The organism is Streptomyces sp. NPDC054796 (assembly GCF_053611545.1).
In genome coordinates, this window is sequence record NZ_JBSHAO010000002.1 from 96,985 (window position 1) to 154,655 (window position 57,671).

A 57,671-nucleotide genomic window follows, 5' to 3' on the forward strand; every position below is an offset into this window, starting at 1 on the left:
CGTCGGACACCTCTGAGCCCGTACGGCGGTCTTCAACACCTTCACGTGGTCCACAGGGCCGGAGCCATTCCGGGCCCCTGGTCCAGGGGTTTGTGACGTCGGACACCTCTGAGCCCGTACGGCGGTCTTCAACACCTTCACGTGGTCCACAGGGCCGGAGCCATTCCGGGCCCCTGGTCCAGGGGTTTGTGTGGAAGGGCCATGCCCCGCCCGGCCGACGAGGCCCGGGGCTGGCGTGCGCCATCGGTCCGCGATGGCCGCCGCACGTGAGAGGTACCGCTTATGGAGCAGGAGCAGGGGCAGACGCAGGGGCAGGAGCACGACGGGGCGCAGGCCGAGCCGATCGCCGTCGTGGGGATGGGCTGCCGGTTTCCCGGGGGGATCGACGGTCCGGAGGAGTTCTGGTCGCATCTGGCCCAGGGACGCTCCGCCGTCACCGATCTGCCCGAGGGGCGGTGGGATGCCTACCCCGTCCCGGGCCGGGCTGCGCTGGGCGCTGTGGAGCGGACGGTGCGGCGTGCCTCGTATCTGAGCGACGCCGGTGGTTTTGACGCGGCCTTCTTCGGGATCACACCGCGGGAGGCCGAGCAGATGGACCCGCAGCAGCGCATCGTTCTGGAGGTGGCGTGGGAGAGCCTGGAGCACGCCGGTATTCCGCCACACTCCCTGGCGGGCAGCGACACCGCCGTGATCATCGGTGTCGGGGGCGGTGAGTACAGCCAGTTGCTGCTGTCCGACGCCGAGCGGATCGGCCCGTGGAGCAGCATCGGCGGCGCCTACTGCGCCGTCGCCAACCGGGTGTCCTACGTGCTGGACCTGACGGGCCCCAGTTTCGCGACGGACAGTGCCTGCTCCTCCTCGCTGGTGGCACTGCACGCCGCGTGCCAGTCGCTGCGTTCGGGAGAGGCGGGGCTGGCGCTGGCCGGTGGCGTCAACCTGATTCCCGCGCCGGGGCACACACTCTCGCTGGCCGCCTCCGGCGCCATGCAGCCCGAGGGGTGGAGCAAGCCCTTCTCCGCGACCGCCGATGGGTACGGGCGCGGCGAGGGTGCCGGGGTGCTGGTGCTCAAGCGGCAGTCGGACGCTATGCGCGACGGGGACCGGATCCTGGCCCTGGTACGGGCCTCGGCGGCGGCACAGGACGGGCGCACCAACGGCATCATGGCGCCCAACAGCGAGGCGCAGGCCGCACTGTTGCGCGGTGTGTACGACAGGGCGGGCGTGGACCCGTCGAGCGTGCAGTACGTGGAGGCACACGGCACGGGGACGCCGACCGGTGATCCGGCCGAGGTCGAAGCGGTGGCGGAGGTGCTGGGCGCCGGGCGACGGGACGGTGAGGTGCTGCTCGGCTCGGTCAAGGGCAGCATCGGCCATCTGGAGGCGGGTGCGGGCGTCGCGGGCGTCATCAAGACGGTGCTGGCGATGAGGGAGGCGACCCTGCCCGCCACCGTGGGTCCCGGCGGCGGGGCGGGGGTCGATCCGGAGATCGCGGCCGTGCCCGGGGTGCGGGTGGTGTGCGAACCCACTCCGTGGAAGAACGGCGACCGGCCGCGCAGGGCCGGTGTGTCCAGCTTCGGCTACGGCGGGACCATCGCCCATGTGTGTCTGGAGGAACCGCCCGCGCCACGGCCTCTGCGGCCGAGGACGAACCGCCCGCAGGTGCTCCCGCTGTCGGCGGACTCCCCCGCCGCGCTGGCCGAGGCCGCCGACCGGCTCGCCGCGGCCGTACGGGCGGCGGACGAGCCCCCGGCGCTGGAGGCCGCGGCACACACCCTCGCCGTACGCCGCTCCCCTCTGACGCACCGCGCGGCCGTCGTGGGTGAGGACTGGGACACGGTGACGGGCCGGCTGGAGGCGGTGGCCGCCGGTGAGCCGTGCGACGGTGTCGCGCTGGGACGCGCCACCGAGGCACGGGAGCAGGACCCGGTGTGGGTGTTCTCCGGGCACGGGGCGCAGTGGGCCGGTATGGGCCGCGAACTGCTGCACGGCAGCGCGGAGTTCGCGCAGATGTGCCGTCAGCTCGACCCTGTCTTCCGCCAGGAGGCGGGGTTCTCCCTGCTGGAGGAGCTGGAGGAGGGCCCGTTCACACAGGTGGACCGGATCCAGTCGGTGCTGTTCGCCGTCCAGATGGGGCTGGCCCGGATGTGGCGGGCGCACGGGGTACGGCCCGCTGCCGTGATCGGTCACTCCGTCGGCGAGATCGCCGCCGCAGCGGTCGCGGGTGTGTGGGACGTGGAGGACGCGGTGCGCTTTGCCTGCCGCAGGGCGTCGCTGCTGCGGACGGTGGCCGGTGCGGGGGCGATGGTCATGGTGTCCCTGCCCTTCGACACGCTCCGCGAACAGCTCGCGGGCCGTGCCGACGTGGCCGCGGGGATCGAGTCGTCGCCGGGCTGGTCGGTGGCGTCAGGGGACACGGCGGCGGTCGGGGAACTGGCCCGCGCCTGGCGGGAGGACGGGGTGACGGTGCGGCGCATCGCCTCCGACGTCGCCTTCCACAGCCCCCACATGGAGCCGCTGCTCGACGACCTCGCCACCGCCGCGGCACCGCTGCCGGTGCGTGAGGCGACGCTGCCGCTGTACAGCACCGCGCTGGCGGACCCCCGCGCGCGGACACCGCGCGACCACCACTACTGGCAGACCAATCTGCGTCGGCCGGTGCGCTTCGCCCGGGCCGTACGAGCGGCTCTCGACGACGGCCACCGCGCCTTCCTAGAGGTCTCGGCACATCCGGTGACCACCCACTCCCTGCTGGACACCGTCAACGCGTCCGGCACCGAGGGGGTGACGGTGGCTCACACCCTGCGCCGGAACCGTCCGCAGCTCCAGGAGTTCCTGACCCAACTGGGCCGTCTGCACTGCGCGGGCACGGCCGTCGACTGGGCGTCGTTCCTGCCGCCGCAGGACGTGGTCGACCTGCCCCGCCAGCCGTGGCGGCACGAGCACTACTGGCTGCCCGCGGCGCCGCCGCGGGACACACGCGGCCACGATCCGGTCTCGCACACCCTGCTGGGTACGCGCACCGAAGTGTGTGCCGTTCCGCCCTCCACGGTGTGGACGACGCGGCTGGACGGTGACAGCCGCCCCTACCCGGCGCCGCACGTGGTACACGGTGTGGACATCGTGCCCGCCGCCGTGCTGCTCGGGACGCTGTGCTCCGCGGGCGCCGGTGAGAAGGACACGGAGGAACACCATCTGCGCGAGGTGTCGCTGCGTACGCCGCTGCCGGTGGAGCAGGAGCGGGAGGTCCAGGTCCTGTCGCGCGAGGGCGAACTGACCCTCGCCTCCCGTCCGGCCGACGAGGGGGCCGCCGGTCACTGGATCACCCACACCACCGCACGCCTCGCCGACTCCTCGGCCGCTCAGCGCGAGCCGCGGCTCCCTGGCGAGTTGGACGAGCTGGACGAGCTGGACGAGTCGGCCGACGGCGCGACGCCCATGGACGTGGACGAACTCCTCGAGCTCCTCGCGCCATTGGGCGTCGGCGGCCTCGCCTTCCCCTGGGAGGTGCGGGCCGTCACCCACGACGAGAGTGGCGTGGATGCCCGCGTCCACGCTGCCGACAGCACCACCTGGGCGCCGGTTCTGGACGCCGCGACCACCCTCGCGGCACTGCCGCTGGCCGCGCGGGGTGTCCGTCGGATGCCCACGTTCATCGGGGGCGTCCACCTCAGCGGCCCCGTCCCCCGCGCCGCGCGGGTCCGCGCCCGGCTGCGTCCCGGCACACCCGACACCGTCGACGTGGAACTGTCGTCCGCCGACGGTGCCTCGACGGCCCGCGTCGACGGCCTGCGTTTTGGTGTCCTGGACGCGGCCGAGGATCTGCTGCCCGATCCCAAGAAGCTCCTGCACCATCTCGAGTGGCAGCCTGTGGAGGAGCCCGCCGCCGACGGACCGGCGCCCCGGCTCACCCTGGTGGCGCCACGGCCCTCCCCGGTGGCCGACCGCATCGCCCGGCGGGCCGACGAGAGCGGCATCGCCTGCACCACGACCACCACCCCCGACACCCTCACCACCCGCTCCCTCACCACCGCCGGCGCAGAATCCGGGCATCACCACGTGCTGGTGCTGGCCGATGCCGGGCCCGTTACCGACACCGGGTCCGACCCCGTGGACCGGACGGCCGAGAACCTGGAGCTGCTGGCCCGCACCGCACAGGCGCTTCTCGCGGGAGGCCGGCAGCACACACACCGGCTGTGGGCCGTCACCACCGGGGCCCGCGCCTGCGCCGACGAACAGTCGCTGGCCCAGCGGCCGTTGTGGGGCGCAGGACGGGGCATCGCCTCCGAGCACCCCGAGCTGTGGGGCGGATGCGTCGATCTGGGCGACCCCAGTGACCCAGGCGATCCCGGTACCCCAGGTGACCCCTGCGACGAGGCCATCGACACCGCCGTCGGCCGTCTCCTGCGCCTCCTGCACGCGCCGCCCGAGGAGGACTGGCTCGCGCTCGACGGCCCCGAACCGCAGGCCGCCCGCATGGTGCCCACCCCTCTCACCGCCCCGGCACCTCTACGCTGCGCGCCCCAGGCCACCTACGTGGTCACGGGCGGTCTGGGCGAGCTGGGCCTGCAAGCGGCCCGCCACCTCGCCGCGCGCGGTGCCCGTCGGCTGGTGCTCCTCGGCCGCCGTGGCCTGCCCGAACGGTGTCACTGGCCGGAGCAGACCGACCCGGCGATCCTGCGCTCCATCGGGACCATCGAGGACCTCGAACAGCTCGGCGTCACCGTGCAGCCCCGCTCCCTGGACATCACCGACCCGGAAGCGGCCCGTATCCTCACCCGGCCCGAGGAGCTGGGGCTGCCTCCGGTGCGGGGCATCGTGCACGCCGCGGGCGTCTACAGCGGCCGTGTCATCGACGAACTCGACGAGGGCACGATCCGCACAGCCCTGCACGCCAAGGCCCGGGGCGCCCACACCCTGCACCGGCTCTTCCCGCCCGGCACCCTGGACTTCCTGGTCCTGTTCTCCTCTACCGCGCCGCTCGTCGTCCTGCCCGGCGGCACCGCCTACGCCGCAGCGAACACCTTCCTGGACGCACTCGCCGCACACCGCCACCAGCACACCCCGGACACAGCACCGGAAACAGCACCGGAAACAAAGGCGCTGGCCTGGACCGTGTGGCGCGACACCGGCATGGGCGCACACATCACCCCGCTCGACCACGAGGCCATGAAGGCCCAGGCGTTCGGCGACATCACCGCCGCCGAAGCACTACGTGCCTGGGACCACGCCCACGCGGCCGTCCACCCGCAAACCGTGATCGTGCGGCCCACCCGCGCCGAGACACCACGCAAACCGCTCTTCGAGCACGTCAGCGATCCGGAGGCCGCCGCAGAGGGCGAGGACGCCCCCGAGCAGGGCGCCACGTCCCTGCGCGGTCTCGGCCCGGAAGACCTTCCGCCCGCCGTGGCGGCGGAGATCCGCCGACACGTCGCGACGGAGACCGGCATCCCCGCCGAACGCGTCGAGGACGACGTCCCGTTCGCCGATCTCGGGCTGGACTCCGTCATGGGCATCGCCATCCGCGGCAGCCTGCAACGCTCGACCGCACTCGATCTGCCCGTCACCCTGCTGTGGACCCACCCCACCCCGGCCGCCCTCACCCGGTACCTCACGCAACGCCTCGCCTGAGCGGGGCGCGGCAGGGGACATATCAGGATCAGGGTGCGTATCGCGGGCTGCCGGTGATCTGCGGTCCGTATGCCTGGAGGGTGAACGGGTGTATCCAGCCGGTCTTCCCATAGCTGCGCTGTGCTGCGTTGTCGTGCCGTACGCCCTGTTCGCCCATGAGGTGGGCGCAGTCGGCGCAGGCGGGCTGGGTGGTCCGGATGATCGCCCCCGCGCCGCCGCCGTCGCCCCACACCTTCATGATCCGGCATTCCGCGTGGTTCGCGGTGGTGCCCACGTAGCCGGGACACACCTCCACGGCCGTCGGGAACCAGCCCGGCAGGGCCGCCGTGTTGGCTCTCAGGTCCTCCACGGCGTCCCAGATGTCGTTGAAGAAGGCCGGGCGGTTGGCGGACGACGACGAGAGGTACAGGGTGTTGCCCAGCAGCCCGCACCCCGTGTTGCCCTGTCTGATGTGCCAGATCGACGCGATGGACTCCAGGAAGGACGCCTCGTCGGCCAGGCTGATGGTGGTGTGCTGCGGCGCCGCCTGCGGGGCGAGCGGGAGTTGCGGGGGTGCCTGCTGGACTCCGGGGTGGACGTCGAAATCCTCCTGGAGGATGTCCATCACGTCGTCCCACGAGACACGCTCGTCGTCCTCGGTCAGCACGTCGACCACCAGCTCCACGTACGCCCGCACATCGGGATGGAACTGCTCGACGAGTTCGGTCAGCAGCCCGCTCTGGGCGAGTCTCTCCCGGCTGATTCGCCTGCCACGGGCATCGGTGAAAACGCGCTGCACCGCGTCCGTGCGTGTCGCGCCCCCATGATCCGTGCCGTGCTCGACCGCCGCGGCTCCGGTGCCGGCCGGTGCGGGCCCGGAAACGGCCCGCGCCGCACCGGCCGCCGCCTCGCGCTCGAAGCGGTCTCCGGGGTCGGAGACCGCCAGTCCGTCCCCGGTGTCGGTGCCCGCAACCGGGCCCTGCCGCTGCTGGATGACATGGATCAGCTCATGGGCGAGGGTCTCCTTGTCCGCGCCGCCCTCGCCGATGACGACATGGCTGCCGGAGGTGTAGGCGCGCGCCCCGATCTCGGCGGCGGAGCGCTGCGCCGCGGGGCCGGTGTGCAGGCGTACGTCGGAGAAGTCCGCGCCGAGCCTGCCCTCCATGTCCGCCGACACCGCGGCGTCCAGTGGCCGTCCGGGGCCGCGCAGCACGTCGTGGACGGTGGTGGAGCGCTGCACCGGAGGCACCGGAGGCACCGGAGGCTGGTGGCCGCAGGAGGCGTCGTGGGTGTGCCGCTCGCGCTGGAGCATCCGGATCACCGCCGCGTTGCCCATGGTGCGCTGCAACGCCACCAGTTGCTCCGGCGTCGCCCGGCCGGGACGGTTCGCCGCGTCGTACGCAGGGGCGTTGTCGGGTGTCGTGGACCGGCCTCGGCCCGGGCGGCGGCGTGTGGTGCCGCTACGGGATCCGGCGCTCTTCTCCTCGTCGCGGGCGTGCGCTCCCATGGCCCTGACCTCTCCCCCGGCATCGGCGTCCGCTGATCTCCAGCTCAAGCGTCGGCCGTGCCGCCGTGCGCGGCCAGGGGCCTGCGAACACTCCTCGGGGCAGACCGGCTGCCTTGACGGGTGACCACACCGGTGATCGCTCTTCTCGCCGCAGGACCGGCCGCCCGCGCCTCAGCCCTCCGGTCCGGTGGCGCCGGCCGCGACGGGGGCCAGGCGCAGCACGGTGCCCTCGCCGTTGGCGGACAGGAGCAGCGACCCGTCCGGTGCCGCGGTGAGCCCCGCGAACGCGTGGGGCGTGCCGGGCATGCCGTGGGCGAACAGGGCGGGCCCGGGGCGCGGCCCCGTGCCGGGGGGCGGTCCGACGGGCAGGTCCTCCGCCTCGGTCCTGCGCTCTCCCGTGGTCAGCGAGACCGCCACGAGGCGCCGTCGGCCCGTCTCCACGGCGAACAGGTCGTCGCCCACGACCGCCAGCCCCTGCGGTCCTTCGAGTCCGTCGGCGACGGTGACGGCGGCGCGGTCACCCTCACCCTCCCCCTCGTCGAGGCGGAGCACGGCGCCGCGCCGCTCGTCGCTGACGTGGAGGCGTCCTTCGGCGTCGAAGGCCACGTCCACGGGGTGTCCGAGGCCGTCGGCGAGCACCGTGACGGCGTCGTCCTCGCCGACGGCCAGCACGCGTCCCGCGCCGGTCTCGGCGACGACGAGCGTGCCGTCCGGGCCCTTCGCGATGCCCGTGGGCCGGTTCAGCCCGTGCGTCCGCACGCGTGATTCCCCGCTCGCCGTGTCGTAGGTCCTCACCTCGCCGAACTGGGAGGTGACATGGAGGAGTTCACCGTCGGCGGCGATGCCGTGCGCGAACGGCGCGAAGACGTGGGTGGTCACGACGTCGCGCACGTCGGGCCCGGGCGGTTCGGGGCTGACGACGCGGTAGTGGTCGGCCGCGTACACCGTGCCGCCCAGGCCGACGGTCACACCGTAGGGGCCCGCCAGGCCTCGGGGCACGAGGTCGCGGGTGCGGCCGTCGGGACGCATCTCGGCGATGCCACCGCTGGCGTAGCTGGAGACGAACATCCGGTTCTCCGCGTCGAAGGCCGCGTTGTCCAGGCCCACGACACCGGAGGTGACGACGGTCCGGGAGCCGGTGCCGTGGAGGTCGATGCGGGTGACGATCCCGGACCGGCCGCGCGAGAGCACATGCAGGACGCCGCCCTGGTCGAAGCGGACCGCGACGGGTTCGTGCACGTCCTCCGCGACCAGTTCGGCGTGGCCGCCGTCCGTGGGCACCCGCCAGACCTGGCCCGTCAGCATGTGCGGGTAGTAGAGGCAGCCGTCGGGTCCTGTCTGCATCGCGTTGCCCATGGCGAGCCCTCCGGCGAGTTCCGACGGGGCCGCGCCGCCGGAGCATGCGTCGGAGCCACCGTCGGCGCCGCCGTTGCCGCCGCCATCGGGGAACAGCTCCAGCAGGCGGCCGTCAGGGCGCATCTCGTTGACGAACAGCCGGTCGCCCACGCAGGTGATGCCGTTGGGCACCCGCACCTGGTCGGAGACGACCGTGTACTCGCCCCGGGGGCTGCGGCGCCACACGATGCCGGGCACGAGGTCGGCGATGTACATCGAGCCGTCCGCGCCGAAGGCGAGGTCGTCGGGCGACCGGACGGGGCCGTCCATCGGGACCACGACCTCGATGTCGGCGGTCGCGGGGTCGACGGCGCTGATCTGTCCGGCCAGGTACTGGGCCACGTAGAGACGGCCGTCGGGGCCGAACGCGACACCGTTGGATCCCCACAGCGGGTTGGCCTCCAGGAGCCGCCGCACGCGCCGGCGGGTGCCGGACGCCGGGCCGGCACCCGCCGTGTCCTGCCCGTATCTGCTCGGCGGTGTCGCCATGTGCTCCGCCATCCGTTCAGGCACCTTCCTTGCCGGTCCCGGCGAGGACGTCGGTGATGCCGCCGTTCTCGCGCCACTCCTTGAGGAGGGCGTGGAAGGCGACGGGGCCGTCGCCGAAGGCGCGGAGGCCCCGGCGCGGGTTGCCCTCGTTGTTGTAGTAGCCGGGGGTGCACTCGGCGTGGAACTGGTACAGGTCCACTGCCTTCTCGCGGAGCGTGCGCTGCCAGCCCTCCTCGGCGTCCGCCGTCGGCTCGATCTCCCGCGCACCGCGCCGACGGGCCTCGGCGACGACGTGGGCGACATGGCTCGCCTGCTCGTCCAGGATGTGCACGTAGTTCACCGAGGCGGCGTTCTGGAGCGGGCCGAGCTGGAAGAGGTTGGGGAAGCCGCGCGTGTAGAAGCCGTGCAGGGTGCGCGGGCCCTGGGCCCATGCCTCGAAGAGGTTGACGCCCTGCCGCCCGGTGACGGGGATCGCGCCGGACAGGATCCCGGAGGCGCCGACCTCGAAGCCGGTGGCGAAGATGACGCAGTCCACCTCGTAGGAGGTACCGCCGACGACGACGGCGTTCTCGGTGATCTCCTCCACGCCGTGGGTGTCGGCGGTGTCCACAAGGGTGACGTTGGGCCGGTTGAACGTCTGGAGGTAGTGGTCGGAGAAGGTGGGCCGCTTGCACATGTAGCGGTACCAGGGTTTCAGTGCCTCGGCCGTCACGGGGTCGGTGACGATCTCCTCGACGCGGGTGCGGATCTCGTTCATCTTCGCGAAGTCGGCCAGCTCGTAGGCGCGTTCACGCTCGGCCTCCGGCAGCTCCCGCCCGTCGTGGGTGCTCGGGATGAGCTTGCGCTGCAACCGAGCGGTGCTGGTCCAGCCGTCGTCGACGAGGTCCTCCTCGGCCTGGCCGCCGGTGACCAGGGTGAGGAAGTTCTCCATCCGCCGCCGCTGCCAGCCCGGCTCCAGGGTGGCCGCCCACTCCGGGTCGACGGGCCGGTTGGCGCGCACGTCCACCGAGGAGGGGGTGCGCTGGAACACGAACAGGTGCTCGGCGTCCGCGCCGAGGTGGGGCACGCACTGGATGGCGGTGGCGCCCGTGCCGATGACGGCGACGCGCTTGTCGGCGAGCTTGTGCAGGTTTCCCTCGGCGCTGCCACCTGTGTAGGCGTAGTCCCAGCGGCTGGTGTGGAAGGTGTGCCCGGTGAAGGTCTCGATCCCGGGGATGCCCGGCAGCTTCACCTCGCTCAGCGTGCCGGAGGCCGTGACGACGTACCGGGCCCGGACGCGGTCGTCCCTGTCCGTGCTCACCACCCACTCGGAGGTGTCGTCGTCCCAGTCCAGGCCGGTCACCAGGGTCTGGAAGCACACGTCGCGGTACAGGTCGAAGTGGCGCGCGACGGCCCGTGCGTGCTGCCGGATCTCCTCGCCCGGCGCGTACCGCCACTTCGGTACGTAGCCGACCTCCTCCAGCAGCGGCAGGTAGATCGACGCCTCGATGTCGCAGTGGATGCCCGGGTACCGGTTCCAGTACCAGGTGCCGCCGAAGTCAGAGCCCTTCTCGATCACCCGGATCGACTCGACCCCGGCCTGCCGCAGCCGCGCCCCGGCCAGCAGCCCGCCGAAGCCGCCGCCGACGACGACCACCTCGACCTGGTCCGACAGCGGCTCGCGGGTGAACCCGCCGTCCGCGTAGGGATCCTCGTCGTAGTACCCGAACTCGCCGGTGACGCGCTGGTACTGGCGGCTACCGTCGGGCCGGATCCGGCGGTCCCGTTCCGCGCGGTACCGGGCCCGCAACGCGTCGAGATCGAGGCCGAGTCCGGCCTCCCGCACGTCGCGCGGATTCGGGTCGGCCGTGGTGTGGGGGGCGGACATCCAGGCTTCCTTCCCTCGGGGGAGACGCGCCCGACTACGCGCGCGGAGCGCGGACGTCAGGGCGGATCCGCAGCGTCGCATAAATTTTTCTCACCGTGCAACATTTCCCCATGGGTGATTTTCCGCCTAGGTTGGGCCCTCCGGATTGCCGTCGGCCATCGGATCTAAGCTAGGGCGGTCATGAGCACTGGCCTGCGTGAACGCAAGAAGGAAGCGACGCGTCGTTCCCTGCACGACGCCGCCGTCCGCCTCGCCCTGGAGCACGGGGTGGAGAACGTCACCGTGGAGGCGATCGCCGATGCCGCGTTCGTCTCCCGCCGCACGTTCTCCAATTACTTCGCCAGCAAGGAACAGGCGCTGTTCCACCGCGACAGAACGCAGGTGGCCAGTCTCGTCGCGCACGTACGGGCCCGGCCCGACGACGAACCGCCGGTGCGGGCGCTGCTGCACGCCGCCGAGCGGATGCGCGCCGAGAGCGCGGAGCGCGACCGGGACGCGGGACGCGACGGGGAAACCGGACACGGCGGGGGCACGGAGCGCGGGGGCACGCGGCGCGTCGTGGACGGGAAGCAGTACCAGGAGCTGCGCCAGCATCCGGCCCTGCTCAGGGAACTGGCCGCCACCTACACCGCGATCGAGCGCGATCTCGCCTCGGCCCTCGAACCACGGCTCCCCGCGGGGCCCGACGCGGCCCTGCACGCCCGGATGCTGTCGGCGTCGTTCCTCGCGCTGCTCCGCGTCTGCGGCCAGGAAGCCTCGGAGAACCCCGACCGCGACCCGCTGGACCTGCTGCGCCAGGCCATGGAGCTGACGAGCCAGGGCACGTCCTGACGGAGCACCTGACAGGGTGCCTGACGTGGTATCTGACGGGGCCGCTGCCCCGGGCGCGGGCCCTCGTGAGCCCCGCCCCCCTCACGACGGCACCGGGGACGCCTCGGGCAGCGGTGTGCTGCCGCCGAAGTCCGTGCACCCCTTGTCCCCCGACTTCAGCTCCCAGCACGCCTTGACGTCCTGCGGCGCTGGCGCCCCCAGCATGAAGGTGAAGGCGGCCAGGTTGGCGTCGTCGGGCACGGTCTCGTCGTAGGTGCGGCCGTCCTCGCGTACCAGCTCGATCCGGTCGCCGGGATGCGCGGACTTGATACGTGCCCACGCGGCACGGCACACACTGCTGTAGCGGACCTCCACATACGACTTCTCGGGCTGCTCCGCCGCCGAGGTCCACGCGTCACCGCCGCAGCCCTTGTCCACGGGGTCCTTGCCGTCGCACGTGGAGCCGTGGCACTTGGCCTTCACGCCCTTGACCGGCTCCTCGGTCGACGTGGCACCCCCGGCGGCCCGCTGTGCGCCGCCCTCGTCGTCCCCCGTCGAAACCCCGACGATCACCCCTGCCGCGGTGACCACCACGCCGACCGCGAGCGCCGCGAGGAGCAGCCGGTTGCGGGACGGCCTGCCGCGCGCCCCGGTGCCGCCGACGGGCCCCGCGCCCGCCGGACTCGGCTCCTCCCCCGCAGGGCCCGGTTCCTGCCGCGCCTCATCGGGGCCGCCGGACGCGAGCGCCCTGCCCCGGCCGCTCCAGGCGGCCTCGGCCAGTTCCCACAGCGCCAGGAGCCGTGCGGCCTCCACGTCCGGCCTCGCGGCGAGCGCCTGCACCGCCTGGAGCGGCGGGAGTTGGCCGCCGTTGAGATACCGCTCCCAGGACGACTTGCTGTACGCCGTGCTCCTGGCCAGCTCCGCCAGGCTGATGCCCAGCGTGTCCTTCGTACGCCGCAGCTCTTCGACGAGGCGCCGCACATCCGGCTCCAGCGTGTCGGGCAGCGCCTTCCAACCGTTCATCTCCTCGGTCCTCTTTCTCTCGGGCTCGCACGGTTCTCTGGTTCAATTCCGGGTGACGGCGCGGCGGACGAATGCGCGGACGACGGGGACAACCGGATCGACGGGGACGACGGGAAGGTCACATGTCCTTGCGGATGGCACGCACACTCACCGTCCTGCTGGCCCTGACCGGCTGCGCGGGAGGCACCCAGGAAGACGGGAGTCGGCCCTCCCCCTCCGAGCGCCCGGAGCACCGGTACGTGAGCGGGGGCGGTGCGCTCGCCGACGACTGGTCGGACGAGGGGCTGCTCGGGGAGAATCTGCCGGCGCACAGCGATCTCGTGGCCATGTGGCAGACGGTGCTGTGGTCGGACGGCTACCTCAAGCGCCCGGGAATCGACTGCCACTACGCCAAGGCCACCCGTGAGGCCACCCGCACCTGGCAGGGCAACCGTTCCCTTCCGGCCGACGGCATCGTCGGCCCGCAGACGTTCGCCGCCGCCGGGGAGCGGCTGGTCCGCCGCGAGGGCATGGTGATCTACCGGGGCGAGCAGCACTCCGTGTCCTTCCGGCGCGCGGACGACGGCAGGTACCTGGTGGAGGACTCCGGCACCTACAAGCCGCTGCGGCGGGACCGGGCGACGCTGGAGGTGTGCGCGAAGGCGAAGGGCTGAGCGGGTCCTCGCCGGTGACGGGCACGGCAGCGCGGTCCACGGGCACCGCAGCACGGGCGACGGCCGCGCACATGCGGGTGACGGCCGTCGGCGCGCGGGTAACAGCCGTCGGCGCACGGCCTGTTCGCGACGGCGCCCCATCAGTCGGTCCAGGCCCGGTCGCCGGAGTCCACGCAGGACTGGTGCCCTTCCAGCACGGCGCACACCTGCACGTTCGCGCCGACCTCGGCGCCGACGGCCGCCATGCGCGTGCGTTCCGCACCGGCGTCGGCCCAGAGCTGCCCCGAGCCGCGAGTGCTGAGTGAGAGCCCTTCGACGCCGTCGGCCGGGGTGACCTGGCCCCAGACCGCACGGCAGGCGGCGCTGTGGAAGACCTCGACACGGTGCTGCCTGGTGTCGTAACGGCCCAGTGCCTGGCCGTCCTTGGCGCAGCCCGTGCGCACGGGGTCCCGCCCCTGGCAGCGTGCGCCCGTGCAGCGGGGCGCCGCCCGCGCGGGGTACTCGCCCGTCATCTCCGGGGGGACGGGCCAGGGCCATGCGGGGCGGCCGGCCGGCTTCCCCTCGGAGCCGGGAACGGTGGCGAGGAGCAGCAGGACGAGAACGGCCACCGTCCAGCGGAGCGCTCCGGTTCCGGCCCGCCCGACGCGTCCTGCCGGGCGCGCGGTCTCCCGCGTCCACGCCGCGGCACCCTGGTCCGCGGGGCCGCCGGGCGCCAGGGCGGCAGTGGAGACGGGTCCGGCGGCGGGGGCCGGTCCGGCGCGGGGCGGCGCGCCGGGCTCCCCTTCCTCACGCGCCCATGCCTCGGCGGCCGACTCCCACAGCACTCTGAGCCGGACCCGGGCGGGTTCGTCGAGCCCCGCCAGCTCGCCGAGCGCGGCGACGGCCTCCCAGGGCGGGAAAGCGGCGCCGCTGAGATAGCGCTGCCAGGACGAAGCGCTGGAGACGGTCTTGCGCGCGAGGGCGGCGAGGCTGAGCCCGGTGCGGTCCTTGAGCAGGCGCAGCCGTTCCACGAGGCGCCGTACTTCAGGACGCACCTCCACGGGCAGTGGACGCCACCGTGCCATCAGCCCTGCCGACCTCCCCGGCCCTGGCGCGCGGGAACGGCCCCGCGACGGAGCGCTTCGCCGCGCCCGTTCACCGGGTCCTACGCTCCACGCGGGCGCGTGAGTTCCCCGGGCGACCAGTGAATCGTTCCGGTGGCCCGCGTCCGCCGGTTTCCGGTCAGGGCCGACGAGGCCGAGGCGCGCGGTCCGGCGACGCGCCCGGCACGGCCCGCGCGACGCCCGTCGAGGCGTCCCAGCACGACCCGCCGGGGCGCATCGGGCGATGCGTCTTCGCAGGTCAGACGGGCGGGGCGGGGCGGGCTTCCCGTGTTCTCCCGCGGCTGCGCTCCCGCGTTGCCCATGCCGGGAGGTCTGCGAACCATGAGTGGCACGCACCGGGCGTACCTGTTCAGGGCGCCCGTACCTCTCTTCCAAGGAGCGCAAAATGATCAACCGCAACCACGGCCGCGACGACGACTCCTGGTCCTGGCAGCGCCGCGTCTGATGTCCGTCCTCGCGTCGTACCGAGGGGCGCAGCACGTGGTGTCCGCCGCCGGATCAGGGCGGGCGGCAGGGGCGGCGGCGGAGGGCCGCTCCTGCGGGCCCTGGGCGCGAGGATCCGCCGGTCGGGGGGCCGGCGGAATCTCGTAGCCCGTGCAGTCGAACCGCCCGCCGAGCTGGTCTCGGCGGGCGGTTCGGCGCGCAGGTCGGCCGGATACCGCCCTCGTGGCCGACTCGCTGTGCTCGTGGCCTCGTGAACATGTGGCCGTGCCCCGCCGTATGGGTGCAGTGGCAGGGCGCCGCGGTTCGGCCGCCCCACCGCGCGGTCCCACTTCCGTCGGCCTCGGTGCGGACGGCCCAGGATTGTCAACTCGTCGGACGAAGGGAACCCGAGGACTCATGCCTCCCGAGATTGTTGGTCGTCGAGGTTCTCTGGCCGGCAGGCGGTTCGGTATCGGAACGCGGCCCCTCACGTTCGGCCGCAAGGCGGCGAACAGCGTGGTGATCGGCCAGGTGAGCATCTCGCGGTTCCACGCCGAGGTACGCCGCGAGGGGCACGGCTTCGTCCTGTACGACCTGGGAAGCAGCAACGGGACTTTCGTCAACGGGGAACGCATGACCTCCCGCGTGCTCCAGCCCGGCGATCTGATCACGATCGGTGAGGAGACGTTCCGCTTCGAGGCGGCCGGTCCGATGGAGACCATCATGGACCTGTCCGTGCTCCAGGCGCTCACGCCGCCCCCTGCCGAGGAGCCGGTGCCGGTGCTCAGGGTCACGGTGTCGGGCGGCGGGCCCGTCGGCCTGGCCTTCGCCCTGCTGCTCGAATCCCTCCTCGGTGCCCAAGTCGCCCTCACCGTCTACGACGGGCGCTGGACCCGGGCCGGGGGCAGGGTCGTGTGGAAGGACGAGAAGCAGGGCAACGTACGGCGTCAGCAGGTCGTCACGGTCCAGAGCCGCCAGTATCTGAACCTTCCCGAGGAGGTGCGGGCAAGGCTGTTCAGGAGCGGCACGTACACCGAGATGTGGCCGTCGGGCCCCGACTCGGTCCGCGGTTACCAGCCGCGGAACATCCGGATCGCCTACGTCGAGGACACGCTCCTGGAGATGGCCAACGAGAAGCCGGACCGCATCCGCCTGGTACCCGAGCGGTTCGACCCTGCCGAGCACGGACAGCGAGCGGCGTCGGACCACGTGCTCGCCATCTGCGAGGGAAGCCGCTCCCGGACACGCGAGCACTTCGCCGAGAAGTTCGGCCGGGCGGACAAGTCCATCTACTCCCTGGAGGGCGAGCACCTCCAGGACGTGGTGCTGGGTCTGAGGGTGAGATCGGGGCTCCCGGACCCGATGTCCGTGCTGCTGACCGTCGCACAGAACCGGTTCCTGCTGAACTCGCAGCACGGCGAGGGCTTCCTCAACATGCGGCTCACCGACGAGGAGGCCAGGGAGGTCGTGGGCATAGACCCCGTCCGGCAGGTCTTCGAGGAGTGCGTCGCCTCCCGCCCGTGCGTGATGAACCGCGACGAGGACGGTGACTTCCGCTGCGACACCCACAGCACCCTGTTCCTGCCTGCGCTGCTCAAGGGATCGGCGCTGTGGAGACGGGTGATGGAGGGCCTGCGGCTCTTCGCCGTACCCGAGCCCGACCTGACAGCCGTCACCGCGTTCAGGCTGGACATGGTGCAGCGGCCCCGGTTCACCGCGCGGCTGCACCCCAGGACGCCCGCGGGTCCGGGCACCTACGGATTCCTGCTCGGGGACGCCGCCAACGCCATCCACTTCTGGCCCGGACGCGGCCTCAACAGCGGCCTGGGCTCCGCCGTCTCACTCGCCCGGTCGCTCAGCGGCACATGGCGGGGGCGGCCGTTCCGCGACGCGGACTTCGTCCGCCACGAGGCGGCCATGTCGATGCTCCAGTACCGGCACAAGAGCCGCGCCTGGAACTCCATGATCACCACGGATGAGAACGGGACGACACGCGCCATCAAGGAACTGATCCAGCAGGGCATCACCGAGTCCGCGGAGGGGAGCCCGGACCGGCAGGCCGACCTGGAGGCTCTCATGGGGCAGCTGCGTGCGATCCGCGCCCGCCTGGCACCGCGGCTCCCCGGGACGCCCGACGACGCGACCCTGCTGAAGCACCTGTCGGCGCTGGACGGCCGGACCCTGCACACCTTGGTCCGCAGTGGCGCGTGGGACACACAGACCGTGGGCGGCGAAGAGGTCGACATCGACATCTTCTACCCCGAGGAACGGCGGCCGGCCCCGGCCCTGGCGGGGTGAGCGGCCCCGGCATCACGAGGGACCGGGCCCGTGCGGCGAACCGGAGCAGCCCGACGGGCCGTGAAGGGGACGGAGCGGCTGTCACAGACCGGGCTGCCGTCCGGTCGTAGGGGATGACCGGACGGCGTACCAGTACCCCACGGCGCCGTCGGTGTCTTCGGTTGACGCTCTTCACGAGGAGAAACACCATGAAGCTCGCACACCCCGACGCGCCCGTGCACGACGAACTGGTGCCGTCCCGCTACGCGTTGAAGGTCGGTGACATCGACGTGACGGTGATCAGCGACGGGACACTCCAGATAGCCGCCGAGACGTTGGCCACCAACGTCGCCAAGGCCGACCTGTCGGCCTGGCTCAGAGACCAGTTCCTGCCGGAGACGGTCGTCTATCCGCTGAATGTGGCCGTGGTACGCAGCGGTGGCCGGACCGTCCTCATCGATTCCGGGCTCGGGACGGAGTTCCCCGGTTTCCCGCGGGCCGGGCAGTTGGCGGTGCGGCTGGACGCGGCCGGGATCCCTCCCGCCTCCGTGACCGACGTCGTGCTCACCCACTTGCACATGGACCACATCGGTGGGCTGCTCGTCGACGGGCTGAGGGGTCGGCTGCGCACGGATCTGCGGATACACCTGGCTTCCGCCGAGGCCGAGTTCTGGGAAGCGCCCGATTTCTCCCGCACCGCCATGCCGGAACCGGTTCCGGAGGTGCTCCGTACGACCGCCTCGAAGTTCCTGGAGGTGTACCGCGGCCAGTTGAAGCCGTTCGAGACGGAGCACGAGGTAACGCCAGGAGTGACGGTCGTCCGCACCGGTGGTCACACCCCCGGTCACAGCATCGTCCGTGTGGAGTCCGGTGGCGACCGGCTCACGTTCGCCGGTGACGCCGTGTTCCAGTGCGGGTTCGACAACCCCGGCTGGTACAACGGCTTCGAGCACGACCCCGAGGAGTCAGCCCGCGTCCGGGTCCGTCTCCTGACGGAGATGGCGGCGAGCGGCGAGCAACTGCTGGCGACTCACCTGCCGTTCCCCTCCGTCTGCCACGTGGCGGTCGCCGGCGACGCCTTCCGTTTTGTACCGGCCACCTGGGACTACTGACCCGTCCGGCCGGAGCCGACGCGTGAACGACGCCTGAACAGCCGGGCCCGCGCGATTCGGCGGCAGGGCCCGGCCGGTCCTGGCTCACGGACCCATTACTCAAGGAAGCTTGCACGAAAGGGCGAAGAAATGAAGATCGCTGTCATCGGTGGGACCGGGTTGATCGGATCGCAGGTCGTCAAGATCCTCAACGAGGACGGGCATGAGGCAGTGCCGCACTCCCCGTCCACCGGCCTGGACCTGCTCAGCGGGCAGGGCCTGGCGGAGGCGCTGAACGGCGCCGACGTCGTCGTCAACCTGACGAACTCGCCGACCTTCGACGAAGCCTCACCCGCGTTCTTCCAGCAGACCATGGACAACCTGCTGACAGCCGCCGAGGCGGCCGGCGTCGGCCACGCGGTCGTCCTCTCGATCGTGGGCGCCGACCTGGTGCCGGATCTGGCCTACTACCGCGCCAAGGTGTTGCAGGAGAACGTCCTCAAGGCCGGTCCCGTGCCGTACTCGATCGTCCGCGCCACGCAGTTCTTCGAGTTCGTCGACTCGGTGCTGTCCTGGACCTCCGACGAGCACACCGTCCGCCTGCCCGCCACGCTCGTCCAGCCCATGGCCTCGGCCGACGTCGCCCGGGCCGTGGCCGACGTCAGCGCGGGTGCCCCGCTGCGGGGCACCCGTGACGTCGCCGGGCCCGAGGTCTTCCGGCTCGACGAACTGGGCAGGATCACTCTCGCCGCCCACGGCGACCGGCGGGCCGTCGTCACCGACGACACGGCCGGCATGTTCGCCGCCGCCTCGGGCAAGGCCCTCATCGCCGAGGACGGCGCCGTCATCTCCAGGACGGCCTATCGGGACTGGCTCGCGCGCTGACCCGACGGGCCCGCGCGGCAGATGACGCGCGGGCCCGTCCATGGCCTACTGGCGGTCGTGCGGTGTGCCGGGCAGCTCAGTTCTTTCGCATCCCGCGCCCACGACCGGGAGCCCCATCGGCTTGCCACGTCGATGACTCAGCCGGGCCGGCCAGCGTCGCGATCTTCTGGGGGTTGAGCATCCACAGGACCTGGTCGATGCCCTCGGCGGTGGCGCTGACCGTGAGCACGCCGAACTCGGCGCCGTCGCGCAGCAGCACAGCGGAGGTCCGACCGTTCGTGCTCGCCCACCGCACGTCGATGTCGTCCCAGAACCAGGCGGAGATCGTGTGCAGGAACTGCGTCACCTGCGGCACGCCCACGATCGGCCGACGGGCGACCCTCGGCTTGCCGTTGCCGTCGGACAGGCTGGCCACGTCCGCCGCGAAGAGCCGCTCCAGTGCGGTCGTGTCACCGGAGCGGGCGGCCGTGATGAACGTGGTCAGCAGATGCCGCTGTGCGGCGGCGGGCGCGGGCCTGCGTCGTGCGCCCGTCATGTGTTTGCGGGCCCGGCTGACCAACTGACGCACAGCGGGCTCGGTCGAATGCAGAACGTCGGCGATCTTCCCGTAGCTGTAGTCGAACGCCTCTCGCAGCACGTAGGCGGCTCGTTCGTTGGGCGTGAGCTTCTCCATCAGCATCAGCGCCGCGAACTCCAGGGCCTCACCGCGCTCGGCGCCCAAATACGGGTCAGCGCTCGTGTCGACGGGTTCCGGTAACCACGGCCCGACGTACGTCTCACGCCGTACCCGCGCGGACTGGAGCGCGTTGATGGCCAGCCGGGTCGTCGTCGTCGCCAGGAACGCGCCCGGATTGTGCACCGCACTGCGGTCGCACATCTGCCACCGCAGCCAGACCTCCTGCACCAGGTCCTCGGCCTCGGTGGCGCTGCTCAACATGCGGTACGCGATCCCGAACAGGCGCGGCCGCACGCTCGTGAAGACCGCCAGGGCCTCCCCGAGATCCCCCGTACCCCCCATGCCACCCGTGCCGCCCGGCTCAAGACCCACATCGGAATCCGTCACACCTGCCCCTGGTCTGATCGCGTGGCCCCCGCCACCGCACATCTTCGACCGAACAGGCGGGAAGCGCTACTACCGCTGATCGTCCGCCGTCAACAAACCGGGCGCGGGAGGGAGGGGCGGCCGACCCCCGTGCGGTCGCCCCACCACCGGCCCCGCGCCACCTCGAAACTCCCGGCGCCGCAAAGCTCCCGGCGCCTCGGAGCCGCAGCCTCCGGGGCCCACCACGGACGGGCACGGAGACGGACCGCCCCCGCTGCCGTTCCGTCGGCGGCCGTGTGGTGCGGGCCGCCTGCCCGTGCCGTGGTGGACCCCTCGGCTCCCCCGCTTCCCCCGAGGTCCGGCTGCTCCCCCGAGCGCCGCCGTTCCTCCGAGGGAAGACCTGCCGCACGTGCGTCGTGCGTCGTGCGAACAGCACGCTACGCACCGGCCGTATCAGCTCCGTAGCAACGGCGTAGCGCGGCCGGGGGCGTGCTCGCCCGGCCGCGCTACGTCCGTCTCCCGCTGTCTCCCGCGCGCCGTGGTCTACGTCTGCGCCGCGGTGTCCCCGTCGCGCCGCAGCCGCAGTTTCAGCCGCGCCGCCTCGCGTGTGTTGAGGTCGTCCAGCAGTGCCAGGGCGCGGTCCTCGGCCGCACGGGCCTGCTCGGCGCGGCCGAGGCCGTCCAGCGCCCTGGCGAGCAGCGCGTGCTGCTCGGCCACGGCGAAGGGGTCGAAGGGCTGCTCGGCCGCGTGCCCCAGGCCGCGGTCGGCCCAGCGTGCCGCTTCCTCGAACTCCCCCAGTCGCAGGTGGTATTCGGCGAGCGAGCCCGCGGTGGCGATCTGGTACTGCGCCAGGTCGGCCGCCTCGTAGTTGCGCACCAGCAGATGGCGGGCCTGCTCGTAGTCCCCCAGGTGGAGGTGGCAGCGGCCCAGGTTGTTGCGCAGGGAGTAGGCCACACCTTCCGGTCCGTGCGTCTCCACCTCGCGCAGCGCCTCGTTGCCCACCTCGACGGCCTCGTCCAGGCGTCCGGCCGAGGCCAGGCAGGGCACCAGATTGCTCATGGCTCCCGCGGCCTCCTCGTGCATGCCGTGCGACAGGAAGAGGCCGATGGCGCGCCGCAGGAGCCTCGCCCCTGCCGCGCCTTCACCCCGCTGGCCCTCCACCTTGCCGAGCTGGGCGAGGGCGACGGCCTCGGCGCGCCGGTCGCCCCTTCGCCCGGCCACCCCCAGCGCGGTCTCGCACAGGCGTCGCTGGGCACGCCAGCTCAGGCGGATGGCGAAGTAGCTCTCCAGCGCCCGCGCCGCCTCCAGCGCGAAGTCGGACAGCGTGCTCAACGGACTCCGCTGTCCCGGCGGACTCGGCGGCCCCGGCGGTGCGCCGTCGAGCGGGCCGTCCTCGCCCTGGGGACGGGCACCTCGCGGGTCCCCTTCCTCTTCCTCTTCCTCGTAAGCGCCGGTGTCGTACTCGGCGCCCGAGAGCTGGTCCGCGAGCGACAGCACCTCGTCGACGGCGCCGTCCGCCCAGGCCAGCGCCTGTTCCGTACCGTCGAAGGAGAGGCCGTCGGGGAAGCGGCGTGCGCCCTGCCGGTAGCGGCGGGCGAAGTTCTCGTCGAGTCTGAGCGGCCCGTTGACCCGGTGCAGCGAGCCGAGGTACCAGCAGGAGAGCCGCCCGAGAGCGGCCCGTGCCTCCTCCGGGGGCAGCAGCGCCGCCTCGCGTGTGGCCACCGCGCGCACCAGATCGTGCAGCGCGTACGCGCCGGGCTGCGGGCTGAGCGCGATCTGCGCGTCGGTGAGCCTCTCCAGCGCGAGCCGTGCGTCGCCCGGTTCCCACCCGGCCAGCCGGGCGGCCGACTCCGCGCTGTGCCGGGTGACCGCCGCGACGCCCAGCAGCGGGAACAGGGCCGCGGCGCGCTCGTCGTCCGGGGCGCCGCTGCCCGCCAACTGGTCGATGCTGACGAGGAGGCTGGCGCGCACGTCGCGGTCCGCCACGACGAGCTGGTCCAGCCGTGCGCGCTCGTCGCGCAGTGTGGACGCCCAGTCCCCGGCGCTCCAGCACGGCCGGGAGGCCATGCGGGTGGCGATGAGGTGCAGCGCGAGCGGGAGCCGTCCGCACAGGCACACCAGTTCCTCCCAGTCCCTCTCCTCGCCCGCCTCGGGAGCGCGGCCCGAGACGGACCGCACGAGGGCGATCGCGTCCTGGGTGTCGAGCACGTCCAGGTGAAGATGGTGGGCGCCCGGCAGGCCGAGGAGCACGGTGCGGCTGGTGACGAGGCACGCGGACTCCGGCTGCGCGGGCAGCAGGGACGCGATCTGCGCGGTGCTGAAGACGTTGTCCAGGAGCACCAGCACCCGCTTGCCTTCGAGCCGTTCGCGGTAGAGCGCGAGCGCGGCCTCCTCGTCCTGGGGCGCGGCCTCGCGGGGCGTACCGAGGGCGGCCAGCAGGCGGCGCAGCGCCTCCTCGGTCTCCAGGGGGGCGCGGTGCGGGTCGGCTCCGCGCAGGTCGACGTGGAGCAGCCCGTCGGGGAACCTGTCGGCGACCTCCCGCGCCGCGCGTACGGCGAGGCTCGACTTGCCGACCCCGCCGGGCCCGTCCAGGAGACAGAGCGCGGGTGCGTCGACGGCACCGGTGAGCCACTCCCTGACGCGGGCGAGTTCCACGCCGCGCGCGACGAAGGTGGGGATGCCCGAGGGGAACGCCGCGCGGGGCGGGAGCGGCGGCGGGGGCGGTTCCGTGGCGGCGGGAGACGGCGGGGCGGGCGCGGGCGGTGTTCCGGGGGCGGGGGGCCGTGCGTCCGGGGGGTCCGGCGCGGTGTCCGTGTCCCCGCCCGAAGGCTCCGGCCCCGGCGCGCCCTGGCCCCGCTCCCCCGGCCCGGAACTGGTGCGCCATTCCATGAGCGCGGGATCGCCCCGCAGGATGGCGGCCTCCAACTCCCGCAGTTCCGCGCCGGGTTCGATGGCCAGTTCGTCGACGAGGGTGTCGCGCGCCGCGCGGAAAGCGGCGAGCGCCTCCGCGCTGCGTCCGGCGCGGTGCAGGGCGAGCATGAGCTGCCCGGTGAGCCGCTCCCGCATCGGGTGCTGGCGTGACGTGGCGAGGAGTTCGTCGATGACGGTCGTGTGCCGGCCCAGGAGCAGGCGGAGTTCGAAGCGCTCCTCGCACGCGGTCAGCCGCAGTTCCTCCAGCCGTGGCCGGTGCACGGTCAGCAAAGGGCAGTCCCCGATCCCGCCGAGCGGGCTGCCCCGCCACAGCGCCAGCGCCTCGTCGAGCAGTGCGACGGCGCGTTCCGGGTCGCCCGCGGCGAGTTCGCGTGAGCGCAGCAGCAGTTCCTGGAAGCGGCCGAGGTCGGTCTCCTCCCGCTCGGCGAAGAGCTGATAGCCGCCCGCCACGGTACGGATGCGCTCGTCGGCGACGACCTTCCGCAGCCGCATCACATAGTTGCGCAGTGTGGTGCGTACGGAGGCGGGCGGCTGTTCGCCCCACAGTTGGTGCGCCAGGTCCTCGACGGGGACGACCCGGCAGGCCCGCAGCACCAGTGCCGCGAGCAGCCCGCGCAGCATCGGCGCGCTCAGCGGCAGCGGTTCGCCGTCCGCTCCCCGCACCTCGGTCGGACCCAGCACACGGAACTCCAACTCCGCGCCTCCGTCCCCTCTTCGTGGTTCATCTGCCCGGCGGCCGACGCTACCTTTCTACCTTCTTTGGCCAACTGCCGAACCCGCGCTCCGAAGTGGGCGGGTCCGAGACAAACCGGCCGCCCATCCCGGACAAGAAACCGGACAACATTCCGCCGCACGACCTGGACGCTCAGCAATTCAGACGGAAAGTCAACAAAGGCGGATGCGACCCGCGACAGAAAGGAACAGGGTTTCTATTTGCCTTTCTTTCCCCTCGTCATGGGCCGGTCCGAAAACTTTCGGCGCGGTCGGCCGTTGCGCGACTTCGCAATCGCACGCTTCCGCCCAAGGAGCGGTGAGTGGTCGATAGCGGTCGCCCCGCATGGCAGAACGGGCGGTTCCGCCACCGCCTGCGCCGGTACCGGAGGCGCGTCCGGACATGTGGCAGCCAGGACAACACCGCCCGGACGAGCGGCTGCCGGAATCTCCGGCGGCGACGACCGAACGGTCGCGGCGGCGGCGGATGCGGGCACGGCGCCGCCGTCGGTGCCTCGCGATGCGTTCCGGCCAGCTCCTCCCGTCCGGTGCCTCAAAGGTCCTATCTTGTTCCTCGTCTTCGGGGGCTGACAGGCGCTGTGAACTGGATCGCTCGCCTGGAAGAAACACCGGAAGCCGATCAAGGAGCGCACGTGCTCACGACCAGGACCGTGCCGACGGGCCCGCGGCCCGCCTCTCTCCGGTACGCGAGGCCGGTGACGGCTTCGCGCTTCGCGTCCGCGACACCCGCATGTCACGGGGACGGTTCCCCCGCTTTTCCGGGCACACGTCGCCGTCGCGCCCGTCCAGTACGCGGAATGAGCCACGGACCCCGCATTGGCGGCTGAGACCGGCCATCGCACGGCAAACGGTGAGTGCGTGCGCGCGGGAAACCGTATGCCTGATGAGGACGAGACGGGTCGTACGGCACCGGGACATCAGCCCACCGGACAGCCGGGCGGAAACGGAGAGAAGGAAACGGAGAGGGGCAGTTCCGCGCGCGAGGCACCCGTTCCCCGCGGCCACCCACGGGCGGTCCCGGACGACCTGTTCTGTGAACCGCACCGTCCCCACCCCACCACATCGTGATTCGGAGCGTCATGGGTCCTCACGCACGATCGTCGCCACAGGTGCGCGGCCGGGAACAACAGCTCACACAGATCAGCGCGGATCTGCACAGCGTGAAGAGCACCCGGCGGAGCAAGGTCCTCCTGGTGGAAGCGGCGCCCGGTGCGGGCAAGACCCGCCTTCTCCTGGAGGCCCTCGACCTCGCCGACAGGAGCGGCTTCACGTCCGTCAACGGCGTACCGCCCGGCCCCGACACCGCCCCCGGCGGCACCCGGCCCCGCACACCGCGCACCACCGAGGGCGGCTTCCCCAACCCGGGCGTGTCCTCGGCCATCGAGGCGGCACGCACCCGGCTGCGCGACGACGCGGAACACCTGCACACCCTCGTCGTGCTCGACGATCTGCATCTGGCACACCCGCCCGCGCTGACGGCGCTGTGCGATCTGATCCTGGCGCTCAGCGGCCGTCCGGTCCTCTGGCTGCTCGCCTACACGCCGGGCAGGCACACCGCCTCGTACGAGCAGGTGCGGGCCGCTCTCGGCAAGCTCCGGGGCAGGCTCCCGGTGGAACCGTTGCCGGAGCTGGGGCCGCTCGTCGGCGACGCGCTGGCGCAACTGGTCGCCGACCGCACCGGAGCCGTGCCGGAACCGGCGCTCCTCGCCCTGGCGGAGAGCCTCGACGGCACACCCCGCGCGGTGATCGAGCTGATGCGCGGGCTCATGGAGGACGGCGACATCCGCGTGGTCGACGGCACCTCGCGGCTGGAGCCGGGGCCGTCGGGGAGCGTGCCCGCCGGGACAGGGGCGGGAGCAGGGACCGGGGCCGGGGTCGCCCTGCCCGCGCTGGTGCCGAAACGCTTCGCCGCGCTGCTCCAGGAGGAGCTGCGGTCGCTCTCGGAGCCCACCATGAAGGCGCTCAGGCTGGCGGCGGTGCTCGGTTCGCCCTTCGCTCCGGAGGACCTGTCGGCCATGCTCGGGGAGGCGCCGGTCGGCCTGCTGGCCGCGGTCGACGAAGCCGTCTGCCGGGGGCTCCTGGTCTGCGGTGAGCACGACATCTCCTTCCGCAGCGAGCCGATCTGGCGCGTGCTGCTCGACTCCGTGCCGCCGCCCATGTGCGCGCTGCTGCGCCGTCAGGCGGCACAGATGCTGCGGGCGCGGCCCGACGGCGTCGAACGCGCGGCCCTCCAGCTCATCCACATCGCCCAGCCGGGCAACGAGGAGGAACTGGGCGTCATCGCGGAGGGCGCCCAGCGGCTGCTGGCCTCCGATCCGGCGACCGCGGCGGCGCTGGCGACCCGCTGCATGGAGCTGCTGGCCCCCGGGCAGGCCGAGCGGGTGCGGCTGGCGAAGACGGCGGTCGAGGCGTTCACCTGGGCGGGCGACCTGGACCGGGCGATCGCCCTGGCCGAGGAGACGGTCGACGAGGCCCGGCGGTTCACGGTGCCCTTCTCCGCTTCGCTCGCCGAGGACATCGCCGCGCTGCAAGCGGCCAGGTCAGCGGCGCTGTTGCTGCTGGGCGACGCGCCCAGGGCGCACCGGGCCGCGCACGACGCGCTCGCGGCGCAGGAGGACGGCTTCCCGCACCGCGAGCACCACGAAGCACTGATCACCCATCTCGCCGCCTCCTGCCTGACGGGCGACAGCACCGCGGCCGACCGCGTGCAGAGGATCCTCGGCGCGCCCGACCGGCACACGCAGTCCGTGCGGGTCGGCGCGATGACCTTCCACGCGTTCGGCCAGTGGCGCGAGGGGCAGGTGGGCGACGCGGTGGGGACGCTGCGCAAGGCCGTCGCGCTCGACCGCGCGGGCGAGGACGGGCAGCTCCTCGACCCCCGCTGGTTCCTGGCCTTCGCGCTCACCAGGACCGACGAGTACGAGGAGGCGGCGGAGGCCGTCCAGTGCTCCGTACGGTCGGCGGCGGCGGAGACGGGGACGCTGGCCGCCGCCGTCCCGGCCGTGCTCCGGGCACCGCTGCACCTCGCGCAGGGGCGCCTGGACGAGGCCGAGGAGGCGGCGCGTACCGGGGTGGGCGCGGACGGCCCGTATGTGCCGATGCTCGCTCCGCAGGCGTGGCTGGTGCTGGCCCTCGTCGCGCTGCGGAAGGGGGCGCTCGCCCAGGCCGAGGACCACATCAAGACCCTGGAGAAGGACTTCCCGCAGCATGCCTCCAGCCCCTGGTGGGCCGCACGCCTGCTGCTGAACGCGCAGTTGGCCGAGGCGCAGGCGGGCGCCGAGGCGGCGGCGAAGGTGCTGGCGGAGATCGGCGCGCACGGCGGGGCGCTGCGCGAACTCGTCCTGGAGGACCCGGCAGCGGCCGCCTGGTGTGTGCGCTGCGCACGCGCGGCCGGTATGCCGGACATCGTGCGGACGGTGGTCGACACCACGGAGTACCTGCGCACACGCAACCGTCGCGTCCCCGCGGTGCTCGCCGCCGCCATGCACGCCCGCGCGCTCGCGGAGGGCGACGCGGACGCGCTGGCGCAGGCCGCGCTGCTGCACCGCAACCCGTGGGCACGGGCCGCGGCGGCCGAGGACCACGCCGGTCTCCTGCTCGGCCGCGACGACCACGAGGGCGCGATCGGCGCGCTCGACCGTGCGATGGGTGCCTACGGCGCGCTCGGCGGCGAGCGGGACGCGGCACGTGTGCGGGCCCAGCTGCGCGGGCTCGGGGTGCGGCGCAGGCACTGGTCGCACGCGAAGCGGCCGGTCTCCGGCTGGGAGAGCCTCACCAAGACGGAGCGGAAGGTGGCGGACCTGGTGGCCGACGGGCTCACCAACCGGCAGGCCGCGCGCCATCTGTTCATCTCCCCGCACACGGTGGGTTTCCACCTGCGGCAGATCTACCGCAAGCTCGGCATCCGCTCCCGTACGGCGCTGGTCCGGCTCAAGGCATAGCTCCACCCCGGCTCAAGGCATAGCTCCACCCCGGCTCAAGGCATGGCTCCACTCCGGCTCAGGGCACAGTGCCTCCGCTCGGGGCATGGTGCTGCGGCTCAGGGCATGGTCCTCCGGCCGCTCATGCCGCGCGCTCCTTCAGCGGCTCCCACCACGGACGGTTGGCGGCGTACCACGCGACGGTCTCCGCCAGGCCCCGCTCGAAGGGGACGCGCGGCACGTAGCCGAGTGCCCGCAGTTTGCCGTCGGCGAGGGAGTAGCGGCGGTCGTGGCCCTTGCGGTCGGGCACACGGGTGACGCGCTCCCAGCCGGCGCCGAGCGCGTCGAGCAGCCGGGCCGTCAGTTCCAGGTTGGTCAGCTCGGTGGTTCCGGCGACGTGGTAGACCTCGCCCGGCGCGCCGCGCTCGGCGACGAGCCGTACGGCCCGGCAGTGGTCGTCGACGTGTATCCAGTCGCGCACGTTGCCGCCGTCGCCGTACAGCGGCACCTCCCCTCCGTCGAGCAGGTTGGTGACGAACAGCGGGACGACCTTCTCCGGGTACTGGTAGGGGCCGTAGTTGTTGCCGCAGCGGGTGATGCTGACCGGCAGTCCGTGTGTGCGTGCGTAGGCGAGCGCGATCAGGTCGCCGCCCGCCTTGGCCGCCGCGTAGGGGGAGTTCGGGGCGAGCGGGGCGCTCTCGTCCCAGGAGCCGGTGCCGATGCTGCCGTACACCTCGTCGGTGGAGACGTGGACGACTCTCGGGGTGCCCGCTTCGAGGCAGGCCCGCATGAGGGTCTGCACGCCCAGCACGTTGCTGCGGACGAACGCGTCAGCGCCGGCTATCGACCGGTCGACGTGTGTCTCGGCGGCGAAGTTGACGACGACGTCGTGGTCCGGGACCACCTTGCCGAGCAGTTCGGCGTCGCAGATGTCGCCCTGTACGAAGGTGAGCCGGTGCTCGACGGGTGCCAGGTTGGCCGGGTTGCCCGCGTACGTCAGCTTGTCGAGGACGGTCAGCTCGTCCTCGTCGGCGTAGGAACGCACGAAGTGCGAGCCGATGAATCCGGCGCCGCCGGTCACGAGGATCCTCATGAGCCGACCTGCACCTTGCTGTGGTCGCCGAGGACGAGGCGGTGGGCGCGCAGGATGCGCGGGGTGGAGGTCACCTCGACCTCGCGGCCGATCAGCGAGCGCTCGACGCGCCGCACCCCGACGATGGAGGCGCCGCGCAGCACGATGGAGTACTCGACCTCGCTGTCGACGACCGCGCAGTCGCCGTCGATCGAGGTGAACGGGCCGACGTAGGAGTCGCGGATCCGCGAACCGGCCGCGACGACCGCGGGGCCCACGATCCGCGACCCGGTGACGGTCGCCCCCTTCTCGATGACCACCCGGCCGATCAGCTCGCTGGAGCGGACCTCACCGGAGCAGTCGGCCTCGACACCGTCCAGGACCAGGCGGTTGACCTCCAGCATGTCGGCGACGTTGCCGGTGTCCTTCCAGTAGCCGGACACGAGGGTGGAGTCCACGCGGCAGCCGGTGTCGATCAGTTCCTGGATCGCGTCGGTGATCTCCAGCTCGCCGCGCCACGAGGGTTTGATCCGGCACACGGCGTCGTGCACGCGGGCCGTGAACAGATAGACGCCGACGAGTGCGAGGTCGCTCTTGGGGTGCTCCGGTTTCTCCTCCAGTCCTGTCACCCGGCCGCGCGCGTCCAGCTCGACGACGCCGAAGGCGCGCGGGTCGGACACCCTCGTCAGCATGATCTGCGCGTCCGGGCGGTTCCTGCGGAACCGGCGCACGAGCGCGCTGATGCCGCCGACGATGAAGTTGTCGCCGAGGTACATCACGAAGTCGTCGTCGCCGAGGTAGTCCCTGGCGATGCGCACGGCGTGTGCCAGGCCCAGTGGTGCCTCCTGCGGGAGGTAGGTGACGTCCAGGCCGAACCGCGAGCCGTCGCCGACTGCGGTCTCGATCTCGGCGGCCGTCTCGCCGACGACGATGCCGACCTCGCGGATGCCCGCCTCGGCGATCGATTCGAGGCCGTAGAAGAGGACCGGTTTGTTGGCGACGGGCACGAGCTGCTTCGCGGAGGTGTGGGTGATCGGCCGCAGCCGGGACCCGGACCCTCCCGCGAGCACGAGTGCCTTCATCGGCGCCCCTTCGCCGCGGCGGGACACGGGTGGCTCGCGACCACAGGTGCGTCGGTCTCACCGGTCGCGACGGTCTCGACGGTACGTGCCATCGTCTCCCCCACTCCCACTCCCACTCCGTATCCGAGGACGGCCTTCACGCGAGCACGGCGGGCAGGACGCTCATCCGGCGGATCATCCACTCCGACTCCCACTCGACGGCGGTGCTGTCGCTCAGCCGCGCTCGCGGGAAGCGGCGCAGGAAGCTGCCCACAGCGATCTGCGCCTCCAGGCGGACCAGCGAGGCGCCGATGCAGTAGTGCATACCGAGCCCGAAGGTGAGGTGTCCGTGTCCCCGACGTTCGGCGGCGAAGCTGTCGGCGTCCTCGTCCGGCTCGCGGTTGGCCGCCGCGATGCTGACCTGGACCGGGGAGCCCTTGGGGATGAGGTAACCGCCGAGGTCGATGTCCTCCAGGGCGAAGCGCCAGGTCGGGTGCGGGAACGGCGGGTGCACCCGCAGGGCTTCCTCGACCCACGCCTTGATGTCCTCGTCGGTGCGCGGGCGTTCGTCGGCCGGCCGCCGCAGCGCCTCGTACAGCGAGGCGGAGATCAGGCTCCCGGTCGTCTCGTAACCCGTGATGATCATCCCGACGGTCCAGACGACGGCCTCGCCCTCGGTGACCGCGTCCGGCCCTTCGGCGGCCTCCAGGAAGCCCGTGATCACCCCGTCGCGCAGCGGTGCCGGGTCGCGCACCCAGCCTTCGACGGCGCCGAACAGCGCCCCGACGGCCTCGGTGCGTGCCGGGTAGTCGGAGGAGTAGAGCATGACGTCGGTGATGCCGCGCAGCCGCCGTTCCGCTTCCAGTGGCAGGCCGAGCATCTCCGAGATGAACGCCAGCGGGACCTTGTGGGTGTAGTCCGTGACCACGTTGACCTCGGCGGCCTCTCCGGACCGTGAGCGCTCCAGCTCGTCCAGGAAGCCCTCGACCTTGACGGCGACCCGCTCGCCCCACCTCTCGGTGTTGCGGGGGCTCAGCACCGGGGCGTGCACCCGGCGGATGCGCGCGTGGTCCTCGCCGTCGCTCATGATCATGGCGCGGGCGTACTCGGGGGGCGGCTGCGAGCCCACCATCAGGCCGGGGCGGCGCATGAAGTCGGGGACGAGGGTGATGTCCTTGGCGAGCCGGGGGTGGGTGAGCGCCTCCTTCACCAGCTCCGGGTCGCACACCACCCAGGCGTGCTGCCCCAGGTAGGGGATGCGGACGACGGGCGCGACGCGCGCGGCGGCCAGCAGTTCCGGCATGCAGTCGAAGGGGCCCGGGTCCACGGGCATGGCCGTCTCCGGCGGGTTCTTCAGACCGGCCTGAGTGTCGTGCTTGTTCTGCGCGTCGGTCTGCTCGTTCTGCTCGCCGGTCTTCGTGGTGACGTTCACCGTGTGACACCTCCGGTGGGGATCTGGCCCTGATAACCGGCCATGGACTCGATCAGTTCGGCGGCCCTTCTGGGGGCGTCGCGGGTCTGGTGTTCGACGGACAGTGCGTGTGCCCGGCGCCGGTAGCGCGGGTCGCCGAGCACGGTGGTCACCGCGTCGCGCAGACCGGTCTCCGACACGGCACGCCCCCGCAGGACGACACCGGCCCCGGCCCACTTGACCCGCGCCGCCACGTCGGGGTTCTCCTCCGAGCGCGGTGCGACGACCAGGGGCACACCGTGGGCGAGGGCCGCGTTGACGCCGTTGTAGCCGCCGTTGGTCACCATCACGTCGACGTGCGGCAGCAGGTGCGGGTAGGGGACGAACCGCTCCAGCCGCACATTGTCCGGCAGCGGCCGTATCCGGTGGACGTCCAGGCCGCTCCCGGTGGTGACCACGACGAGGACGTCCTGGTCCGCCAGCGCCCGGACGGCGGGGACGAGGAGCCAGTCGACGTCGTTGGCCGTGGTGCCCTGGGTGAGCAGCACCACGGGGCGTCCGTCGTGCAGTTCCTCCCACCAGCCGGGCGGGTCGAAGTCCTCCGGGGGCGGCCCGTGGAGGCCGCCCACGAAGTGGGTTCCCGGGAGCAGATCGCTGCGCGGGAACTCGAAGGAGGGCACAGTGCCCATCAGATAGAGGGACGGCGGGCGCGCGATGTTCTCCATGGCGCCCGTGTTGAGGCGGGGCAGGTTCACCAGGGCACGTGTACTGTCGGCCTCCCGGCGCAGGCCGCGCATCACCACGTGGTCCCCGACCCGTCGCAGCAGCGCGTTGCGTACCCGCCCCAGCGGCGACGAACGCGGCGGCAGGCCCCGCCCGAGCGGCGCCGTGTCCCTGCTGCCGAGGATGTAGACGGAGTTGTTCAGCCAGGCCAGCGGTATCCCCGTGTGCTCGCTCGCGAAGCACGCGCCGTAGCACATGTCGTCGGAGAGCAGGCAGTCGGCGGGGAAGCGTTCGAGCACCGCCAGCAGGTCCTTCATCTGGCCCGGCGCCGTGCGGTAGAAGATGTCCCGGATGCCGGTGGTGAAGCTGGCGAGCCCGGTCAGCCCGGCGTGGCCGGGAAACGCCTCCTCGCGGCTCTTGCCGCCGTAGTCGAGCCGGGCGCTCATGGGCTCGAAGTGTGCGCCGGTGCGCTCCACCCGGTCCCGGAAGGCCCGCCCCGTGTACCACCGCACCTCGTGCCCGCGCCGGGTCAGTGCGCGGGCGACCTCGACCATGCTGACGATGTGTCCCGGTGCCGGGGTGGTAGCGATCAACACTCGCGTCAACGTCGCCTCCGTCGGGGTCACGTGTCACCGTCACCGTTCTCGACCGCTGTCGGCCGCGCTCGGCCGTTCTTGGCCGCTCTCGCCGCGCGTGCCCGGGTGCTCGCCGGGTGTGTCCGGGCACCCGTCGGGTGTGTCCGGGCACTCACCACCCGGTCGTCCGGTGACGCACGTCAGCATTGCCCCACTCGGGGCCGTACGGTGCGGCGCGCCCAAAATCCCGCGCGTTCGCGTGGTGTGGCGACGCCGTGCCGCCCCGATCGCGCGCCTGAACCGTCGGTCAACCCGCCCGTGCGCGGGTCCGCTGGGGGATACGAACGGTGCCGCGCGACGCAAACAATTGCCGACAGCAATCCCCGGCAACGCCCTTTCCGGGACCGGGAACGGCGCTGGCGTTCATCCAGGACATGCATCCGGCCTTGGACATCGCGTACTGGAGGAAGAACCTGTGACGGCACCCCTGAAGGAGATGGACGGGCCGGACGGCGCCATCGGTGGCCCGAAAAAGGTCACCGTCATCGGCGCCGGTATCGCCGGTCTGGTGGCGGCGTACGAACTGGAGCGCCTCGGACACGACGTCCAGGTCATCGAGGGAAGCCACGAGATCGGCGGACGCATCCACACCCACCGCTTCCCCGGCGGCGGCCGGACCGGTCCGCTCGCCGAGCTCGGCGCGATGCGCATCCCCGCCGGGCACCGGCTGACCATGCACTACATCGCCGAACTCGGCCTCCAGAAACAAGTGCGCGAGTTCCGGACGCTGTTCTCCGACGAGGCCGCCTACCTCCCCACCTCCTCCGGGTACCTCCGGGTGCGCGACGCGCACGAAACCCTTGTCGCCGAGTTCGCCGCGAGGCTGCCGGACCGGAACTACCAGGACGACACCCTGCTGTTCGGTGCCTGGCTGGACGCGAGCATACGGGCCATCGCACCCCGACAGTTCTACGACGGGCTGCACGACGACATAGGCGTCGAACTCCTCAACCTCATCGACCACTTCGACCTGACGCCGTACCGGCACGGCAGCGCGAAGAACAGGATCGACCTGCACGCGTTCTTCGCCGACCACCCCCAGGTGCGCTCCTTCTGCCCGCCACGCCTCGAACGCTTCCTCGACGACGTGCTCGACGAGACCAGCTCCACCATCGTGCGGCTGCGCGACGGGATGGACGCGCTCCCCCGGCAGCTCGCCGCGCGCATCCGGGGGCCGATCTCGACCGGCCAGGAGGTGGTGGGTGTCGACGTCCGGGACGACGGGGTGGTCCTGCGCGTCCGCCAGGGCCTGAGAACCGTCACCAGGACCTGCGACTACGTGGTGTGCACCATCCCGTTCACGGTGCTCAGGACGATGCGGCTGACCGGCTTCGACCAGGAGAAGCTGGACATCGTCCACCAGACGAAGTACTGGCCGGCGACGAAGATCGCCTTCCACTGCCGCGAGGCGTTCTGGGAGAAGGACGGGATCAGCGGCGGTGCCTCCTTCACCGGCGGACATGTGCGGCAGACCTACTACCCGCCCGCCGACGGCGATCCGGCACTCGGCGCGGTACTGCTCGCGAGCTACACCATCGGCCCCGACGCCGACGCGCTCGCCGAGCTCGGCGAGGCGGAGCGGAACGCGGTCGTCGCCAGGGAACTGAGCGTCATGCACCCCGAGTTACGGCGCCCCGGCATGGTCCTGGGCGTGGCGGGCCGGGCCTGGGGCGCGCGCCGGTGGTCGTGGGGCGCGGCCACGGTCCGCTGGGGCCAGGAGGCAGCCCTGCGCGAGGCGGAGCGGCGGGAGGCCGCCCGGCCGCAGAAGGGGCTCTTCTTCGCCGGTGAGCACTGCTCGTCGAAGCCCGCGTGGATCGAGGGCGCGATCGAGTCGGCGATCGACGCCGCACACGAGATCGAGTGGTACGAGCCACGGTCGAGCCGCGTGTTCGCCGCCAGCCGGACGAGCCGCTCGCAGGAGCCGTCGTGAGCGTATTCGACGTGCCCCGTCTGCACTTCGGCGGAACGGCGACGACACACCTGCCCACGGGCGCGCGCAGCGGCCTCGTCGACCTCGCGACGAACACGGCGCTCACCAAGGACGGGCGGCCCTTCCCCGCGCACCGCCCGCCCGGCGAGTACCACGACCACCTCGACCGGCTGGGGCCGAGGTACGACAGCACGGGCAGCCCGGCGCCCGACGGGCCCTTCAGCGCGGTCAAGGGCGAGGACTTCGCGGGCAACGGGCACTTCGCGATCGACGCGCGGATCGTCGGCGTCGAGGAGCGCGCGGGGGACGTCGACACCGCCGATCCGCTGGTCGGCCGCGGTGTGGACATGTGGGGGCACTACAACGAGTACCTCGCCACGACGGTCAACCGGGCACGGGTCTTCGACGTCGACCCGTCCTCCGAGTGGACCACGACGCTGATGGTGGGTCAGTTCTGCTTCGGGCGCGCCGGACGTTCCCACGACGTGGGGTACATGGCCACCGGGAACGTCCACGGCTTCTCCCCTCCGAGGTGGCACAACGCGGGGCACGCGCCCCACGCGGCCGACGACGGGCACTGGCTGGCGGGGCGGCTGCGCCGGTCCGTCGCCCACCAGTTCGTCGTGACCGAGGAGGAGCTGACCTGGCTCGACGAGGCGGACGTGTCCCCGGCCGTGCGGCGGCTGCGTGCCACGGTGGCCTCCGGGGAGTGCGGCGGCCTGGTGGTGCAGTTCGCCCTCAGCCACCTGGCGGCGCCGCAGGCACCGGACCTGCCGGGCAGGTGGCGGTTGCGCGGCACGGTGGCGCCCTGGCGTCCGCATGAGCCGCGCACATACCCGGCGGGGCGGCTGCTCGTCCCGGAGCGCGGCGCGTCCGGGCGGGAAGCGGGCGGGCGGGAAGCGGGCGGGCTGCACAACCTCTGCGTCGGGCTGACGGACGAGCACGTCACCCTCAACATGGTCACAGCGTTGCCGGAACATGGGGCGTCCGAGGCCGGGCCCCCCGCACCCGTGGACGTCGGTGACCTCGAACTGCGCACGGCGGACAGCGACTTGCTCGTGGCCCGGATACCCCGGCAGGCGTATCTCGGCGACACGTACGGCCTGGCGGGCGGTCTGGTCACGGTGCCAGGCGAGCTGCCCGCCGAGGCCGCCGCCGGGGAGGCGCTGTGCCTGGTGAGCACCGGGCCGGGCGGCACGGTGACGCGGCTGCGCGAGAAGGAGGTCAACGTCCAGGCCGACGACGCGTGTCTCTTCCTGGAGCACCCTCGCGGCCCGGACGACGCGGAGCACGACGTCGAAGTGCTCGTGCGGTCCTATGTACGCGGCCGACCGGCCGCCGTCGGCGGGATCGGCGTGCGGCAGTTCTTCAACCCCAGGGCCCTGCCGTGCGACCCGGCCGCGCGCGACCCCGAGGCACGCTGCTCGGACGTGGACATCGTCCGGGTGCGCGCGGGCCGACGGGACGGCTCCGGTGCGTGGTCGAGCACCTGCGTCCTGGAGACGGACGCCGCCGGCCTGGGGTGGTTCACCCTGCGCGGCGCCTCGGCCGGTACGGCACGTGTGCTGCTGTCGGCGGACGACGGTGATCTGCCGTGCGACGTGGACCTCCCCGGCTCCGCCGCCCTCGGCCACGACCTCGGTGACACGCTCGGCTACTGGCCCGGCGCCGGGTACCTGTCGGTGCGGGTGCTCCCCGACGACTGGCGGCTGGCCGGGACCGGCGGGGACGAGGCGACCTTCGACCTCGTCTACACGGAGGTGTTCGCGTTCTACGAGCACCTGTACTCCTTCATGAAGGCGGAGGTCTTCAGCCTGGCCGACCGGTGCAAGGTGGAGACGTACGCGAAGCTGATCTGGCAGATGTGCGACCCGCGCAACAAGGCGAAGACGTACTACATGCCGCCGACGCGGGACCTGTCCGAGCCGAAGGCACAGCTCCTGCGGACGTTCCTGCGCGCCCAGCAGGTGCCGGACGCGGTCCTTCTCACCGAGCCCGCGGCCTCCCTCCCGAGGAGGCGGATCACCACCCGCGGCAGGCTCGTCGCGGTGCTGCGCGACGCGGCGGCGGTCGAGCTGGCCGTCATGCTCCAGTACCTCTACGCGGCCTACTCCGTGCCCACCCACGGCGCCGGTGCGCAGTATGTGCGACGGGGCATATGGACGCCCGGGCAGCTCCGGCTCGCCTGCGGCGACGGCGGGGAGACGCGGGACGAGGGCATCCGCGGCATGCTGCTGAACATCGCCCGCGAGGAGATGGTCCACTTCCTCCTCGTCAACAACATCCTCACCGCGCTGGGCGAGCCGTTCCATGTGCCGCGCGTCGACTTCGGCACCCTGAACCAGGAGCTGCCGGTGCCGCTGGACTTCTCCCTGGAGGGGCTGGGGCCCGGCAGCGTGGAGCGGTTCACGCGGATCGAGCGGCCGGAGGGCCTGGCCGGTGAGGTGCGGCGGGGCGACGCGGCGGCGGCGCCCGCGGCCCGCGACGACCGGCACCCGTACGGCTCGCTGAGCGAGCTGTACGCGGACATCAGGGAGGGCCTGCACAGCGTCCCCGACCTGTTCCTGGTGGAGAAGGGCAGGGGCGGCGGTGAGCACCACCTCTTCCTGCGCGAGTCGGTCAACCGGCACCACCCCGACTACCAGTTGGAGGTCGACGACCTGGCCAGCGCGCTGTTCGCGATCGACGTCATCACCGAGCAGGGGGAGGGCGGGGTGCTCGGCCCGGGCATCGCGGGGGTGCCGGGCACAGGAGGAGCGCCGGGCGCAGGAGGAGCGCCGGGCGCAGGAGGAGCGCCGGGTGCCGCTGAGGAGTCGCACTACGCCGCGTTCCTGCGGATCTCCGAGCTGCTGCGCGGCGCGCCGGACGCACACCACCGCCCCGGCACCGAACGGTGGAGCCCGGCCTACCCCGTCGTGCGGAACCCGACGCTCGGGCAGGGCAACCCGGCCATGGAGACGGTCACCGACGAGGAAGCGCGCTCGGTCATGGAGCTGTTCAACCGTGCCTACTTCATGGCGCTCCAGCTCATGGTGCAGCACTTCGGCGAGCGCCCGGACGGGAGCCTGCGACGGTCCGACCTGATGAACGGGGCCATCGACATGATGACGGGTCTGATGCGTCCGCTGGCGGAACTGCTGGTGACGATGCCGTCGGGGCGCCGGGGCATGACCGCGGGCCCTTCGTTCGAGCTCACCGAGCAGCCCGCGCCCGTCTCCCGCCCCGACGTGGCACGGCGCGGCATCGCACTGCGCCTCGACCACCTCGCGGCGGCGTGCGGCAAACACCCCCTGGTGCCCGCGCGCGTGGGCGAGATGTGCGCGTTCTGGGCCGACCACTTCCGGCCACCGCGCCCGTAGAGCCGCTGGAGCGCTTCCGGGCGAGGTGCCCGGAGCCGCACCGGCACACCCCGCGCCGTCACACACCCCGCGCCGTCACCGCCGACCGAAGGAGACCGCATGTCATCCGCGACGCTGCCGCGGTTCGACCTCAAGGGCTGGGACCGTAAGGACATCGCCCACCCCTACCCGGTGTACCGGCGCTACCGCGAGGCGGCACCGGTACACCACGTGGCGCCGGAGGCGGGGAGCGGCCCGGGCACCGGCACCTTCTATGTCTTCTCCTACGACGAGGTCGTCCGGGTGCTCACGGACCGGCGCTTCGGCCGGAACGCGCGGGCGGCGTCGGGCGACACCGGAGCGGCGTCCGGACCGGCGCCCGGGCCGGTTCCCGCCGCGTACGCGACCCTGCGGGCCGTCGTCGAGAACTGGCTGGTGTTCCTGGACCCGCCGCGCCACACCGAGCTGCGCTCCCTGCTCGGTGCGGAGTTCTCCCCCAACGTCGTGACCGGTCTGCGTCCCCGCATCGCGGACCTCGCGCACGGGCTCCTGGCCCGGCTGGGAGAGATGGCCGGGAGCGGGGAGGCGGATTTCGTCGAGGGCTTCGCGGCGCCGTTCCCCGTGCTCGTCATCTCCGAGCTGCTCGGCGTCCCCGAGGAACACCAAGGGTGGCTCCGCGCCAACGCGGTGGCCCTCCAGGGCGCGAGCAGTACCCGGTCGCGCGAGGGCACGGACAGCTACGCGCGGGCCGAGGCGGCAGCGCGGGAGTTCGACCGCTACTTCCGCGAGGAGATACGCCGACGCCAGGGTGAGGACCGCGACGACCTGCTCACCCTCCTCGTCCGCGCCCGCGACGGCGGCGCGCCGCTGAGCGTGGAGACGATCGTGGGCACCTGCGTCCATCTGCTGACCGCCGGACACGAGACCACCACCCACTTCCTGTCGAAGGCCGTGCTGACGCTGCGCGCACACCCCCGCGTCCTCGACACGCTGAGCGGCGCTCCCGGGCTGATACCGGGAGCCGTCGAAGAACTGCTGCGCTACGACCCGCCCGTGCAGGCGGTGACGCGCTGGGCGTACGAGGACACCCGCCTCGGTGACCTGGCGGTGCCGCGCGGCAGCCGCGTAGTCGCCCTGCTGGGCTCGGCGAACCGGGACCCCGCGCGTTTCCCGCACCCCGACGTGCTCGACGTGCGCCGTCCCGCCGACCGGCACCTGAGCTTCGGGCTCGGCATCCACTACTGCCTCGGCGCGACGCTGGCCCGTGCCGAGGCGGAGATCGGCCTCGGCACGTTGATGGACGGCCTCCCCGGGCTGGGCCACGGCGTCCAGCGGGTCGAGTATCCCGACGACATGGTCTTCCACGGACCGTCCCGTCTGGTGCTCAGCCTCCCCGGTGCCGCCCGGCCCGTCCGGCCGCCCGCGGCCCATCACGGCACACCCACACAGGCACTCTCACCGGCAGCACCCACACCGACACCTTCACCTTCCCCGTCACCGACGCCGCACGAAGAGAAGGCACCCATGACACACCAGCCCGACGCCACCCCCGACTCCGTCGGCCGCACGTACGACGTGTTCGCCGACGCGGGCGCCTCGAACGCCCTGGGCGGCAACATCCACGTGGGCTACTGGGAGGAGGACGATCACGAGGTTCCGATGACGGAGGCCACCGACCGCCTCACCGACCTCGTCGCCGACCGCCTCGCCCTCGGTCCCGGCCGGCGGCTGCTGGACGTGGGCTGCGGCAACGGCCTGCCCGCCCTGCGCATCGCGGGTGCACACGGTGTCGGCGTCACCGGCATCACCGTCAGCCAGCAGCAGCTCGCCCAGGCGGAGAAGGAGGCGGAGGGCTCCGAAGCGCGCGGCCGGGTCTCCTTCCGGCTCGCCGACGCCATGGCTCTCCCCTTCGACGACGGTTCCTTCGACGGCGCCTTCGCCATCGAATCGCTGCTGCACATGCCCGACCAGGGCGCGGCGCTGGGGGAGGTCCGCCGCGTCGTGCGGCCCGGCGGCCGTCTCGTCGTCGCGGATCTGTGCCAGCGCGAACCCTTCACCGGTGCCGACAAGGACGTGCTGGACGGGATGCTGGACGTGTACGAGATCGCCGGGATCAACACGCCCGACGAGCACCGCTCACGTCTGGCGGAAGCGGGCTGGGAGCTGCTGGAGCTGACGGACATCGGCGAGCGCGTCCGCGCCAGTTTCGGGCACGCCTCGGCCGCCTTCCGGGAGCTCGCCGCTTCCCTCGACGCCGAGGCGGCACGGCACCTCACCACGGCGGCCGGCCTGATGGAGACCTTCGGGAAGCACCCGCACGCGGGCTACGTCCTGATCACCGCGCGGCGGCCCTGACCCGACGAGCGTGCTTGCCCGTCGCTCCGACGGCCGGGCGCACACCGCCTTTGCTCCGCCACCCCGCAGACAGGGAGTCCCGATGTCGTCTTGCCCGGGCCCACCGCCCCCCGCCGCCACCGCCCTCGCCCCCGTGTCCGCCCCCGCCATGACCACGTTGCGTGCGCGCGAGGACCGCGAGCAGGCCGACCGTATCGCCCTGTCCGCCGCGACCACCCACGGTGCGCACCTGCGGACCGAGGACGTCCGCGCCTGGCTCGCCGAGCGCCGCCGCGCCCATGTCTTCCAGGTTGACCGCATACCGTTCGCGGAACTGGACGCGTGGGAGTTCGAGCACGGCACCGGCAACCTCGTGCACCGCAGCGGGCGGTTCTTCACCGTCGAGGGCATGCACGTGGTGGAGCACGACGGGCCCTACGGCGACGGCCCCTACCGGGAGTGGGAGCAGCCCGTCATCAGGCAGCCGGAGGTGGGCATCCTCGGCATCCTGGCCAAGGAGCTGGACGGGGTGCTGCACTTTCTGATGCAGGCCAAGATGGAGCCGGGCAACCACAATCTGCTCCAGCTCTCCCCGACCGTGCAGGCCACGCGCAGCAACTACACCAGGGCCCACCGGGGCATGGACGTCAAGCTCCTGGACCACTTCGTGCGGCCCGATCCGGAGCGTGTCCTGGTCGACGTGCTCCAGTCGGAGCAGGGGTCGTGGTTCTTCCACAAGTCCAACCGCAACATGCTCGTCGAAACCGTGGACGAGGTGCCCGAGCTGGACGACTTCCGCTGGCTCACCCTCGGGCAGATCGCGCGGCTGCTGCACGAGGACGACATGGTCAACATGAACGCCAGGACCGTGCTGTCGTGTGTGCCGTACCCGGACACCACGCCCGGTGCGCTGCTGACCGACGCGCAGCTCCTGTCGTGGTTCACGGGCGAGCGCTCCCGGCACGATGTGCGGGTCCGTCGCATACCGCTCGCCTCCGTGCGCGGCTGGAAGCACGGCGTGGAGACGATCGAGCACGAGGACGGCCGCTACTTCAAGGTCGCCGCCGTCTCCGTGCGCGCCGGCAACCGCGAAGTGGTGGGCTGGACACAGCCGTTGATCGAACCCGTCGGCATGGGGGTCTCGGCGTTCCTCGTGCGCGAGATCGGCGGCGTGCCGCATGTGCTGGTGCACGCGCGTGCCGAGGGCGGCTTCCTGGACACGGTCGAGCTGGGCCCGACGGTCCAGTGCACACCGGGCAACTACGCCCACCTCCCGGCCGCTGACCGGCCGCTCTTCCTCGACGCGGTACTGGAAGCGCCCGCGTCACGCATCCGCTACCAGGCCGTCCACTCCGAGGAGGGTGGCCGCTTCCTGAACGCCAGGAGCCGCTACCTCGCCGTCGAGGCGGACCCGTCCGTGGTCCCGCTCGACCCGCCGCCCGACTACGCCTGGGCCACCCCGGCGCAACTGCGGGCCCTCACCCGGCACGGGCACTACCTCAACGTCGAGGCCCGCACACTCCTGGCCTGCCTCAACGCCATGGCGGCCCGGACCCGAGAAGGGATGTGACATGCAGCGCACACCGTCGTCCACCTCCGCGACCCCCGCGAACTCCGCGACCCCATCCGCGACCTCCTCCGCGGCCCCCGCACCGCTGATCACCGTGCTGGGCGCCTCGGGCTTCGTGGGTTCGGCCGTGACCCGCGCGCTGGCGCGTCGTCCCGTCCGTCTGCGTGCCGTGGCGCGCAGGCCGAGCACACCCCCGCCTGGACCGGCCGAGACCAGCGTCGTCACGGCCGATCTCACCGACCGTTCGGCGCTCGCCGAGGCGGTCGCGGGGTCCGACGTGGTGGTGCATCTGCTCCTCGCGGACGGCGGCTGGCGCGCCGCCGAGAACGATCCCGGCGCCGAACGGGTGAACGTGGGGGTGATGCGGGACCTCGTCGACGTGCTGCGCCCCGGCCCCGGCGGCGCGGCACCCGGCGCGGTGCCCGGCGCGGCGCCCCCGCTGGTGGTGTACGGCGGCGCCGCCTCGCAGGTCGGGGTGCCGCCGCGTGAACCGCTCGACGGCAGCGAGCCCGACCACCCCGGAACCGCCTACGACCAGCAGAAACTGACGGCGGAACAGATACTCAAGAAGGCCACGGCCGAGGGCTCGGTGCGCGGCGTCAGCCTGCGGCTGCCCACCGTGTTCGGTGAGAGCGCGGTGCCCGGCGCCGACGACCGGGGGGTCGTGTCCGCCATGGCGCGGCGGGCGCTCGCGGGCGAGCCGCTCACCATGTGGCACGACGGCACGGTGCGGCGCGATCTGGTCCATGTCGAGGATGTCGCGGCGGCGTTCACGGCCGCGCTCGACCACCCCGACCCCCTGGTAGGCGGCCACTGGCTGATCGGCGCGGGCCGTGGCGACGAGTTGGGCGAGGTCTTCCGGCTCGTCGCCCGTGCCATGTCGGCGCGCACGGGGCGGCCCCCGGTCGCCGTGGAATCCGTGGCACCGCCCTCGCACGCGCCGGGGACGGACTTCCGCAGCGTGACCATCGACTCCTCCCCGTTCCGCGCGGCCACCGGCTGGCACCCGCGGATCCCGCTCTCCGAGGGGGTGCGCCGCACCGTCGCCGCACTGGCCCGGCAGCAGCAGGCAGAGGAGGCGAGCGTCCGGTGACCGCACACCTCCTCCGCCCGTCACCGTCACCGTCACCGCGACTCACGGCACACACCCACCGCAGGCAGTACGAGGTACGAGGAAAGGCTGACTGACGCATGACCACGCGTGTATGGGACTACCTGACGGAGTACGAGGCCGAACGTGCGGACCTTCTCGACGCCGTGGAGACGGTCTTCCGGTCGGGGCAGCTCGTGCTCGGCGAGAGCGTGCGCGGCTTCGAGACGGAATTCGCCGCCTACCACGGCGCCGACCACTGCGTCGGCGTCGACAACGGGACGAACGCGGTCAAGCTCGGCCTCCAGGCGCTGGGAGTCGGCCCCGGCGACGAGGTGATCACGGTGTCGAACACCGCCGCGCCGACGGTGGTGGCCATCGACTCCACGGGCGCCACACCCGTCTTCGTCGACGTCCGCGAGGACGACTTCCTCATGGACACCTCCCAGGTCGCGGCGGCGATCACCGAGCGCACACGGTGCCTCCTCCCGGTGCATCTGTACGGGCAGTGCGTGGACATGGCCCCCTTGAGGGAGCTGGCCGACCGGCACGGGCTGGTGATCCTGGAGGACTGCGCCCAGGCACACGGTGCGCGGCAGGGCGGCACCCTCGCGGGCACGACCGGCGACGCGGCGGCCTTCTCCTTCTACCCGACCAAGGTCCTCGGCGCGTACGGCGACGGCGGCGCGACGCTCACCTCGGACGACACCGTGGCGCGGCGCCTGCGGCGGCTGCGGTACTACGGCATGGAGGACCGCTACTACACCCTGGAAACCCCTGCCCACAACAGCCGTCTCGACGAGGTCCAGGCCGAGATCCTGCGCCGCAAGCTGCGGCGGCTCGACACCTACATCGCGGACCGCAGGGCTGTCGCGCGGCGCTACGCCGACGGTCTCGGAGACACCGGCCTCGGGCTTCCGCGCACCGTGCCCGGCAATGAGCACGTGTACTACGTGTACGTGGTGCGGCACCCCCGGCGCGACGACATCATCGAGCGGCTCAGGGCCTACGACATCCACCTGAACATCAGCTATCCGTGGCCGGTGCACACCATGACCGGATTCGCCCACCTCGGTTGCCCCGAGGGCTCGCTGCCGGTCACCGAGGCGCTGGCCGGGGAGATCTTCTCCCTGCCGATGTACCCCTCGCTCTCCCCCGATCTCCAGGACAAGGTCATCCACGCGGTGCGCGAGGTGCTGGACACCCTGTGACGCCCCGCGTCACACCCCGCTGTGACACCCCGTCAACTCCGTTGTTCCACCGAGCCGTTCACCGCGCCGCCCACCGAGCCACGGGAGCACATATGCAGGCACACGCACTCGCCGTCGAGGGGGCGCTCCAGTTCACCCCCCGCGTCTTCCCCGACGAACGGGGGCTGTTCATCTCGCCGTTCCAGGAGGAGGCGTTCACCGAGGCGCACGGCGCCCCGCTCTTCCACGTCGCGCAGACCAACCACAGCATGTCCCGGCGCGGCGTGGTGCGGGGAATCCACTACACCGTGACGCCGCCCGGCACCGCGAAGTACGTCTACTGCGCGCGGGGCAGCGCCCTGGACATCGTGGTCGACATCAGGGTCGGCTCGCCCACGTTCGGACGGTGGGACTCGGTGCTGATGGACCAGCGGGACCACCGGGCCACCTATCTCCCCGTGGGGGTGGGCCACGCGTTCGTGGCGCTGGAGGACGACACCGTCATGTCCTACATGCTCTCCGAGAGCTACGTACCCGCGAACGAGCTGTCCCTGTCCGTCCTCGATCCGGCCCTCGGGCTGCCCGTGACCGTGGACACCGAACCGGTCCTCTCCGAACGGGACCGTGCTGCGGTCACCTTCGCCGAGGCGCACCGGCAGGGGCTGCTGCCCGACTACGCCCGGTGCCAGGAGATCGAGTGGGGCCGCGCCCAGGACACCGCGTCGACGACAGTGTCCGCGGACGCCTGACGCCCCGTACCCGTACCCGTCCCCACCGCCCCGCCCCGTACCACCCCGCATCTCCCGCACCCGTCGACCGAAAGGCCGCTGCCATGACCGACACCGCCCAGACCCTGCCCCAGCCGGAAGCCGTCGGCAAGCTGTACGACCAGCTCACGCTGAGCGCGATGAAGGACGGCTCCTTCAACACCAACGTGCACATCGGCTACTGGGACACACCCGACTCCGAGGCCACGATCGAGGAGGCGATGGACCGGCTCACCGATGTGTTCATCGAGCGCATGAAGGTGGACGGGACGTCGCACGTCCTCGATCTGGGCTGCGGGGTGGGCGGCCCCGGTCTGCGGGTCGTGACACAGACCGGCGCGCGGGTCACCGGCATCAGCATCAGCGAGGAGCAGATCAGGACCGCCAACCGGCTGGCGGCCGAGGCCGGGGTCGCCGACCGCGCGGTGTTCGAGCACGGCGACGCGATGAAGCTGTCCTTCGCGGACGCGTCGTTCGACGCGGTGATGGCCCTGGAGTCGCTCTGCCACATGCCGGACAGGCAGCAGGTGCTCAGCGAGGTGGCGCGGGTGCTCGTGCCCGGCGGCCGGCTCGTACTGACCGACGTGTTCGAGCGCCACCCGCGCAAGGAGGTGCGGCACGTGGGCATCGACAAGTTCTGCCGCGATCTGATGTCCACCACGGCGGACATCGACGACTACGTCGCGCTGCTCCACCGCTCGGGCCTGCGGCTGCGCGGCATCCTCGACGTCACGGAGCAGACCACGCTGCGCCTCGCCGACGAGCTGGCGAAGCTGGCGGCCGTCGAGGAGCGTCCCGCCGCCATGAACGAGGGCAACTTCGACTTCGCCGACGGCTCCTTCCGGCCCTCCGACCTGGCCGGGGTCGACGACTTCGGCTGCCTCCTGGCCATCGCGGAACGCCCGTGACGCGTCGCTGACACGCCACGCCGGGAGGGCCCCCGTGTGCCCTCCCGGCGGCACACCCACCACCGCAGGCACGCGGCCAGTGCCTTCCGCACCGAACCGCCCCCGAAGAAAGGCAGGACGAGATGACGCATTCCGGTGAGCGGACCGATGTGCTGATCGCGGGCGGCGGCCCGGTCGGGATGGCGCTGGCGCTGGACCTGACGTACCGCGGGATCGACTGTGTGGTGGCCGACGCGGGAGACGGCACCGTCCGGCACCCCAAGGTGAGCACCATCGGTCCGCGCTCGATGGAGCTGTTCCGCCGCTGGGGTGTCGCGGACGCCGTACGCGACGCGGGATGGCCGTCAGAGCACCCTCTCGATGTCGCCTGGGTCACCCGGGTCGGCGGCCACGAGGTCTACCGGTACCGTCGTGGGACGGCCGGGAACCGCCCGGTCTTCGCGCACACCCCCGAGCCCGACCAGATCTGCCCGGCCCACTGGCTCAACCCGGTGCTGACGCGGGCCGTCGGCGTCCACCCTGATGGCCCGCTACGGCTCCGTACCACCGTCGACCGCGTGGTGCGGGCCGACGAGCACGTCGACGCCATCCTCACCGACCACGCCACCGGCGAGACCCGCACCGTCCGGGCGCGGTTCCTGGTCGCGAGCGACGGCGCCTCCTCCCCCATCCGCCGGTCCTGCGGCATCGAGGCGCCCGCACGGCACCGCACCCAGATCTTCCGCAACATCCTCTTCCGCGCCCCCGAGCTGCGGGAGCGACTCGGCGACCGCGCGGCGCTCGTCCACTTCCTCATGCTGTCCTCCACCCTCCGCTTCCCCCTGCGCGCGCTGAACGGCAGCGACCTGTACAACCTGGTCGTGGGCGTGGACAACGACACCTCCGACGCCACCCACGCCTCCGATACCGAGGACCCGACCGGCACCGCCGATACCGCCCGCCATGCCGACGCGCTGTCGCTGATCCGCGAAGCGCTCGCCGTCGACACCCCCGTGGAGCTGCTGAGCGACGGCGAGTGGCATCTGACGCACCGCGTCGCGGACCGGTACCGGGCGGGGAACGTCTTCCTCGTCGGCGACGCCGCGCACACCCTCTCGCCCTCCGGCGGTTTCGGGCTGAACACCGGCATCGCCGACGCCGCCGACCTGGGCTGGAAGCTCGCCGCCACACTGGACGGCTGGGCCGGGCAGGGGCTGCTCGACACCTACGAGACCGAGCGCAGGCCGATCGCCGTGGAGAGCCTGGAGGAGGCCAACCTCAACCTGCAACGCACCCTGCGCAGGCAGGTGCCGTCCGAGATCCATCTCGACGGTCCGGAGGGCGAGCGGGCCCGCGCGGAGATGGCGCGGCAACTGGAGAGCAGCGGCGCGCGACGCGAGTTCGACGCGCCGGAGATCCACTTCGGACTGCGCTACCGCTCCCCCGCCATCATCGAGGACCCCGACGTGCCGGTTCGCGGCGGCAGGCCCGACGCACACTGGCGCCCCGGCAGCGAGCCGGGCTACCGCGCCGCGCACGCCTGGTGGGACGCCGCCACCTCCACGCTCGACCTGTTCGGACACGGCTTCGTCCTGCTGCGCTTCGCGGATCACGACGGGCTCGCGGGCCTGGAGCGCGCGTTCGCGGAGCGGGGCGTGCCGCTGACGGTGCGTCACGGGGGCGACGGGGAGGTCGCCAAGCTCTACGAACGGTCCTTCGTGCTGGTCCGTCCGGACGGCCATGTGGCGTGGCGCGGCGACGATCTGCCCCGGGACCCGGCGGCGTTCGTCGACACGGTGCGGGGTGGGTGACGCGGCGCGGTGGTGAGTGACACGGTGCGGGGTGGGTGCGACGGGGGCGCGCTGAGCGGCTGAGCACCGTTCCGGGCACCGCACCAGGTGGCGCACCGAATTGAGCTCGCGGGCCCGCTCGGCGACGTGGAAAGATCGGCCCCATGCCCGATTTCGCGACACCTCAGCAGCTCGCCCAGCGCACCTCAGCCGCCCTCGACGCGGCCGTCGGCGCGGGGCGTGGCCTCGGACTCGACGTGAGCGCTGCCAAGGTGCTCCACGACCTGTTCTCGGTCGTCGTCCACCTGGCACCCTCGCCTGTCGTCGCCCGGATCCCCACCGTCCTGCCGCACTCAACGGACCTTCGCACCCTGACGCACCGTCAGCAGTCGGAACTGGACGTCACACAGTGGCTCGCCGACCAGGGCACCCCCGTGATCCCGCCCAGCCCTCTCGTGCCGCGGGAACCCGTTCAGCGCGACGGGTTCTCGATCACGTTCTGGCAGTTCGTCGAGGAGGACCGGGACAAGGAGCCCGACTACGTCGCGAACGCCGAGATCGTCGCCGATCTGCACGCCGCGATGCGCGCGTACCCCGGCCCGCTGTCGTTCCTGTCCGCCGCCGAGCCGCACTTCGTGACGGAGAGCCTCGCGCTGCTGGAGACACGCCCCGACCTCCTCGCCCCGGCCGACCTGGACCGCGCACACCGCGAGTGGCGCGTCCTGGAACCCCTCGTGCGCTCCCGCGCGGCCTTCGAGGCGAGGTTCCCGGGCATCGATCTCCAGCCCGTCCACGGTGACTCCCCGCCCGCGAACATCTTCCACGGGGTGGACGGGAACCTGTACGCCGACTTCGAGCTGGTCACGCTGGGCCCCGTCGAGTGGGACCTGGCCTCGCTGGGGCCCGATCTCGAATCCGCCTACAACCGCGGTGCGCGGCGCAACGGCATGCGGCCGTTGAACGAGGACGTCCTGGCCTTCGTGAACGCGGTGGGGATGCTGCGCGCCCTCGCCACCCTCGCGCTCGCGCCGGGAATGCCCTCGTTGCTGGAGTACCTGAACCCGGCCGTCGACCAGTGGCGGACGATGCCGTTCGCGGGCGGCCTGGCCGACTGACCCCCCGGCGCGCACCGGAAGGGTTGACGGTGGCGTGCGGTGGCTCTACGTTCGGGCGGCGCTGTTCGAGATGACGGGGGGCGTTCGAAATACCGGACATAGGAGCCGCGTCATGACCCGTAGCCACGCCCTGTTACCACGCCGCCTCGCCCTCAGAGCCGCCCTCAGAGCCGCGCAGTTGCTCGTGGCGGCCCTGCTCGTCCTCGCCGCCCCGGCCCCCTCGGGCACCGCCGCCGAGGCGGCCCCCGGCGCTCCCCCGAGCGACGCCGCCGGCGCGGCGGTGGCCGCACGTTCCACGGCCGCCGCCGGGACATTCACGAACCCCGTCGTGTCGCAGAACGGCGCGGATCCCACCGTCATCCGGTACGCCGGTTACTACTACCACCTCGGCACCACCTGGGCCTCGCACTGGGAGATGCGCAGGGCCACCACCCTGGGCGGCCTGAAGACCGCCACCCCCACCACCATCTACCGCGAGACCGTGGCCTCCCGCTGCTGCAACTTCTGGGCACCGGAGCTGCACCGGCTGAACGGGCCCAACGGGCTGCGCTGGTATCTGACCTACAGCGCGGGCGTGTCCGCGAACATCGACCACCAGCACGTCCACGTACTGGAGAGCGCCGGGAACAACCCGCTCGGCCCGTACACGTACAAGGGGCAGGTCGATCCGTACGGCGACAACCGGTGGATGATCGACAGCAGCTATCTGACGCTGCCCGACGGCCGCCTCTACATGCTCTACTCCTTCTGGGAGGGCGGCACGCAGAACCTGTACGCGGTCAGGATGAGCAACCCGTGGACCCCGACCGGCACCGCCGCACGCATCGCCACCCCCACCCACTCCTGGGAGAAGTCCGGGGGCAGCGTCAACGAGGGCCCGGTGATCCTCCAGCACGGCGGCCGGACCTTCCTCACCTACTCGGCCTCCCACTGCAACACACCCGACTACAAGCTGGGGCTGATGGAACTCACGGGCTCCGACCCTCTGGCCGCGGGTTCCTGGCGCAAGTTCTCCAGCCCCGTCTTCCAGCGCAGCGACGCGAACGGTGTCTACGGTCCGGGCCACAACTTCTTCTTCCCCTCGCCCGACGGGAAGGAGGTCTGGATGGCCTACCACGCCAACTCCAAGTCGTCCGACGGTTGCAGCGGCACCCGCACCACCCGCGCCCAGAAGGTGAACTGGAACGCCGACGGCACCCCCGACTTCGGTACACCCGTGTCCACTTCGACGGTGCTGGACGAGCCGTCCGGCACCGCGGGGCTCAAAGAGTGACGACGTCCCCGTCATGCTGAGGCGGTGCCGCACCACGCCCGCACCGTGCGTGTCCGCCCCCATGGCCGCGTCCGCGCGGTGCGGCACCGCCCGCCGGGGCAACGCGCTCCGTCACCGGGAACACCCCCACCACTCGCCAACTTAGGCTTACCTAAGTTACCGTGAACCCGGCCCCTGGCGGCGCGTCAGCACACCAGGGGCGCATCCAGCGAGAACGTGCGGGACAACAGGGGGCGACATGACCGCGACGGACGGCAACAGCGACGGCAGCAGCGACGGCAACAGGCAGGGCATCACGTCGGGGCAGCCCTCCGAAGGCGCCGAACGAGCGGCCCTGATGCAGATGATCTTCGGAACGGTGGCGGCCCAGACCCTCGGCGCCGCCGCACGGCTCAAGGTGGCAGAACACCTCGGCGACGGGGAACGCGAGGCCGCCGACGTGGCCGCCGACTGCGCCGCCGACCCCGGCGCGCTGCTGCGCCTGCTCCGCGCGATGACGGGCCTGGGCCTGGCAATCGAACCGCGGCCCGGCGTCTTCGCCCTCACCCCGCGCGGGAAACTGCTGCACCCACGAGCACCGGGCTCCTTCGCCACCCTCGCGCAGGTCTTCACCGAACCACTGATGGTCCGCTCCTTCGAGCGGCTCGCCCAGTGCGTCCGCAGTGGCGAGCCCGCCTTCGACGACACCTTCGGCACCAGCTTCTTCGGCTATCTGGAGCAGCATCCCGAGCTCTCCCGGCAGTTCAACGCGGCCATGAGCGAGGGCACTCGGGCCACCGCCGCCGTGCTGCCCGACCACTACGACTTCGGCGTCTTCTCCACCGTGGTGGACGTGGGCGGCGGCGACGGCACCCTCCTCGCGGCCGTGCTGCGGCGCTGGCCCGCGACGAAGGGCGTCGTCTACGACTCGGCCCAGGGCCTCGCCCAGGCGGCTGCCACCATGGAGGCCGCCGGGGTGGTCGACCGGTTCACCGCCGTGACCGGCGACTTCTTCGCCTCCGCGCCCGAGGGCGGCGACCTGTATCTCCTGAAGAGCGTCCTGCACGACTGGAACGACGAGCAGTGCACCACCATCCTGCGCCATGTGCGTGATGTCGTGCCCGACCACGGCCGTCTCCTCCTCGTCGAGCCGGTCCTGCCCGACACCACGGACCCGGGCACGGCGCTCAGCTATCTCAGCGACCTCAACATGCTCGTCAATCTCGGCGGCAGGGAACGCACAGCGCGGGACTTCACCGACCTGTGCCTGCGGGCCGGCTTCACCGCCCCCACCATCACCCCGCTGCCCCGGCCCAACACCTTCTGCCTCATCGAGGCCGCACCCCGCACCGAATGACCGCCCTCGGGGTCCCGGGGCTCCGGGACCCCGGCGCCCCACGGCCGCAGCCCGCCGATTGGCGCTTTCCGTACTGACGCCCCCTCCCCGGCACCCCCACAATGACAGGCACATGGCATGCCATGCCCTGACATGGCATACGGGGAGGGAACATGAATCCGCACCGCGCCGGAAGACCCTCACATGCGACGTCCCGCGCGAGGCCGCGCACAGCCGCCTCGGCCGTCGCCGTACTGGCCCTGCTGCTCGGCTGGTTCGGTGCCGCCGGGCCCGCCGCGTACGCGCAGGAGCCGGGCGGCACGGGCACAGGCAGTCGCGCCGCCGTCCAGGCCACCGTGGTACGCGGCGGCGACATCCTCTACAGCGACATCGGGACACGCTGCATCGTCGGCTTCAACGCCCGTAACTCCACGGGCTACTTCGGGATGATGGCGGGGCACTGTGTCCAGGGCGCCAGCCGCTGGTACGCCGACGCGGCTCGGACCGTCTTCGTCGGCACCACCGCGGGTTCGAGTTTCCCCGGCAACGACTACGCCCTCATCCGCTACTCGAATTCCTCGGTGGTCTTCGCCGGAGAGGTCTCGCTCGGCTCCACAGGCCAGACACGGGACATCACCGCCGCCGCCAACCCGACCGTGGGCCAGAGCGTCTGCCATGTCGGCCGGACGACCGGATACCGCTGCGGCACCGTCACCGCCGTGAACGTCACGGTCAACTTCCCGGAAGGCTCGGTCAGCGGACTGTTCCGCTCCAACATCTGCGCCGAGCCCGGCGACATGGGCGGCCCCGCCTTCTCCGGCAGCCTCGCGCTGGGCCTCATCATCGGCGGCAGCGGAAACTGCACGACGGGAGGCGTCACCTACTACCAGCCGGTTGTGGAGTGGCTGTCGGCTTACGGGGTCTCGATCTACTAGGGGGTGTCTTCGAAGTAGCGTCGTCCGGCCGCCAGGCCGGGGGCCGCCGGGGGCACCTCCCAGCGGTAGCTGGGGGAGTCTGGTGCGTGCGGTCGCAAGGCGGAGGGAGGAGAGCGCAGGGGGTACCTCCCAGCCCGCAGGGCCTGGGGGAGGGCTGCGCTGACGATCGACAACGTCGCGAGCGTGCGTGCCAGGCGTCGCGGCCCAGACGGGACGTTGAAGACACCCCCTAGGGGCAGGGCCTCCCCACCCTGCCGGGCCACCGCCCGCCGAGCTACCGGGGCGTCAGCACACGGAATTCGTTGCCGTCGGGGTCGGCCATCGTGACCCCGCCTGCCGCTCCGTGCTCCGTGCCGGTCCGCTTCGCGCCGAGAGCGAGCAGGCGCTCGACCTCGGCGCGCTGGTCACCGTCGGCAGGCGGCGCGACGTCGAAGCGCAGCCGGTCCCTGCCCTCCCTCGGCATCAGCGGCGGGCCGCCCCATGTGACCTTGGGGCCGCCGTGCGGCGAGCGGATCGCGGTCTCCTCGTCCTGGTCCCAGACCAGTGGCCAGCCCAGCGCCTCGCTCCAGAAGTACCCGACCGCCTGCGAGCCGTCGCAGGCGAGTGCGCCGATGAAGCCGCAGTCGGCGAGGAAGTTGTTGCCCGGTTCGATGACGCAGAACTCGTTGCCCTCCGGGTCGGCGAGCACCACATGGGGTTCCTCGGGACCCTGGCCGATGTCGATGTGCCGTGCGCCCAGTTCCAGTGCCCTGGCCACCGTCCGCCGCTGGTCCTCCAGGGAGGTGCTCGTCAGGTCGAAGTGCATCCGGCTCTGGCCGGTCTTCCCCTCTGTGGACGGGAGGAAGCGGAGCCGGAACCCGGTGTCGTCACCGGGCACGAGGACGGCGCCCTCGTCCGGCTCTCCGGCCGTCTCCCAGCCCAGGAGCCCGGACCAGAACCGTGCCAGCCGCGGCGGCTCGTCCGCGTCCCAGCAGAGCGCGAACAGGTGACTCGCCATTCCCGAACCTCCCCCGGTCCGCTGACCGGCCGCCGTCGGCACGGCGCCTCGTCAGCCCCTCGGGCGGGAGCCTAACCGCGGGGCCGTGTCCCGCGCAGCCGAGTATTCGGCGGCTGCCCGAGAGGCCGTCACCCCCTTCACGTTATGCAATCGTGACCTGTGCGCATTCCCTTCGACACCTCGCGCGAACAGCGGAAACGCTCTGACGTGCGGTTCCGCACCGCCGTCGGGCGCTCCGGATTATTTTTCCGTGGTGTTGACGAAAATCAGCGGGCCTTCGCATGCTGAGCGGCATGCCAGGCCAGGACGTGCGGGACAGGTCGGGCCGGGCCACGGGCGTATCCCTCGACGACGCAAAGGACGTGACGGATGACCAGTTCCGAGAACGGCTCGCACCTCGGCAGACGGTCCCTCCTGGCCGCCGCAGGCTCCCTCGGAGCGGCGGCGGCGCTGCCCGCGACCACCGCGCAGGCGGCGCAGACCGAGCCGCCGGCCCAGACAGCACAGCAGTTCGCACAGGGGAAGGCCGTGCCCCGGGGCCGCCACCCGGAGAACCTTCCCGAGCTGGAGCCATACGGCCTCGCCGACGCGCGTACCGATCTGTGGCCGCGCGAGGACAACTCCTTCGTCCTCCCGCTCGAACTGAGGCCCCGTGACAAGGAGCGCGGACAGGTCTGGATGCGGGACACCTACGTCAACTGCTTCACCGTCGACGGCCGTCCGCTCTACGTCGCCACCGGCACCACCCGCGTGCCGGGCCTGGAGGCGGCGGCCCCGTGGAACGACGGCATCTTCGTGTGGACCTCCCGTTCCCTGCGCGGGCCGTGGAAGCTGGCCGACACGAGCACCATCCGGCCGGGCACGGAGAAGGGCAAGGTGTGGTCGCCCGAGTTCGCCGACGAGAACAGGCCCGGGCGCACGGTCGTCGCCGACTGGCAGCGGTACTGGCACGACGACGAGTTCGGCAAGCGCGGCCAGGCGTGGGCCCCTGAGCTGCACTACTTCCGTGACACGTGGTACCTCGTCGCGTGCATGGGCGACCACTCGCGCAAGGTGGGTTCGTTCCTGCTGGTGAGCGAGGGCGGGGTCGAGGGCCCGTACCGGCTGATCGAGGGCAACCTGGACAAGCCCTTCGGCGACCCGTTCATCGGCGGCCCGAAGTTCATCGAGCCCGGCGCGTACCACCACATCGACGGCAGCCTCTACAGCGAGGGCGACGACGCGTGGCTCGTGCTGCACAACGACCTGTACGCGAAGTTCCGGGACGACATGGAGGACATCGTCCCGACGACGGACCTCCCCGCCTTCCGGCAGACACGCTACTCGCCCGAGCCGTATCTGGAGGGCGCCTACGTGTTCAAGCACGGCGGCAAGTACTACCTCCTGCACGCCGCGTGGGACCGGACGTCGATCGACCGCTACGGCAGCCCGCGCTACGCCTACGATCCGCCCGGCGACGGCCGCGTGCAGTATCAGTACGACGCGGTCGTCGCCGTCTCCGACACCTTCGAGGGCCCCTATTCGAAGCGGTGGACCGCGGGTGTCGGCGCCGGGCACAACAACTTCTTCGTGGACCGCGACGGCGAGCTGTGGGCGACCTTCTTCCGCAACCCGAACTTCGGCTACTGGTCCGACCCGTCGCGCCTCGCCGACGCCGCCGTCCCCGGTGTCGTGCGCGTGGAGTGGACAGGCCCGAGCGGCAACCGCCTGTACGTCAAGCGCCGGAACCGGGGGCACTGAACCGGGCGCACGAGGGCCCCGGGGTGGCGTGTGATCATCCGTGCCGCCGAATACTCGATTCCCGTCGGCGGCGGTGCTGTGCGAGGGTCGGCCCGTGACTGTCTCCCGAAACGGGCCTGCCGCACGGCACTCGCTCGACCTGCTGCGCTGGCAGTTCGACCTGACCTGGTCGCTGTTCGAGTACCACTTGGAGAGGCTCGAGCCGGACGACTTCCTGTGGGAGCCCGCCGCCGACTGCTGGACGGTACGCCGGACCGATGCCGGTACGTGGGTACCGGACTGGGCGGAGACCGAGCCCGACCCCGTTCCCGTGCCGACGATCGCCTGGCTGAGCTGGCACATCGGCTGGTGGTGGAGCGTGACCATCGACCACGCCCACGGCAGAACGGCCCGGGAGCGCGGTGACGTCATCTGGCCGGGCGCGGGCGAGCCGACCGTCGAGTGGCTGCGCGGTCTACGCGAGGAGTGGCTGACGGCCCTGGACCGGTTCACCGATGACGCCCTGGAGGCCACCGCCCCGTTCCCGTGGCAGAACGACCCCCGGCACACGGTCGCCCACATGGTCGCCTGGGTGAACGCCGAGCTGATGAAGAACGCAGCGGAGATCGGCCAGCTCCGCATGCAGCGGGCGGTCGGCCGGCCGCCGCACCGGACCGAACACACCACCGGCCGCCCGCCGACGGCCACGGGCTGACGGCCCGGGGCCGTCGCCGCTCCTGGTGGTCGGCGGGTCGGTCCGGTGAGTCGGTCGGCCGGTCAGTCGGCGGGTTCGCTCTCGAACGCCGAGAGTGTGGTGTCGTAGTCCGTCTCCACGTCGTACATGGGCGTCATCCAGTGGAAGAAGTTGTCGCCCCGCTCGCGCAGCAAGTCGTAGAGCGTACGGGTCAGTTCGGCCCGTACCTCGCGCAGTTCGGGGTGGTCGTAGCGGTTGTGCAGTTCGTCGGGGTCGGCGGCCAGGTCGTACAGCTCGTTGCGCGACTCGGGGTTGACCACCAGTTTGTGGCGGCGGGTGCGCAGCATGCGCTGGGGGTACGGGAAGTGGTGGCCGTGGAACTCCGCGAGGTGGTGTTCGTCCCACTCGGGGTGTTCGCCGGTGGCCAGCGGCAGCAGGCTGCGGCTGTCCACAGCGGGCTTGGTGTCGCTGCCCGCGAGGTCGAGGATGGTGGCGGTGCAGTCGGTGAGCGAGACGAACTCGTCGCGGACCTGCCCCGCAGGGCCACCGGGGACCTTCAGCAGGCCGGGGATGCGGTAGATGTCCTCGTACATCGCCGGGCCCTTGTCGTGCAGCCGGTGTGCGCCGGTGAACTCGCCGTGGTCCGCGGTGAAGAACACCGCGGTGTGCTCCTCCAGACCCAGCTCGCGTACCGCGTCGAGGATCCGTCCGATCTGCTCGTCGATGAGGGTGACATAACCCCAGTAGACGGCGATGAGTTTGCGGCTCTCCTCCAGCGGCATCGTGTCGAAGGCCCACAGCTTGCTGTAGTTGCTCTGCACCGGAGGCTTCGCGGCGAAGGTCTCGCTCACCGAGGCGGGCAGTTCGACCAGCGCGGGATCGTACATGTCGTAGTACGCGTCCGGGAGGATGTAGGGCAGGTGGGGGCCGAAGAAGTGGGTGGCCATGAAGAACGGCCGGTCCTCCCCCTCTTCCCCCGTTCCGGATCCCGCCCCGGACCCCGTGGCGCCGCCGCCCACACCGCCGCCCACGCCGTCTGCCACCCAGCGGCGCAGCATCTCGATGGTGCGGGTGGCGAGGTAGTGCTCGAAGGTCGCCTCGACAGGCTGGTGCAGCCGCGCGGCGAGGAGGTTGCCGGGGCTGCCGTTGGGTGTGGTGCCGCGTACGGGGTCGGTGATGCGGTACGGCGGCAGGCCGTTCTCCTCCAGGTAGGCGAGGTAGTCGGGGTGGTCCACGGGGTTGTGCCAGCCCGCCAGGTCCGGGCCCTCGAAGCCGTAGTCGGCCGCGGTGCGCCGCACACCACCGTGCCACTTGCCCATCAGCCCGAGCCGGTACCCCTCGGAGCGCAGTTGCCCGGCGAAGGTGAACTGGTCGTCGGCGAGGTCCTCCAGATAGCCGACGTTGCGCTCGTAGTTGGCCAGCAGCTTGTGCCGGAACGGCGCGGCCCCGGTGAGCAGACTGGCGCGGGCCGGGGTGCAGATCGCGGTCGGAGTGTAGAAGCTGTCGAAGCGGGTGCCCTCGGCCGCGAGCCGGTCCAGGTTCGGGGTGCGGACGTGCGGGTTGCCGTAGGCGCCGAGGGTGTCCACCCGGTGCTGGTCGGTCATGAGGAAGAGCATGTTGGGGCGCACGGGGACCCTTTCGGTTCGGCCGTCCCGGGGTCAGCGGGAGCGACCGGGGCGGGGGACGTCGCGGGTGGCCGGTGCGTTGTCCGCCCGCTCCGCCGCGGCCGAGGGCGCGCGTCCACGCGGGCGTCCGTCGTCACCGCCGCGTGGTGGGGCGATCTTGACCGGTGCCACGCGAGGCATGTTCCGACCTGCGCGAGATTTATGTCAATAGTGCGAACATAATTGGGCCGCCAGGGGCCACTCCCCCTGGCGGCCATGGGCGGGACGGCCCCGCAACGGCGGGGCGGCGGTGGCTTGTCCGGGCCCGCAGGGGCCGGAAATCTTTTTGTTCCGACTCATTGACGAAAAACCGTGGCGCTCTCCATGCTGTGCGGCATGCAGGCACACGACGGTCCGCTCACGCGGCTGCGCAAGAGCCATGAGCAGTCCGTTCTGGATCTCCTCC

36 protein-coding genes (1 of these 36 running past the window's edge) are annotated in these 57,671 nt (G+C 72.1%); 23 read left to right on the forward strand and 13 right to left on the reverse strand.

The annotated features are described in order from the left end of the window. The first annotated feature begins 282 nt into the window (after window positions 1-282). On the forward strand, window positions 283-5,628 hold the full coding sequence (locus tag ACWGJ2_RS02235) for a type I polyketide synthase (RefSeq protein ID WP_453344019.1): 5,346 nt from the start codon (window positions 283-285) through the stop codon (window positions 5,626-5,628). A 28-nt stretch (window positions 5,629-5,656) separates the two neighbouring features. On the opposite strand, the gene ACWGJ2_RS02240 is transcribed toward ACWGJ2_RS02235, so the two are convergent. The 3 genes from ACWGJ2_RS02240 to ACWGJ2_RS02250 all read right to left on the reverse strand — a co-directional run bounded on the left by ACWGJ2_RS02240 (window position 5,657) and on the right by ACWGJ2_RS02250 (window position 10,865). After that, entirely contained in the window at window positions 5,657-7,114 is a 1,458-nt protein-coding gene (locus ACWGJ2_RS02240) for an eCIS core domain-containing protein (protein WP_453344020.1), read from the reverse strand. A gap of 171 nt (window positions 7,115-7,285) precedes the next feature. Next, window positions 7,286-9,010 (reverse strand): hypothetical protein, encoded by a 1,725-nt coding sequence (locus ACWGJ2_RS02245; RefSeq protein WP_453344021.1) that lies wholly within the window; start codon window positions 9,008-9,010, stop codon window positions 7,286-7,288. Between the two features lie 4 nt (window positions 9,011-9,014). Beyond that, entirely contained in the window at window positions 9,015-10,865 is a 1,851-nt protein-coding gene (locus ACWGJ2_RS02250; protein ID WP_453344022.1) for a flavin-containing monooxygenase, read from the reverse strand. A gap of 180 nt (window positions 10,866-11,045) precedes the next feature. On the opposite strand from ACWGJ2_RS02250, the gene ACWGJ2_RS02255 reads away from it, so the two are divergent. After that, on the forward strand, window positions 11,046-11,696 hold the full coding sequence (locus tag ACWGJ2_RS02255; RefSeq protein ID WP_453344023.1) for a TetR/AcrR family transcriptional regulator: 651 nt from the start codon (window positions 11,046-11,048) through the stop codon (window positions 11,694-11,696). A gap of 81 nt (window positions 11,697-11,777) precedes the next feature. On the opposite strand, the gene ACWGJ2_RS02260 is transcribed toward ACWGJ2_RS02255, so the two are convergent. Further along, complete coding sequence (locus tag ACWGJ2_RS02260; protein ID WP_453344024.1) at window positions 11,778-12,698, reverse strand: DUF2690 domain-containing protein; 921 nt, start codon at window positions 12,696-12,698, stop codon at window positions 11,778-11,780. 134 nt (window positions 12,699-12,832) lie between these two features. Between ACWGJ2_RS02260 and ACWGJ2_RS02265 the strand changes: the two genes are divergently transcribed. Continuing rightward, window positions 12,833-13,351, forward strand: a complete 519-nt coding sequence (locus tag ACWGJ2_RS02265) for a peptidoglycan-binding domain-containing protein (protein ID WP_453344025.1) — start codon at window positions 12,833-12,835, stop codon at window positions 13,349-13,351. A gap of 140 nt (window positions 13,352-13,491) precedes the next feature. On the opposite strand, the gene ACWGJ2_RS02270 is transcribed toward ACWGJ2_RS02265, so the two are convergent. Continuing rightward, window positions 13,492-14,415 (reverse strand): helix-turn-helix domain-containing protein, encoded by a 924-nt coding sequence (locus ACWGJ2_RS02270; protein ID WP_453344026.1) that lies wholly within the window; start codon window positions 14,413-14,415, stop codon window positions 13,492-13,494. 879 nt (window positions 14,416-15,294) lie between these two features. Here ACWGJ2_RS02270 and ACWGJ2_RS02275 point away from each other — a divergent pair. The 3 genes from ACWGJ2_RS02275 (at window position 15,295) to ACWGJ2_RS02285 (ending at window position 19,130) form a co-directional block, all read left to right on the forward strand. Continuing rightward, the gene (locus ACWGJ2_RS02275; RefSeq protein WP_453344027.1) at window positions 15,295-17,175 is read left to right on the forward strand and encodes an FHA domain-containing protein; all 1,881 of its coding nucleotides are present in this window, start codon (window positions 15,295-15,297) and stop codon (window positions 17,173-17,175) included. A gap of 188 nt (window positions 17,176-17,363) precedes the next feature. Further along, the gene (locus ACWGJ2_RS02280; RefSeq protein WP_453344028.1) at window positions 17,364-18,266 is read left to right on the forward strand and encodes an MBL fold metallo-hydrolase; all 903 of its coding nucleotides are present in this window, start codon (window positions 17,364-17,366) and stop codon (window positions 18,264-18,266) included. Between the two features lie 129 nt (window positions 18,267-18,395). Beyond that, a complete protein-coding gene (locus ACWGJ2_RS02285; protein ID WP_453344029.1) occupies window positions 18,396-19,130 on the forward strand; it encodes an SDR family oxidoreductase in 735 nt (244 codons plus the stop codon). A gap of 76 nt (window positions 19,131-19,206) precedes the next feature. On the opposite strand, the gene ACWGJ2_RS02290 is transcribed toward ACWGJ2_RS02285, so the two are convergent. Both ACWGJ2_RS02290 and ACWGJ2_RS02295 read right to left on the reverse strand, forming a co-directional pair. Continuing rightward, window positions 19,207-20,148, reverse strand: a complete 942-nt coding sequence (locus tag ACWGJ2_RS02290) for a sigma-70 family RNA polymerase sigma factor (protein WP_453344205.1) — start codon at window positions 20,146-20,148, stop codon at window positions 19,207-19,209. A 567-nt stretch (window positions 20,149-20,715) separates the two neighbouring features. Further along, window positions 20,716-23,784, reverse strand: a complete 3,069-nt coding sequence (locus tag ACWGJ2_RS02295) for a BTAD domain-containing putative transcriptional regulator (protein ID WP_453344030.1) — start codon at window positions 23,782-23,784, stop codon at window positions 20,716-20,718. A 1,160-nt stretch (window positions 23,785-24,944) separates the two neighbouring features. Between ACWGJ2_RS02295 and ACWGJ2_RS02300 the strand changes: the two genes are divergently transcribed. Next, window positions 24,945-27,776 carry a LuxR C-terminal-related transcriptional regulator gene (locus ACWGJ2_RS02300; RefSeq protein ID WP_453344031.1) on the forward strand — a complete coding sequence of 944 codons (2,832 nt, stop codon included), beginning with the start codon at window positions 24,945-24,947 and terminating at the stop codon, window positions 27,774-27,776. 121 nt (window positions 27,777-27,897) lie between these two features. Here ACWGJ2_RS02300 and rfbB read toward each other — a convergent pair whose 3' ends face one another. The 4 genes from rfbB to ACWGJ2_RS02320 all read right to left on the reverse strand — a co-directional run bounded on the left by rfbB (window position 27,898) and on the right by ACWGJ2_RS02320 (window position 32,618). After that, window positions 27,898-28,848, reverse strand: a complete 951-nt coding sequence (gene rfbB / locus ACWGJ2_RS02305; protein ID WP_453344032.1) for a dTDP-glucose 4,6-dehydratase — start codon at window positions 28,846-28,848, stop codon at window positions 27,898-27,900. Next, a complete protein-coding gene (locus ACWGJ2_RS02310; RefSeq protein ID WP_453344033.1) occupies window positions 28,845-29,909 on the reverse strand; it encodes a glucose-1-phosphate thymidylyltransferase in 1,065 nt (354 codons plus the stop codon). The genes rfbB and ACWGJ2_RS02310 overlap by 4 nt, the downstream gene beginning before the upstream one ends. 136 nt (window positions 29,910-30,045) lie before the next feature. After that, entirely contained in the window at window positions 30,046-31,320 is a 1,275-nt protein-coding gene (locus tag ACWGJ2_RS02315; RefSeq protein WP_453344034.1) for a cytochrome P450, read from the reverse strand. Then, window positions 31,317-32,618: a glycosyltransferase gene (locus tag ACWGJ2_RS02320; protein ID WP_453344035.1), complete on the reverse strand. Its 1,302-nt coding sequence runs from the start codon at window positions 32,616-32,618 to the stop codon at window positions 31,317-31,319. The genes ACWGJ2_RS02315 and ACWGJ2_RS02320 overlap by 4 nt, the downstream gene beginning before the upstream one ends. A gap of 454 nt (window positions 32,619-33,072) precedes the next feature. Between ACWGJ2_RS02320 and ACWGJ2_RS02325 the strand changes: the two genes are divergently transcribed. The 13 genes from ACWGJ2_RS02325 to ACWGJ2_RS02385 all read left to right on the forward strand — a co-directional run bounded on the left by ACWGJ2_RS02325 (window position 33,073) and on the right by ACWGJ2_RS02385 (window position 52,191). Beyond that, entirely contained in the window at window positions 33,073-34,587 is a 1,515-nt protein-coding gene (locus tag ACWGJ2_RS02325) for a flavin monoamine oxidase family protein (RefSeq protein ID WP_453344036.1), read from the forward strand. Continuing rightward, complete coding sequence (locus tag ACWGJ2_RS02330; RefSeq protein WP_453344037.1) at window positions 34,584-37,946, forward strand: ferritin-like domain-containing protein; 3,363 nt, start codon at window positions 34,584-34,586, stop codon at window positions 37,944-37,946. Before ACWGJ2_RS02325 ends, ACWGJ2_RS02330 begins: the two co-directional genes overlap by 4 nt. Before the next feature lie 99 nt (window positions 37,947-38,045). Further along, window positions 38,046-40,280: a cytochrome P450 gene (locus ACWGJ2_RS02335; RefSeq protein WP_453344038.1), complete on the forward strand. Its 2,235-nt coding sequence runs from the start codon at window positions 38,046-38,048 to the stop codon at window positions 40,278-40,280. 148 nt (window positions 40,281-40,428) lie between these two features. After that, window positions 40,429-41,829, forward strand: coding sequence for an NDP-hexose 2,3-dehydratase family protein (locus ACWGJ2_RS02340; protein WP_453344039.1), 1,401 nt, complete (start codon window positions 40,429-40,431; stop codon window positions 41,827-41,829). A gap of 1 nt (window position 41,830) precedes the next feature. Beyond that, the gene (locus tag ACWGJ2_RS02345) at window positions 41,831-42,922 is read left to right on the forward strand and encodes an NAD-dependent epimerase/dehydratase (RefSeq protein ID WP_453344040.1); all 1,092 of its coding nucleotides are present in this window, start codon (window positions 41,831-41,833) and stop codon (window positions 42,920-42,922) included. Between the two features lie 98 nt (window positions 42,923-43,020). Further along, on the forward strand, window positions 43,021-44,130 hold the full coding sequence (locus ACWGJ2_RS02350) for a DegT/DnrJ/EryC1/StrS family aminotransferase (protein ID WP_453344041.1): 1,110 nt from the start codon (window positions 43,021-43,023) through the stop codon (window positions 44,128-44,130). Window positions 44,131-44,222: 92 nt separating this feature from the next. Continuing rightward, window positions 44,223-44,858, forward strand: a complete 636-nt coding sequence (locus tag ACWGJ2_RS02355) for a dTDP-4-dehydrorhamnose 3,5-epimerase family protein (RefSeq protein ID WP_453344042.1) — start codon at window positions 44,223-44,225, stop codon at window positions 44,856-44,858. Window positions 44,859-44,941: 83 nt separating this feature from the next. Then, window positions 44,942-45,784, forward strand: coding sequence for an SAM-dependent methyltransferase (locus ACWGJ2_RS02360; RefSeq protein WP_453344043.1), 843 nt, complete (start codon window positions 44,942-44,944; stop codon window positions 45,782-45,784). A gap of 122 nt (window positions 45,785-45,906) precedes the next feature. After that, entirely contained in the window at window positions 45,907-47,574 is a 1,668-nt protein-coding gene (locus tag ACWGJ2_RS02365; RefSeq protein WP_453344044.1) for an FAD-dependent monooxygenase, read from the forward strand. A gap of 143 nt (window positions 47,575-47,717) precedes the next feature. Continuing rightward, window positions 47,718-48,668 carry a phosphotransferase family protein gene (locus tag ACWGJ2_RS02370; protein ID WP_453344045.1) on the forward strand — a complete coding sequence of 317 codons (951 nt, stop codon included), beginning with the start codon at window positions 47,718-47,720 and terminating at the stop codon, window positions 48,666-48,668. A 112-nt stretch (window positions 48,669-48,780) separates the two neighbouring features. Then, entirely contained in the window at window positions 48,781-49,941 is a 1,161-nt protein-coding gene (locus tag ACWGJ2_RS02375) for a glycoside hydrolase family 43 protein (RefSeq protein ID WP_453344046.1), read from the forward strand. Between the two features lie 238 nt (window positions 49,942-50,179). Continuing rightward, window positions 50,180-51,277: a methyltransferase gene (locus tag ACWGJ2_RS02380; protein WP_453344047.1), complete on the forward strand. Its 1,098-nt coding sequence runs from the start codon at window positions 50,180-50,182 to the stop codon at window positions 51,275-51,277. A 152-nt stretch (window positions 51,278-51,429) separates the two neighbouring features. After that, window positions 51,430-52,191 carry a S1 family peptidase gene (locus ACWGJ2_RS02385; RefSeq protein WP_453344048.1) on the forward strand — a complete coding sequence of 254 codons (762 nt, stop codon included), beginning with the start codon at window positions 51,430-51,432 and terminating at the stop codon, window positions 52,189-52,191. A gap of 274 nt (window positions 52,192-52,465) precedes the next feature. Here ACWGJ2_RS02385 and ACWGJ2_RS02390 read toward each other — a convergent pair whose 3' ends face one another. After that, the gene (locus ACWGJ2_RS02390) at window positions 52,466-53,188 is read right to left on the reverse strand and encodes a VOC family protein (RefSeq protein ID WP_453344049.1); all 723 of its coding nucleotides are present in this window, start codon (window positions 53,186-53,188) and stop codon (window positions 52,466-52,468) included. Between the two features lie 369 nt (window positions 53,189-53,557). Between ACWGJ2_RS02390 and ACWGJ2_RS02395 the strand changes: the two genes are divergently transcribed. Beyond that, window positions 53,558-54,928 (forward strand): family 43 glycosylhydrolase, encoded by a 1,371-nt coding sequence (locus ACWGJ2_RS02395; protein ID WP_453344050.1) that lies wholly within the window; start codon window positions 53,558-53,560, stop codon window positions 54,926-54,928. Between the two features lie 94 nt (window positions 54,929-55,022). After that, the gene (locus tag ACWGJ2_RS02400; protein WP_453344051.1) at window positions 55,023-55,622 is read left to right on the forward strand and encodes a DinB family protein; all 600 of its coding nucleotides are present in this window, start codon (window positions 55,023-55,025) and stop codon (window positions 55,620-55,622) included. Between the two features lie 62 nt (window positions 55,623-55,684). On the opposite strand, the gene ACWGJ2_RS02405 is transcribed toward ACWGJ2_RS02400, so the two are convergent. Further along, a complete protein-coding gene (locus ACWGJ2_RS02405) occupies window positions 55,685-57,205 on the reverse strand; it encodes a sulfatase-like hydrolase/transferase (protein WP_453344052.1) in 1,521 nt (506 codons plus the stop codon). Between the two features lie 384 nt (window positions 57,206-57,589). Between ACWGJ2_RS02405 and ACWGJ2_RS02410 the strand changes: the two genes are divergently transcribed. Further along, a protein-coding gene (locus tag ACWGJ2_RS02410; RefSeq protein ID WP_453344206.1) for an ROK family protein crosses the window boundary here: on the forward strand, window positions 57,590-57,671 show its start. The gene runs 1,271 nt beyond the window's last position; only the first 82 of its 1,353 coding nucleotides appear in the window; it begins with the start codon at window positions 57,590-57,592; the stop codon falls past the right edge of the window.

Bases quoted from the DNA above. Each gene is read 5' to 3' on its own strand.
- ACWGJ2_RS02370 (WP_453344045.1), top strand. From the start codon at position 47,718: ATGCCCGATTTCGCGACACCTCAGCAGCTCGCCCAGCGCACCTCAGCC.
- ACWGJ2_RS02365 (WP_453344044.1), top strand. From the start codon at position 45,907: ATGACGCATTCCGGTGAGCGGACCGATGTGCTGATCGCGGGCGGCGGC.
- ACWGJ2_RS02290 (WP_453344205.1), bottom strand. From the start codon at position 20,148: ATGGGGGGTACGGGGGATCTCGGGGAGGCCCTGGCGGTCTTCACGAGC.
- ACWGJ2_RS02385 (WP_453344048.1), top strand. From the start codon at position 51,430: ATGAATCCGCACCGCGCCGGAAGACCCTCACATGCGACGTCCCGCGCG.
- ACWGJ2_RS02345 (WP_453344040.1), top strand. From the start codon at position 41,831: ATGCAGCGCACACCGTCGTCCACCTCCGCGACCCCCGCGAACTCCGCG.
- ACWGJ2_RS02335 (WP_453344038.1), top strand. From the start codon at position 38,046: ATGTCATCCGCGACGCTGCCGCGGTTCGACCTCAAGGGCTGGGACCGT.
- ACWGJ2_RS02275 (WP_453344027.1), top strand. From the start codon at position 15,295: ATGCCTCCCGAGATTGTTGGTCGTCGAGGTTCTCTGGCCGGCAGGCGG.
- ACWGJ2_RS02395 (WP_453344050.1), top strand. From the start codon at position 53,558: ATGACCAGTTCCGAGAACGGCTCGCACCTCGGCAGACGGTCCCTCCTG.
- ACWGJ2_RS02405 (WP_453344052.1), bottom strand. From the start codon at position 57,205: ATGACCGACCAGCACCGGGTGGACACCCTCGGCGCCTACGGCAACCCG.
- ACWGJ2_RS02245 (WP_453344021.1), bottom strand. From the start codon at position 9,010: ATGGCGGAGCACATGGCGACACCGCCGAGCAGATACGGGCAGGACACG.
- ACWGJ2_RS02280 (WP_453344028.1), top strand. From the start codon at position 17,364: ATGAAGCTCGCACACCCCGACGCGCCCGTGCACGACGAACTGGTGCCG.
- ACWGJ2_RS02250 (WP_453344022.1), bottom strand. From the start codon at position 10,865: ATGTCCGCCCCCCACACCACGGCCGACCCGAATCCGCGCGACGTGCGG.
- ACWGJ2_RS02375 (WP_453344046.1), top strand. From the start codon at position 48,781: ATGACCCGTAGCCACGCCCTGTTACCACGCCGCCTCGCCCTCAGAGCC.
- ACWGJ2_RS02360 (WP_453344043.1), top strand. From the start codon at position 44,942: ATGACCGACACCGCCCAGACCCTGCCCCAGCCGGAAGCCGTCGGCAAG.
- ACWGJ2_RS02285 (WP_453344029.1), top strand. From the start codon at position 18,396: ATGAAGATCGCTGTCATCGGTGGGACCGGGTTGATCGGATCGCAGGTC.
- ACWGJ2_RS02255 (WP_453344023.1), top strand. From the start codon at position 11,046: ATGAGCACTGGCCTGCGTGAACGCAAGAAGGAAGCGACGCGTCGTTCC.
- ACWGJ2_RS02265 (WP_453344025.1), top strand. From the start codon at position 12,833: ATGGCACGCACACTCACCGTCCTGCTGGCCCTGACCGGCTGCGCGGGA.
- ACWGJ2_RS02240 (WP_453344020.1), bottom strand. From the start codon at position 7,114: ATGGGAGCGCACGCCCGCGACGAGGAGAAGAGCGCCGGATCCCGTAGC.
- ACWGJ2_RS02350 (WP_453344041.1), top strand. From the start codon at position 43,021: ATGACCACGCGTGTATGGGACTACCTGACGGAGTACGAGGCCGAACGT.
- ACWGJ2_RS02270 (WP_453344026.1), bottom strand. From the start codon at position 14,415: ATGGCACGGTGGCGTCCACTGCCCGTGGAGGTGCGTCCTGAAGTACGG.
- ACWGJ2_RS02235 (WP_453344019.1), top strand. From the start codon at position 283: ATGGAGCAGGAGCAGGGGCAGACGCAGGGGCAGGAGCACGACGGGGCG.
- ACWGJ2_RS02390 (WP_453344049.1), bottom strand. From the start codon at position 53,188: ATGGCGAGTCACCTGTTCGCGCTCTGCTGGGACGCGGACGAGCCGCCG.
- ACWGJ2_RS02340 (WP_453344039.1), top strand. From the start codon at position 40,429: ATGACCACGTTGCGTGCGCGCGAGGACCGCGAGCAGGCCGACCGTATC.
- rfbB (WP_453344032.1), bottom strand. From the start codon at position 28,848: ATGAGGATCCTCGTGACCGGCGGCGCCGGATTCATCGGCTCGCACTTC.
- ACWGJ2_RS02310 (WP_453344033.1), bottom strand. From the start codon at position 29,909: ATGAAGGCACTCGTGCTCGCGGGAGGGTCCGGGTCCCGGCTGCGGCCG.
- ACWGJ2_RS02260 (WP_453344024.1), bottom strand. From the start codon at position 12,698: ATGAACGGTTGGAAGGCGCTGCCCGACACGCTGGAGCCGGATGTGCGG.
- ACWGJ2_RS02355 (WP_453344042.1), top strand. From the start codon at position 44,223: ATGCAGGCACACGCACTCGCCGTCGAGGGGGCGCTCCAGTTCACCCCC.
- ACWGJ2_RS02380 (WP_453344047.1), top strand. From the start codon at position 50,180: ATGACCGCGACGGACGGCAACAGCGACGGCAGCAGCGACGGCAACAGG.